The organism is Streptomyces sp. NBC_00576 (assembly GCF_036345175.1).
Lineage (GTDB): Bacteria > Actinomycetota > Actinomycetes > Streptomycetales > Streptomycetaceae > Streptomyces.
In genome coordinates this window covers 10,168,242-10,222,836 of sequence record NZ_CP107780.1, presented here as the reverse complement: position 1 = coordinate 10,222,836, position 54,595 = coordinate 10,168,242, and the positions used below count along the sequence as shown (strand labels likewise).

Annotated in this window: 56 protein-coding genes, 2 pseudogenes and 1 riboswitch (2 of these 59 only partly in view); of the genes and pseudogenes, 20 read left to right on the top strand and 38 right to left on the bottom strand. The window is 69.6% G+C overall.

Features of this window, described 5'->3' with window-relative positions; translation table 11 throughout:
• Positions 1-590, bottom strand: partial view of a TetR/AcrR family transcriptional regulator gene (locus OG734_RS44475; RefSeq protein ID WP_330293066.1) — the 5' portion only. 13 nt of this gene lie to the left of the window's left edge; 590 of the gene's 603 nt are visible here — the first part of the coding sequence; its start codon is at positions 588-590; its stop codon lies beyond the left edge, outside the window.
• A 142-nt stretch (positions 591-732) separates the two neighbouring features.
• Here OG734_RS44475 and OG734_RS44470 point away from each other — a divergent pair, with 142 nt between their 5' ends.
• Positions 733-1,527: an alpha/beta fold hydrolase gene (locus OG734_RS44470; protein WP_330293065.1), complete on the top strand. Its 795-nt coding sequence runs from the start codon at positions 733-735 to the stop codon at positions 1,525-1,527.
• 166 nt (positions 1,528-1,693) lie between these two features.
• Entirely contained in the window at positions 1,694-2,065 is a 372-nt protein-coding gene (locus tag OG734_RS44465; RefSeq protein ID WP_330293064.1) for an antibiotic biosynthesis monooxygenase family protein, read from the top strand.
• Positions 2,066-2,446: 381 nt separating this feature from the next.
• Here the strand turns inward: OG734_RS44465 and OG734_RS44460 are convergent, their stop codons facing one another.
• From OG734_RS44460 to OG734_RS44435, 6 genes are read right to left on the bottom strand one after another with little or no spacing between them, the layout of a single operon-like run.
• The gene (locus OG734_RS44460) at positions 2,447-4,105 is read right to left on the bottom strand and encodes a (2,3-dihydroxybenzoyl)adenylate synthase (RefSeq protein WP_330293063.1); all 1,659 of its coding nucleotides are present in this window, start codon (positions 4,103-4,105) and stop codon (positions 2,447-2,449) included.
• The gene (locus OG734_RS44455; protein ID WP_330293062.1) at positions 4,098-6,158 is read right to left on the bottom strand and encodes an acetate--CoA ligase family protein; all 2,061 of its coding nucleotides are present in this window, start codon (positions 6,156-6,158) and stop codon (positions 4,098-4,100) included. Before OG734_RS44455 ends, OG734_RS44460 begins: the two co-directional genes overlap by 8 nt.
• Positions 6,155-7,711 (bottom strand): FAD-dependent monooxygenase, encoded by a 1,557-nt coding sequence (locus OG734_RS44450; RefSeq protein WP_330293061.1) that lies wholly within the window; start codon positions 7,709-7,711, stop codon positions 6,155-6,157. The genes OG734_RS44455 and OG734_RS44450 overlap by 4 nt, the downstream gene beginning before the upstream one ends.
• A gap of 13 nt (positions 7,712-7,724) precedes the next feature.
• On the bottom strand, positions 7,725-8,477 hold the full coding sequence (locus OG734_RS44445; RefSeq protein WP_330293060.1) for a maleylpyruvate isomerase family mycothiol-dependent enzyme: 753 nt from the start codon (positions 8,475-8,477) through the stop codon (positions 7,725-7,727).
• Entirely contained in the window at positions 8,444-9,274 is an 831-nt protein-coding gene (locus OG734_RS44440) for a fumarylacetoacetate hydrolase family protein (protein ID WP_330293059.1), read from the bottom strand. Before OG734_RS44440 ends, OG734_RS44445 begins: the two co-directional genes overlap by 34 nt.
• Positions 9,271-10,347: a cupin domain-containing protein gene (locus OG734_RS44435; protein ID WP_330293058.1), complete on the bottom strand. Its 1,077-nt coding sequence runs from the start codon at positions 10,345-10,347 to the stop codon at positions 9,271-9,273. Before OG734_RS44435 ends, OG734_RS44440 begins: the two co-directional genes overlap by 4 nt.
• Before the next feature lie 119 nt (positions 10,348-10,466).
• Between OG734_RS44435 and OG734_RS44430 the strand changes: the two genes are divergently transcribed.
• Entirely contained in the window at positions 10,467-11,240 is a 774-nt protein-coding gene (locus tag OG734_RS44430) for an IclR family transcriptional regulator (RefSeq protein ID WP_330293057.1), read from the top strand.
• A 91-nt stretch (positions 11,241-11,331) separates the two neighbouring features.
• Here OG734_RS44430 and OG734_RS44425 read toward each other — a convergent pair whose 3' ends face one another.
• The 4 genes from OG734_RS44425 to OG734_RS44410 form a co-directional block, all read right to left on the bottom strand.
• Positions 11,332-12,417: an amidohydrolase family protein gene (locus tag OG734_RS44425; RefSeq protein ID WP_330293056.1), complete on the bottom strand. Its 1,086-nt coding sequence runs from the start codon at positions 12,415-12,417 to the stop codon at positions 11,332-11,334.
• Positions 12,418-12,778: 361 nt separating this feature from the next.
• Positions 12,779-14,314: an aldehyde dehydrogenase family protein gene (locus OG734_RS44420; RefSeq protein ID WP_330293055.1), complete on the bottom strand. Its 1,536-nt coding sequence runs from the start codon at positions 14,312-14,314 to the stop codon at positions 12,779-12,781.
• Between the two features lie 150 nt (positions 14,315-14,464).
• A complete protein-coding gene (locus tag OG734_RS44415) occupies positions 14,465-14,608 on the bottom strand; it encodes a hypothetical protein (RefSeq protein ID WP_330293054.1) in 144 nt (47 codons plus the stop codon).
• Positions 14,609-15,073: 465 nt separating this feature from the next.
• Positions 15,074-15,880: an SDR family NAD(P)-dependent oxidoreductase gene (locus OG734_RS44410; RefSeq protein ID WP_330293053.1), complete on the bottom strand. Its 807-nt coding sequence runs from the start codon at positions 15,878-15,880 to the stop codon at positions 15,074-15,076.
• Positions 15,881-15,953: 73 nt separating this feature from the next.
• On the opposite strand from OG734_RS44410, the gene OG734_RS44405 reads away from it, so the two are divergent.
• The 5 genes from OG734_RS44405 (at position 15,954) to OG734_RS44385 (ending at position 19,556) form a co-directional block, all read left to right on the top strand.
• Positions 15,954-16,409, top strand: a complete 456-nt coding sequence (locus tag OG734_RS44405; protein ID WP_330293052.1) for a MarR family winged helix-turn-helix transcriptional regulator — start codon at positions 15,954-15,956, stop codon at positions 16,407-16,409.
• Between the two features lie 153 nt (positions 16,410-16,562).
• Entirely contained in the window at positions 16,563-17,018 is a 456-nt protein-coding gene (locus OG734_RS44400) for a MarR family winged helix-turn-helix transcriptional regulator (RefSeq protein WP_330293051.1), read from the top strand.
• A gap of 167 nt (positions 17,019-17,185) precedes the next feature.
• Positions 17,186-17,572, top strand: a complete 387-nt coding sequence (locus OG734_RS44395) for a hypothetical protein (RefSeq protein WP_330293050.1) — start codon at positions 17,186-17,188, stop codon at positions 17,570-17,572.
• Positions 17,569-18,894, top strand: a complete 1,326-nt coding sequence (locus OG734_RS44390; protein WP_330293049.1) for a sensor histidine kinase — start codon at positions 17,569-17,571, stop codon at positions 18,892-18,894. Before OG734_RS44395 ends, OG734_RS44390 begins: the two co-directional genes overlap by 4 nt.
• The gene (locus OG734_RS44385; protein WP_330293048.1) at positions 18,891-19,556 is read left to right on the top strand and encodes a response regulator transcription factor; all 666 of its coding nucleotides are present in this window, start codon (positions 18,891-18,893) and stop codon (positions 19,554-19,556) included. The genes OG734_RS44390 and OG734_RS44385 overlap by 4 nt, the downstream gene beginning before the upstream one ends.
• Before the next feature lie 63 nt (positions 19,557-19,619).
• Here OG734_RS44385 and OG734_RS44380 read toward each other — a convergent pair whose 3' ends face one another.
• From OG734_RS44380 to OG734_RS44360, 5 genes are all read right to left on the bottom strand, one after another.
• Entirely contained in the window at positions 19,620-20,780 is a 1,161-nt protein-coding gene (locus OG734_RS44380) for an XdhC family protein (protein WP_330293047.1), read from the bottom strand.
• Positions 20,781-20,930: 150 nt separating this feature from the next.
• Positions 20,931-23,117 carry a xanthine dehydrogenase family protein molybdopterin-binding subunit gene (locus OG734_RS44375; RefSeq protein ID WP_330293046.1) on the bottom strand — a complete coding sequence of 729 codons (2,187 nt, stop codon included), beginning with the start codon at positions 23,115-23,117 and terminating at the stop codon, positions 20,931-20,933.
• Positions 23,114-24,094: an FAD binding domain-containing protein gene (locus tag OG734_RS44370; RefSeq protein WP_330293045.1), complete on the bottom strand. Its 981-nt coding sequence runs from the start codon at positions 24,092-24,094 to the stop codon at positions 23,114-23,116. Before OG734_RS44370 ends, OG734_RS44375 begins: the two co-directional genes overlap by 4 nt.
• A 13-nt stretch (positions 24,095-24,107) precedes the next feature.
• Entirely contained in the window at positions 24,108-24,749 is a 642-nt protein-coding gene (locus OG734_RS44365) for a (2Fe-2S)-binding protein (RefSeq protein ID WP_330293044.1), read from the bottom strand.
• Between the two features lie 229 nt (positions 24,750-24,978).
• A complete protein-coding gene (locus OG734_RS44360) occupies positions 24,979-25,473 on the bottom strand; it encodes a MarR family winged helix-turn-helix transcriptional regulator (protein ID WP_330293043.1) in 495 nt (164 codons plus the stop codon).
• Positions 25,474-25,557: 84 nt separating this feature from the next.
• Between OG734_RS44360 and OG734_RS44355 the strand changes: the two genes are divergently transcribed.
• The 3 genes from OG734_RS44355 to OG734_RS44345 all read left to right on the top strand — a co-directional run bounded on the left by OG734_RS44355 (position 25,558) and on the right by OG734_RS44345 (position 27,941).
• Positions 25,558-26,610 carry an ABC transporter permease gene (locus OG734_RS44355; RefSeq protein WP_330293042.1) on the top strand — a complete coding sequence of 351 codons (1,053 nt, stop codon included), beginning with the start codon at positions 25,558-25,560 and terminating at the stop codon, positions 26,608-26,610.
• A gap of 114 nt (positions 26,611-26,724) precedes the next feature.
• Entirely contained in the window at positions 26,725-27,198 is a 474-nt protein-coding gene (locus OG734_RS44350; protein ID WP_330293041.1) for a MarR family winged helix-turn-helix transcriptional regulator, read from the top strand.
• A 113-nt stretch (positions 27,199-27,311) separates the two neighbouring features.
• On the top strand, positions 27,312-27,941 hold the full coding sequence (locus OG734_RS44345; RefSeq protein WP_330293040.1) for a TetR/AcrR family transcriptional regulator: 630 nt from the start codon (positions 27,312-27,314) through the stop codon (positions 27,939-27,941).
• Positions 27,942-28,541: 600 nt separating this feature from the next.
• Here OG734_RS44345 and OG734_RS44340 read toward each other — a convergent pair.
• From OG734_RS44340 to OG734_RS48200, 3 genes and pseudogenes are all read right to left on the bottom strand, one after another.
• Positions 28,542-28,934, bottom strand: a complete 393-nt coding sequence (locus OG734_RS44340; protein ID WP_330293039.1) for a pyridoxamine 5'-phosphate oxidase family protein — start codon at positions 28,932-28,934, stop codon at positions 28,542-28,544.
• Between the two features lie 306 nt (positions 28,935-29,240).
• Complete coding sequence (locus OG734_RS44335; RefSeq protein WP_330293038.1) at positions 29,241-30,020, bottom strand: SDR family NAD(P)-dependent oxidoreductase; 780 nt, start codon at positions 30,018-30,020, stop codon at positions 29,241-29,243.
• 232 nt (positions 30,021-30,252) lie between these two features.
• Positions 30,253-30,576 (bottom strand): annotated as a pseudogene (locus OG734_RS48200) (IS5/IS1182 family transposase); the annotation flags it as partial.
• A 386-nt stretch (positions 30,577-30,962) separates the two neighbouring features.
• Here OG734_RS48200 and OG734_RS44330 point away from each other — a divergent pair.
• Positions 30,963-31,907, top strand: a complete 945-nt coding sequence (locus OG734_RS44330; RefSeq protein ID WP_330293037.1) for an amidohydrolase family protein — start codon at positions 30,963-30,965, stop codon at positions 31,905-31,907.
• 261 nt (positions 31,908-32,168) lie between these two features.
• Here OG734_RS44330 and OG734_RS44325 read toward each other — a convergent pair whose 3' ends face one another.
• The 4 genes from OG734_RS44325 to OG734_RS44310 form a co-directional block, all read right to left on the bottom strand.
• Positions 32,169-33,272: an alcohol dehydrogenase catalytic domain-containing protein gene (locus tag OG734_RS44325; RefSeq protein WP_330293036.1), complete on the bottom strand. Its 1,104-nt coding sequence runs from the start codon at positions 33,270-33,272 to the stop codon at positions 32,169-32,171.
• Positions 33,272-34,261 carry a hypothetical protein gene (locus tag OG734_RS44320; RefSeq protein ID WP_330293035.1) on the bottom strand — a complete coding sequence of 330 codons (990 nt, stop codon included), beginning with the start codon at positions 34,259-34,261 and terminating at the stop codon, positions 33,272-33,274. The genes OG734_RS44325 and OG734_RS44320 overlap by 1 nt, the downstream gene beginning before the upstream one ends.
• A gap of 95 nt (positions 34,262-34,356) precedes the next feature.
• A complete protein-coding gene (locus tag OG734_RS44315) occupies positions 34,357-35,100 on the bottom strand; it encodes a hypothetical protein (RefSeq protein WP_330293034.1) in 744 nt (247 codons plus the stop codon).
• An 87-nt stretch (positions 35,101-35,187) separates the two neighbouring features.
• Positions 35,188-35,607, bottom strand: coding sequence for a fumarylacetoacetate hydrolase family protein (locus OG734_RS44310; protein ID WP_330293033.1), 420 nt, complete (start codon positions 35,605-35,607; stop codon positions 35,188-35,190).
• 170 nt (positions 35,608-35,777) lie between these two features.
• Between OG734_RS44310 and OG734_RS44305 the strand changes: the two genes are divergently transcribed.
• A complete protein-coding gene (locus OG734_RS44305; protein ID WP_330293032.1) occupies positions 35,778-37,478 on the top strand; it encodes an FAD-dependent monooxygenase in 1,701 nt (566 codons plus the stop codon).
• Between the two features lie 10 nt (positions 37,479-37,488).
• Here OG734_RS44305 and OG734_RS44300 read toward each other — a convergent pair whose 3' ends face one another.
• Together OG734_RS44300 and OG734_RS44295 are read right to left on the bottom strand one after the other, a co-directional pair.
• A complete protein-coding gene (locus tag OG734_RS44300; RefSeq protein ID WP_330293031.1) occupies positions 37,489-38,073 on the bottom strand; it encodes a TetR/AcrR family transcriptional regulator in 585 nt (194 codons plus the stop codon).
• Between the two features lie 408 nt (positions 38,074-38,481).
• A complete protein-coding gene (locus OG734_RS44295) occupies positions 38,482-39,330 on the bottom strand; it encodes an aldo/keto reductase (RefSeq protein WP_330293030.1) in 849 nt (282 codons plus the stop codon).
• 72 nt (positions 39,331-39,402) lie between these two features.
• Here OG734_RS44295 and OG734_RS44290 point away from each other — a divergent pair, with 72 nt between their 5' ends.
• The 3 genes from OG734_RS44290 to OG734_RS44280 all read left to right on the top strand — a co-directional run bounded on the left by OG734_RS44290 (position 39,403) and on the right by OG734_RS44280 (position 41,842).
• Positions 39,403-40,074 carry a helix-turn-helix transcriptional regulator gene (locus OG734_RS44290; RefSeq protein WP_330293029.1) on the top strand — a complete coding sequence of 224 codons (672 nt, stop codon included), beginning with the start codon at positions 39,403-39,405 and terminating at the stop codon, positions 40,072-40,074.
• 395 nt (positions 40,075-40,469) lie between these two features.
• Positions 40,470-41,033 carry a MarR family winged helix-turn-helix transcriptional regulator gene (locus OG734_RS44285; RefSeq protein WP_330293028.1) on the top strand — a complete coding sequence of 188 codons (564 nt, stop codon included), beginning with the start codon at positions 40,470-40,472 and terminating at the stop codon, positions 41,031-41,033.
• A gap of 272 nt (positions 41,034-41,305) precedes the next feature.
• Complete coding sequence (locus tag OG734_RS44280) at positions 41,306-41,842, top strand: GlcG/HbpS family heme-binding protein (RefSeq protein WP_330293027.1); 537 nt, start codon at positions 41,306-41,308, stop codon at positions 41,840-41,842.
• On the opposite strand, the pseudogene OG734_RS44275 reads toward OG734_RS44280, so the two are convergent.
• Positions 41,836-41,984, bottom strand: a pseudogene (locus tag OG734_RS44275) (IS481 family transposase); the annotation flags it as partial. The gene OG734_RS44280 and the pseudogene OG734_RS44275 sit on opposite strands and share 7 nt — an antisense overlap.
• 116 nt (positions 41,985-42,100) lie before the next feature.
• Between OG734_RS44275 and OG734_RS44270 the strand changes: the two are divergent.
• On the top strand, positions 42,101-42,259 hold the full coding sequence (locus OG734_RS44270; RefSeq protein WP_330293026.1) for a hypothetical protein: 159 nt from the start codon (positions 42,101-42,103) through the stop codon (positions 42,257-42,259).
• A gap of 45 nt (positions 42,260-42,304) precedes the next feature.
• Here OG734_RS44270 and OG734_RS44265 read toward each other — a convergent pair whose 3' ends face one another.
• Positions 42,305-42,883: a GNAT family N-acetyltransferase gene (locus tag OG734_RS44265; RefSeq protein WP_330293025.1), complete on the bottom strand. Its 579-nt coding sequence runs from the start codon at positions 42,881-42,883 to the stop codon at positions 42,305-42,307.
• Positions 42,884-43,570: 687 nt separating this feature from the next.
• On the opposite strand from OG734_RS44265, the gene OG734_RS44260 reads away from it, so the two are divergent.
• Together OG734_RS44260 and OG734_RS44255 are read left to right on the top strand one after the other, a co-directional pair.
• Positions 43,571-45,073 (top strand): M1 family metallopeptidase, encoded by a 1,503-nt coding sequence (locus OG734_RS44260; protein ID WP_330293024.1) that lies wholly within the window; start codon positions 43,571-43,573, stop codon positions 45,071-45,073.
• Positions 45,074-45,158: 85 nt separating this feature from the next.
• Positions 45,159-45,344: an AAA family ATPase gene (locus tag OG734_RS44255; RefSeq protein ID WP_330293023.1), complete on the top strand. Its 186-nt coding sequence runs from the start codon at positions 45,159-45,161 to the stop codon at positions 45,342-45,344.
• Positions 45,345-45,375: 31 nt separating this feature from the next.
• Here the strand turns inward: OG734_RS44255 and OG734_RS44250 are convergent, their stop codons facing one another.
• From OG734_RS44250 to OG734_RS44240, 3 genes are all read right to left on the bottom strand, one after another.
• On the bottom strand, positions 45,376-46,554 hold the full coding sequence (locus tag OG734_RS44250) for an acyl-CoA dehydrogenase family protein (RefSeq protein WP_330293022.1): 1,179 nt from the start codon (positions 46,552-46,554) through the stop codon (positions 45,376-45,378).
• Positions 46,555-46,707: 153 nt separating this feature from the next.
• Positions 46,708-47,487 carry a CbtA family protein gene (locus OG734_RS44245; protein ID WP_330293021.1) on the bottom strand — a complete coding sequence of 260 codons (780 nt, stop codon included), beginning with the start codon at positions 47,485-47,487 and terminating at the stop codon, positions 46,708-46,710.
• Positions 47,488-47,512: 25 nt separating this feature from the next.
• Positions 47,513-47,734: a CbtB domain-containing protein gene (locus OG734_RS44240; protein WP_330293020.1), complete on the bottom strand. Its 222-nt coding sequence runs from the start codon at positions 47,732-47,734 to the stop codon at positions 47,513-47,515.
• Positions 47,735-47,771: 37 nt separating this feature from the next.
• Positions 47,772-47,903: riboswitch (cobalamin riboswitch) on the bottom strand.
• Between the two features lie 131 nt (positions 47,904-48,034).
• On the opposite strand from OG734_RS44240, the gene OG734_RS44235 reads away from it, so the two are divergent.
• Positions 48,035-48,619 (top strand): histidine phosphatase family protein, encoded by a 585-nt coding sequence (locus tag OG734_RS44235; protein ID WP_330293019.1) that lies wholly within the window; start codon positions 48,035-48,037, stop codon positions 48,617-48,619.
• A 10-nt stretch (positions 48,620-48,629) separates the two neighbouring features.
• Here the strand turns inward: OG734_RS44235 and OG734_RS44230 are convergent, their stop codons facing one another.
• The 8 genes from OG734_RS44230 to OG734_RS44195 form a co-directional block, all read right to left on the bottom strand.
• Positions 48,630-48,992, bottom strand: a complete 363-nt coding sequence (locus OG734_RS44230; RefSeq protein ID WP_443065036.1) for a ferredoxin — start codon at positions 48,990-48,992, stop codon at positions 48,630-48,632.
• Positions 48,993-49,095: 103 nt separating this feature from the next.
• Complete coding sequence (gene paaE / locus OG734_RS44225) at positions 49,096-50,214, bottom strand: 1,2-phenylacetyl-CoA epoxidase subunit PaaE (RefSeq protein WP_330293017.1); 1,119 nt, start codon at positions 50,212-50,214, stop codon at positions 49,096-49,098.
• Positions 50,214-50,726 carry a 1,2-phenylacetyl-CoA epoxidase subunit PaaD gene (paaD, locus tag OG734_RS44220; protein WP_330293016.1) on the bottom strand — a complete coding sequence of 171 codons (513 nt, stop codon included), beginning with the start codon at positions 50,724-50,726 and terminating at the stop codon, positions 50,214-50,216. Before paaD ends, paaE begins: the two co-directional genes overlap by 1 nt.
• Positions 50,720-51,577, bottom strand: coding sequence for a 1,2-phenylacetyl-CoA epoxidase subunit PaaC (gene paaC / locus OG734_RS44215; protein WP_330293015.1), 858 nt, complete (start codon positions 51,575-51,577; stop codon positions 50,720-50,722). The genes paaD and paaC overlap by 7 nt, the downstream gene beginning before the upstream one ends.
• Before the next feature lie 22 nt (positions 51,578-51,599).
• Positions 51,600-51,896: a 1,2-phenylacetyl-CoA epoxidase subunit PaaB gene (gene paaB / locus OG734_RS44210; protein ID WP_330293014.1), complete on the bottom strand. Its 297-nt coding sequence runs from the start codon at positions 51,894-51,896 to the stop codon at positions 51,600-51,602.
• The gene (gene paaA / locus OG734_RS44205) at positions 51,893-52,891 is read right to left on the bottom strand and encodes a 1,2-phenylacetyl-CoA epoxidase subunit PaaA (protein WP_330293013.1); all 999 of its coding nucleotides are present in this window, start codon (positions 52,889-52,891) and stop codon (positions 51,893-51,895) included. Before paaA ends, paaB begins: the two co-directional genes overlap by 4 nt.
• A 93-nt stretch (positions 52,892-52,984) precedes the next feature.
• Positions 52,985-53,695, bottom strand: coding sequence for an SDR family NAD(P)-dependent oxidoreductase (locus OG734_RS44200; protein ID WP_330293012.1), 711 nt, complete (start codon positions 53,693-53,695; stop codon positions 52,985-52,987).
• On the bottom strand, positions 53,682-54,595 hold the 3' portion of the coding sequence (locus OG734_RS44195) for an IlvD/Edd family dehydratase (protein WP_330293011.1). The gene runs 799 nt beyond the window's last position; only the last 914 of its 1,713 coding nucleotides appear in the window; the start codon falls outside the window, past its right edge — the gene reads right to left on this strand; the stop codon is at positions 53,682-53,684. Before OG734_RS44195 ends, OG734_RS44200 begins: the two co-directional genes overlap by 14 nt.

Below are 54,595 nucleotides of genomic sequence, written 5' to 3'. Positions count from 1 at the left end.
TCCTGCGGTGCGCCGGCGCGCTGGAGCATGGTGAGCCACTGGGCCACGACGGCATCGATGAAGGCGTCGGTGACCTGGCCGCGGTCGAGGAAGAGCCGGGCGAGGACGGGCCCGTACAGCAGGGTGAACTCGTCGTCGCTGATCTGGATGCCCGAAGGCTCCAGCAGCCTGTTGAAGCCGATGTAGCGGTCCTCGCCGATGCGGACGAGTGCCCTGGCGCTGTCGGGGTCGTGGTCGGCCTGGGCGGTGACGGCCAGAGCCGCGGTTCGCACGGCCGGCACGCTGACCCCGGCACGCAGGCTCTTCAGCCAGGCGGTGGCCACGGCGCCCACGTCGGTGCCCGGTTCGGGGTAGTTGCCGAGGTCGGGGCCTTCGAGGACGAGGTCGAAGAGCAGTGCGGCCCGGTTGGGCCAGTGCCGGTAGAGGGTCTGACGGGTGACCTCCGCCCGTTCGGCCAGCAGAGCATAGGTCAGCCCGGCCGGTCCGACCTGGGGCAGCAGTTCTCGCGCGACGGCCAGCACGCGGTTGCGGGTGCGCTGCACGCGCGGGTTGCTCGCAGTCGGCTGACGTCTGTGGGGAGGCTCGTTCATGCCACCACCCTATCGGCAAATCATACGGCAGGTGTGATTGACGTCACAGCTTGAATCATACGTTGCGTGTGATACAAATGAAGAGCAATCACACGCACTGGATGATTCCTTGCGTGTCGGTGTCTGTGAAAGGTAGACGGCCATGTCATCTCAGAATCTGCTCGAGCCCACGTTCGCCCGTACTCGCCTCGGCTCCGGCCCCGGTCTGCTCCTCGCCCACGGCGCCGGCAGCAGCCTGGCCGGCACCTACGGCCCCGTCCTGGAAGGACTCGCCGCCCGACACACCGTCGTCGGTATCGACTACCCCGGCAGCGGCGAGACGCCCCGCTCCACGACCCCGCTCTCCGTCGACGACCTCGCCGACCAGCTCGTCGCCGCCGCCGACGCGGAGGGCCTCGACCGCTTCGCGGTGTCGGGCTACTCCCTCGGCGGCCCGGTCGCCATCCGCGCCGCCGCCCGCCACCCCGAGCGCGTCACCGCGCTCGTCCTGACCGCCTCTTTCCCGCACCGCGACAACCGGCTCGCACTCGCCTCCTCGATACAGAGCAAGATCGCCGCGTCCGGCAACCGCGAACTGCTCGCCGAATTCCTCCTCATGATGGCCCTCGGCACCCAGGCACTGGAGTCGATGCCGGCCGAGCAACTGCAGCAGACCCTCGGCTACACCGCCGCCTCCATCGCCGACGGCAGCGCCGAACAGACCGACCTCGTCGGCGAGGTCGACGTCCGCGACGACCTCGCCGGCATCAAGGTCCCCACCCTGGTCGTGTCGACCACCGACGACCGGCTCACCTCCACCGCCCTGCACCGCCAGCTCGCCGAGAGCATCCCCGGCGCCCAGCTCGCGGAAATCGCCACCGGCCACCTGCCGATGCTGGAGCGGACCGAGGAGTGGCTGCAGCTCATGACCGACTTCCTCGGCAAGCACAACGCCTGAACGCACATCACGGGAGGGGCCACGCGGCGGTCATCGGCGTAGCCCCTCCCGCGGCCCCCATTGATCACGACTCACCAATACGCGGACGGGCCGCCTCCCGGTCCCGGATCACTTGATTCCCTGTGGATCGGCAGACCCACTTCCGCCTCGATTTCCTGGAGGAATCATGCTCAAGTTCGGCCAGCTCGACGAGTCCACCCACGTCCACGACCAGCAGAAGGAGAAGGTCGGCCCGGTCACCGTCATCAACACGTTGGTCGCCCCGGAAGGCAAGGAGGACGAGGTGGTGGCCGCCTGGACGGCCGACGCGGAGTACCTGAAGAAGTCGGGGAGCCTCCTCTCCGTGCAGCTGTACCGGGGCATCGGCGGCAGCCGGCAGTTCACCAACATCGCGGTCTGGAAATCCACCGAACACCTCCGTGCAGCGCTCGGCATGCCGGAGTTCGCCTCCTACGTGGAGGGCTACCCTGACGGCACCATTGCCTACCCCCACCTTTACCAGAAGCTCGCCGTCGAGGGCGTCTGCGAAGGGGAATGACGGCCGCGCCCCGATTCCGGGCTGCAGTTCGCCACGCACTCGACGTGTGGCGACCTGTCGTCCCTGGTCAGCCGTCGGCTCGCGCCGATGACGCCGATCTGTTCCCGCTGACCGACCGGCCGGTGCTCGAAGTGCTCGGCCTGGTCCGCGCAGAGAAGAACTCAGCGGCAGGACGTACGCGAGGACACATGAGGCTGGTCATCAGGAGGGGCACTTCCCCTGGCTGGTCCGACGGTCGGGACAGGGCGACGGTGATGGCGGTACCTGGAGCTGTTTCCCCAGGTACCGCCAGAAGGCCGGCAAAGCAGCTTTGACTCCCCCCGGCGAGGCAGGCGCATCACCGCAACGTCATCGGCCCGCCTTCCGCAGCGGCGAACCCTGTCACACCGCCTCGACGGAGTCTGCCCCGTCACGGACGACTTCCCGCAGACGCTTCTTGTCGATCTTGCCGACCTTCGTCAGCGGCAACTCGTCCACGACCAGCAGGTCTTCGGGGAGTTTGTAGCGGGCCACCTGCATGGCGGTGAGGGCCGCACGAACCGATTCGAGGCTCAGGTGGGCCCCCGGTTCGACGACCACGACCGCGCACACCCGCTCCCCCAGGTCGGGGTCGGCCTTCGCGACGGCGGCGACGCGGGCGACACCGGGCAGGCGGTAGATGAGGTTCTCCACCTCCTCCGCGGAGATCTTCTCGCCGCCCCGGTTGATCATGTCCTTGTCGCGTCCCTCGACGACGAGGTTGCCCGAGGGGTGCACCCGGACGATGTCGCCGGTGCGGTACCAGCCGTCGGGGGTGAACGCGCGGGCGTTGTGCTCGTCCGCCCGGTAGTAACCACGTGGGGAGTACGGGCCCCGGGTGAGCAGAGCGCCCATCCCGCCGGGCGGGACCGGGTTGTCGGAGGCGTCGACGACGAGGATCTCGTCGTCCGGAGACATGGGGCGCCCCTGGGTTTCGATCCTGATGTCGTCGGGGTCGTCGGGGCGCGTGTAGTTCAGCAGCCCCTCTGCCATGCCGAACACCTGCTGGAGCGTGGCGCCGAGCACGGGTTCGACGCGGCGGGCGACCTCCGGCGCGAGGCGGGCGCCACCGACCTGCAACAGCCGTAGCGCGGGCGGAGCGGGGTGGCGGCCGGAGGCCACGGCGTCGATCCAGCGCTGGACGACGGCCGGCACGGCGGCGGTGGCCGTCACGCCCTCGGCTGCCATGAGGGGCAGCACTTTGTCGGGGTCCGGGGTACGCGCCAGGACCACCCGGCCACCGTTCATGAGGGTGCCCAGGATGCCTGGGCAGGCCAGGGGGAAGTTGTGCCCGGCGGGCAGTGACACCAGGTAGACGGTGTCGGAGTCGAGGCCGCACACTTCGGCGCTGCGGCGCGCGTTGTACTCGTAGTCGTCGTGGGTGCGGGTGATGAGCTTCGGCAGTCCTGTCGTACCGCCGGAGAGCAGGAAGACGGCGATGTCGCTACTGTCCGGGGCGATCAGGTCGAGCCGGGCCCGTGCGGCGGCCGGGTCGGCGGCCGGCTCGGCCAGGGCGCGCAGATCCGTGGCATCGGTACCGACCGTGTCACCCGCGACGAGCAACAGCCGTACGCTCGGCGTGAGTTCGGCGACCTCCTGCCCCAGTGCCTGGTGGTCGAAGTCGCCCAGCCGGTCCGGTACGGCGATCGAGGTGACCTCGGCGTGTGCGGCCAGGTAACGCAGTTCATGGCCCCGGTGTGCGGGCAGCGCCATCACGGGGGCGATCCCGGCCCGCAGACAGGCCAGGGTGAGCGTGACGAACTCCCAGCCGTTGGGCAGCTGGACGAGCATCGCGTCGCCGGGGCTGAGGCCGGAGTCCAGCAGACGGCACGCCAACGCGTCCGTACGATCGACGAGTTGACGGTAGGTCAGGCGGGTGGCGCCGTCCACGACGGCCACCGTGTCGCCGTGGGTCTCGGCCCATTCGTGGAGGTACGCGCCCAGCGGCCGGCCTCGCCAGTATCCCGCCTCGCGGTAGCGGTCGGCCGCTTCTTCGGGCCAGGGGACGAATCCCTCACGCATCGTCGGATCCTCCTTGATCCCATGGGTCACGCAGGAGCAGCACGGCGTCCAGTGCGACGACGTCGCCGTCGGGCAGGATGCGCAAAGGGTTGATCTCGCACTCGGCCACGGCGTTTTCGGTGGCGAGGGAGGCAAGGGCGAGCAGCACGTGGGTGAGCCGCGTACGGTCGACCGGGGTGGCGCCGCGTGCGCCGAGGAACTTCTCGCGGGTGGCGAGCTCGTCGAGCATGGCGTCGGCCTCGTGTGCGGACAGGGGCGCGAGGCGCAGGGAGACGTCGCCGAGGATTTCGGCGGCGGTTCCCCCGGCGCCCAGAGCCAGCACGGGGCCGAACACCGGGTCGCGGCGTACTCCGACGATGAGTTCGGGTCCCGCGGGAGCCATCTGTTCCACCAGCAGTGCAGGGCTTGCCGGCATGCGGGCGAGGGCGTCGTCGAGGTCTTCGTGGCTGCGGATGCCGACCTGGACCCCGCCGACTTCCGTCTTGTGCAGGATCTCCGCGTCGAGGATCTTCACGACGACCGGTCCGCCGAGCTCGTCGAGAGCGGCGTGCGCCGCTGCGGGGTCGGCGCACACGCGCCGTACGGGCGTACGGATGCCCAGGTCCGCGAGGACACTCTTGGCGGTGTGCTCGTCGACCGGTCCCGGCAGCGGCAGGGTGGGTGCACCGGGCGCGGTGACGTCGGCGGCCTGCAGGCGGGCTCGGGAGACCGCGTCCTCGACGAGCGCGCGGATCATGACCGATCCCGAGGCCGGCGTGGCCGCACAGGGAATGCCGGCCGCGCCGAGTTCCCGGCGGGCCTGCCGCGCCTGTTCCGCGGGTCCGCCGACGACGGCGACGAGCGGGGTGGCGGTGCGGGCGGTGGCCAGTGCGCCCGAAAGATCCACGGCTGTGGGCTCCAGCAGTCCGTACACGGCCGTGACGTCGATGCCCGGGTCCTGAGAGACCCGCTCCACGATCTGGGTGAGCGCGGGCGAGGGGCGGCCGGTGTCGACGGGGTTGTTCAGGTAGGTGAGGGCGGGGAGCAGCTCGCGCAGTTCCTTCACCGTCCGTTCGACCAGGGGCGGGACCTGCAAGCCGTGGAAGCGCAGGTCGTCGGTGAGCAGCAGTCCGGGTCCGGCCTGTGCCGTGACCAGGCCGATGCCTGGGCGTGGATGGGCGGGGAGCCGTACGCGGCTGAGCGCGGTGACGGCGTCGACGAGGTCGCGTTCGTCGTCGACGAGGACGGCTCCGGCCTGGCGCAACGCTGTTCTGGTGACGCGCCAGGAGGTGGCCAGGGCGCCGGTGTGGGAGCGGGCGAAGTCGCCGATGTCGCTGCGTCCGACGACCAGGGCCACGACGGGGATCCGGCCGGTCAGGCGGCGTACGGCCTCGGTGAGACGGCGGCCTTCCGCGGCGGTCTCCACGTGCAGGGCGACGGCCCGTACGCCGTCGTCCTCGGCGAGGTGTAGCAGGACGTCGGCCTGGGTGACGTCCAGGCTGTTGCCCAGCCCGACCCCCAGACGCAGACCGACGCCGGCCTCGGCAAAGGCAAAGGCCAGTGCGTGGTTCACGCCGCCGCTTGCGGCCACCACCGCCACCGGACCCGCTTCCAGATCGGCCACGCCCGGGACGAAACTCGCCGTCAGCCGTCGGTGCGGGGCGAGGAAGCCCGAGGTGTTCGGCCCGAGGACACGGATGCCGGTGTCCCGCACCACTTCGGCCAGGGCCTGTTGGTGCAGCGCGCCATCGTCGCCGGATTCGGCGAAACCGCCGGCGCACACGAGGGCCGCGCGGGCTCCGGCGTTCGCCGCGTCGCGGACGGCCCCGGCGGTGGCGATGGCCGGAATACAGGACACCACCAGGTCGGGTGCGATGCCATGGGCCGCGGCGGCCTCGGCGACGGTCGGGAAGAAGCCCCGATCGGGATCCGGCCGACCGGCGTTGACCTTCAGCACCGGTCCGGGGAACGAGGCGAGCGAGTCGGTCATCGCCGCGCCGAGCTTTCCGGGTGTGGCGGAAGCACCGAGAACGGCGATGGCTCGGGGTGCGAACAGTGGGTCGAGAGCGGTCACTTGGTGCCTCCGACGAGGTCGGCCCGCCCGGACAGCAGGAGGGTGGTCGCGCTGTCGTCGTCGTACGCGCCGATGACCGCTGCGGGCAGGCCGTGCGCGAGTCGGGCCTCCTCGGCGACCAGTACGCGGGTCAGCGCCGTACCACCGCGTACGCCGACGAGCGGGGCGCCCGATTCCGCCGTCTCACGCACCTGATCGAGGGCGAGCGGCAGGCCCTCCTCGGTGTCAGGGGCGTCGATCCACACACCCGCCCCGGACGGCTGACCGCCGAAGGGTGCCATCGGGATGTCGGTGCCGTCCGTCCCGGTCAGGAGGTCGTCGCCGACTGCCACGCGGCGCGAGGGCAGCCGGAACGTCCCACTACGGAAAGGTGTCTCCAGGGGCGTTGTCTCGTGGTGTTCGCGCCACCATCCGTCGACGCGGCCCACGTACGCCGCGTCACGCACGACGAGTTTGCCGCGGGAGATGCTGCGGGTGAGGAAGTGGAAGGCGAACTGCGTCGGATCGTCGAACGAGCGGACGTAGCGGCCGAAGTGCTCCCACCACGACAGGCTGGGCCGCGCCGAGTCCTGGATCTTCTCGACCTTGGGGCGGCGGCGCGACTCGTAGGCATCGAGTGCCTCCGGCAGGCTGTGCGGTGACTCCTCCAGGGCCTCGGCGAGCGCGACGGCGTCCTCCATGGCCATCTTGGTTCCGGAACCGACGGAGAAGTGCGCGGTGTGCGCCGCGTCGCCCAGCAGCACCCACTTCCCACGCCGCCACGAACTGGCCCTGCGGGTGGCGAAGTTGGCCCAGCGGGAGTTGTTGCCGACCAGCGGGTGCCCGTCGATCTGCTCGCGGAAGAGGTTCTCCAGGTAGGTCTTGGTCTTCTCGTCGCTCGGGCCCGGCGGCGTCGAGGGATCGAAGGTGTCGAGTCCGGCCCTGGCCCAGGAGTCGGCGTCGGTCTCGACGATGAAAGTGCTCAGCGAGTCGCCGATCGGATAGGCGTGGGCGGCGAAGACACCGTGCGGGCCGTCCTGGTGGACGAAGGTGAGCCCGTCGAACATGTACGAGGTGCCGAACCAGACGAACTTCGCGCTCGCCACGTCCGCCGTCGGTCCGAAGTCGTCGGCGAACACCGTGCGGAAGCGGCTGTTGGCGCCGTCGCAGACGACGACCAGGTCGAAGTCGTCCAGCTCGGCGGGATCACGGATCTCGTGCTGGAAGCGCATCCGAACGCCCTCGGCGCGAGCCCGTTCCTGCAACAGGCTCAGCAGCGTCTTGCGTACGACAGCGGCCATGCCCATGCCGCCGACGCGCTCCCGCGCACCGTGCACCCGGACCTCGATGTCGTCCCAGTGCCGGCCGTGCTTCTCCAGCGCCTCGCTGAGGACGGGGTCGGCGGCGTCGATGGCGTCGAGGGTGGCGTCGGAGAAGACCACTCCGAAGCCGAACGTGTCGTCGGGGCCGCTGCGTTCGAAGACCACGACCTCGGCGCCGGGCCGGCTCCGCTTGAGCAGCGTCGCGAAGAACAGTCCTCCGGGACCTGCGCCGATGCAGGCTACTTTCATCATCTTTCCTTCGCGCTCACAGCCACGCGGGCAGCTTCGGCGGGGATTCCCCGCCGACGGGATACAGAGGGCCGGGCACAGGGCGTCCGGTCGCGTAGGCGGCCAGGCTGGGGAGGTCACCTCTCACCACGACAGGCTCCGCGCTGCCGGGCGCGCCCAGGGGCCAGGTGCGGACATCGCCCTCGAGCCGTAGCTCGACGGGAGGACAGTCCGGGCGGGCCCGGAAAGCGGCGGCGACGTCGTCGACCAGCGCCGCGCACACCTCGTGCGGGACATCGTCGAAGGTGGTGATGTTCAGGTCGACGGTGTGGACCCACACCTCGCGCACTCGCATCCAGGGCACCTGAGAGACGGGCACCTCACGGCCTCGCGCGGTGCGGACGGTCGCTTCCCAGCACTCGTCCGGCAGTGCGGCGAGTTCCCCGGCGAGACGGCCGTCGGCCGCGAGCAGGTCAGCACGCAGTTCCTCGGCCGGCCGCCGGGCACCTTCCTCGATCTCGCGCGCACGCTGGTCGCCGCTTGCGTACATGGGCGTCTCGACACCTGTCCGCGCCCAGGTCAGCAGGTTGACGAGGGCGTCGGCATTGCGGGCGACATGGGCGACGACATGGGCCCTGCTCCAGCCCGGCAGGTACGAGGGCCTGGTGAGCCCCGAGCCGGTCAGCCAGTGCACGGCGGCTTCGAAGGCCGCCGTACCCTTGGCCGCCCACTCCAGCGTCGCGGCCGGGCGTGCGCTCAGCGTGTCTCCCGGCGACAGGTGTTGCTGCACTCGCCGATCCCCTCGATCCGGGTGACGAGGGCCGAACCGTCCTGCAGATAGCGGGCGGGCTTGCGGGCGTGGCCGACTCCGCCCGGAGTACCTGTGGCGATCACGTCGCCGGGCACCAGAGTGATGATCTCGGACAGGTACGCGACCAGCGTTGCCGGGTCGAAGACGAGGTCACCGGTGTCGGCCTTCTGGACCGTGTCGCCATCGACTTCACAGGTCAGACTCAGGCCCTGGGCGGACACCGCCGGGTCGTCGGCGGTCACCAGCCACGGTCCGATGGGGGTGGTGGCCTCGAACGTCTTGCCCTGGTCCCACTGGGTGGTGCGGTACTGCCAGTCCCGGGCGGTGACGTCGTTCAGCACGGTGTACCCGGCGATCGCCGCTCGTGCCCGCTCCGGGTCGGCGTGCCGGACCTCGGCCCCGATGACGACGGCGAGTTCGGCCTCCCAGTCCATCTGCGCGGACGCGGCGGGCAGGGTCACGTCGTCGTACGCGCCGACCAGTGCCCGCGCGAACTTGGAGAACAGCGTGGGGTGCGAGGGAAGCTCGCGCCCCATCTCCAGAATGTGGGTGCGGTAGTTGAGGCCGACACACACGACCTTCTCCGGCGCGACGACGACGGGGGCGTAGTCCAGGGCGCCTTCGTACGTTTCGCCGTCGGCGTCCGCGGCACGTGCCGCCCAGTCGCCGTGGCGCAGGAAGGTCACCAGGTCGGTCTCCCCGAGGTCCACCGCCTTGCCCTCGTCGACACGGACGGCACGGGTGGTGCCGTTGACCCGGATGGTGGCGAGCTTCACTTGTGTTCTCCTCGGGAGGTACGGGCGAGTCCCAGGGCTTCGTAGACGGGCTCGTCGCTGAAACGGAACAGGTCGACCTGAGTGCGGGCGGACAGCGAGACCTCGCACCAGGACGGGACGACGAACAGGTCTCCCGTGGCGATCTCGAAGACCTTGTCGCCGACACGGGCGACCGCCTCACCCTCGAACACCTGCCAGACCGCGGAGCCGACCGAACGCACGGAGGCGGTCTGTGTACCGGCCCGCAGTCGGCGCATCTCGGTGCGCATCGTGACCAGAGCGTCCCTGCCGGTGGTCGGGTTGGAGAAGCGGACTCCGGCGTGCCCGGGCTCGAGCACGCCGGGTACGCCTTCGTCCTCCAGCTCCAGCTGGGCGGTCAGCGCGGCGTCGGTGTGCTCCCAGCGGTAGGCGCCCAGCGGGGAGTTGGGCTGGTCGGGCTGACTGATCGGGCGCAGCCCGGGCCGGCCCCACAGTCGCTCGCCGCGCGAGCGTTCGGGGGTTTCGCGGGTGGAGAGTTCGTCGGGGCCGAACTCGAAGAAGCCCGCGTCCAGTTTGGAGACCAGGGGGATGTCGAGTCCGTCGAGCCAGGCCATCGGCTTGTCGGTGACGTTCTGGTGCTCGTGGAAGGCCCAACTCGGCGTGAGCAGCAGGTCACCCCGCCGCATCGCGACCGCATCACCGTCGACGTTGGTCCACACGCCCTCGCCTTCGAGAACGAACCGGAAGGCCCCCTGGCTGTGCCGGTGCGAGGGGGCGACCTCGCGCGGCCCCAGGTACTGGATCGCGGTCCACAGGGTCGGGGTGGCGAAGGGAAGGCCCGGGAGACCGGGGTTGGACAGTGCCATGGCGCGGCGCTCGCCGCCACGCCCCACCGGTACGAGCTCTCCGGAGCGCTGCGCGATGGGCAGCAGCTCCGTCCACCGCCACAGGTGCGGTACCGCGGCGGGCTGCGGCGACATCGGCATGAGGCCGTCCACCTGCGTCCACAGCGGGATCAGACCCGCGTCCTCGAAGTCCGCGTACAGCTCGTCGAGCAGCTTGCGCTCGGTCTGTTCGCTGGTGGTATCGGTCACGGAGACCTCCAGGTCGTGTGTTCGGCGACCGCCAGAAGAAGCGCGCATCGTTCCGCGCTGGTCCTGACGCTACGCCGCCGTTTCCCCCCAGCGGAATCCATGAAGGGTAGAATTCCTCTATGGAGAATTCAGCTCGTCCTTCGCCCAGCCCTTCGTATCCGGTGAGCGCCGCGGGCAACGCCCTGCGCGTGGTCCGGCTGCTGCACGAGCTCGACGAACTGCGGGTGATGGACGTCGCGGACCGGCTGGGCGTCGCGCGCTCGACCGCGCACCGGATCCTGGCGATGCTCGTCTTCGAGGGGTTCGCGGTGCAGGACCGCCACAAGGTGTATCGGCCGGGGCCCGCTCTGCAGGCGATCAGGGGAAGCCAGGCCGCCCCTCCCCCGGACCTGATCACCGTCGCCCACCCTCACCTTCAACGGCTGGCGGACGCCGTCCGTGAGACGACCCACCTGATGGTGCTCGACGGCAACGGAGCCCGCTTCCTGGACGGCGTGGAGGGCCCCCAGGCGCTGCGGGTCAGCTACCGCACCGGCACACTCCTGCCCGCCCACGTGACCTCGGGCGGCAAGGCCATGCTCGCGGCCCTGCCGGCGGACCGGCTCCGGGCCCTCTACCCCAACGGGCTCCCCGGAGAGCGGGCCGACGCCTCCGCCGACGTGGAGCGCCTGTTCAACGAGCTGGTGGCGGTACGACGGGACGGCTACGCGATCAACCTGCAGGAGAGCGAGCGCGGAGTGCACGCCGTCGGTGCGTGTGTGCGCGATCGCACGGGCACCGCCGTGGCCGCCGTGGCGGTCGCGGCTCCGTCGGTCCGGTGCACCCGCGCGAGCCTGGCGGCGTTGTCCCGTCCCTTGCTGGCAGCCGTGCGGGACATCGGTCAGGGACTCTGAACGGCTGCCGCGTGCGGCACCGTCATCTCGCCCCTCCCCTCTCGTCGCACTGCGGACGGAAGGACCGCGGGGACACGTCGTCGCTGCTGGTTCACAGTCCCAGGATTCGCTCGGCATTGCCGTGTGCGATGCGCGCGATGTCGGCCGGTGCGTACGGTGCGGAACGCAGGAACGCCACCGCCTCGGCGCTGGACTCGAACGGATAGTCGATGGAGAACAGCACCCGGTCGACACCGACGGCATGGACGGCTCCCAGCAACGCGGCATGGGACATGACTCCGCTGGTGGTGGCGTACACGTTGTTGCGCAGGTAGTACGAGGGCAGGTGCTGCACCCTCCGCTCAACCGGCACTTGGGCGGGGTAGCGGCTGTCGAGCCGGGCCATCTGGAACGGCAGCAGCTCGCCCATGTGTCCCAACGTCACTGACGCGCCCGGGAACTCGTCGAACACGCCGCCGTAGATCAGCCGGAGCGCATGGGCGCCCACCGTCGCGGTCCAGCCCCAGGACGGCCCGACCAGCACGGGATACCCGTCGAAGACACGCCAGTTGTCGGCCGGAATGACAGCCGGATGCAGATACAGCGTCACGCCGAGGCGCTCCAGCTCGGCCCATACGGGCCTGAACTGCGGCTCGTCCAGGTAATGCCCCCGCACATGGTCGTTGTACAGCACACCCTTGAGCCCGAGCTCCTTCACCGCCCGGCGCAGCTCCACGACCGCGGCCTTCGGGTCCTGCAGCGGAAGGACCGCGAAGCCCGCGAACCGCTTCGGATGGTCGGCGACCGCCTTGGCCAGATGGTCGTTGACCCGCCGCGCGACGGCCACCGCCTCCGCGGGATCCTCGATCACTTCCAGACCCGGCGTGGAATACGAGAGGACCTGCATGTCGACGCCGTTGGCGTCCATGTCCGCCAGCCGCAGCTCGGTCATGTCGTCCAGGCGCCGGAACCACTCCTGCTTGGTCGCGTCCGTTGCCTCCAAGCGCTGACGGATCGCTGCCTCCTGCCGGATGGCTCCCGGAACGGAGAATGCTTCTTCCACGGCCACGATGCGCATCTTTTTCTCCTTTTTGGCGCTGCGATGGTCTTTCGAGACGCCGACCGTCGTGGAGGCACCGCTGCCGGGCGCCGACTCGGCGGCGAGCGCGGGTTGTCCCGCGACCAGGCCGCCGGCCACAGCGGCTCCTGAGGCAGCGGCGGTAGCAGCGAGGAATCTTCGACGGGTGGCTGCGGTCGGGGGCTCGGCCGGTGGAGTCACAGCTTGGAAAGGACGTTCGTCGGACATGTCCGCTCTCCCTTGATGGTGGTGCGGTGGTTGTCGGGACGTACCAATCGATGTCGCGCTCCGCGAAGGTGCGCGTCGTTCCCCAGTGGGGCACCGGCTGTTGTGGTCGGCTCGCACTGTCGACGGCTGTGTCCGGCGACCGGGTCCGAGGTGGGCGCCGCACTCTCGGACCCAGTGCCGTCAGTCGGCGACCTGTCTGGTGACGGGGACGAATGCCGGACCGGACCGGCGCTTCTGGCCGCCGGCCGGTTGGTCAGGCGCTGTTCTTGTCGCCCTCGGCCAGGATCCTGTCGCGCACGCCGGCGAGGGCTCCCGCCATCGCGCCCGCAGGCCTGCCGAAGGTACTGGCCGAGAACTGAGCGGGGCCCGTCTTGGCGGTGAAGGAGTGCGGGTAGGCGAACTCCCGGAGTCCTTCCTCGCCCTGCTTGCGCCCGTAACCGCTGTCGCCACGACCGCCGAAGGGCACTGCGGGGTTGATGGAGAACACCAGGGCGTCGTTGACGCTCGTCATTCCGACGCGGAGTTGACGGGCGATGGCTTCGCCGCTGTCGCGGCTGAAGACGGCACTGCCCAGTCCGTACCGGGAGGCGTTGATGTGAGCGATGGCCTCCCCGGTGTCGGCCACCTTGACGACGGCCAGTGTCGGACCGAACGTCTCCTCCGTCACCGCGAGGGCGTCGGGGGTCACGCCGACGAGGACGGTGGGGGTGACATAGCGGTCGCCCACCGCATCGAGGCCGCCGACGGTGGCTGTCGCGCCGCGCTCGAGAGCGTCCCGGATGTGCTCCCGGATGATCGGGATCTGGGTGGGCAGGGGAACCGGCCCGATCTCCGCGTCTTCGCCGCTGCCGACGCGGACCTGCTTGGCAAGCTCGCTGACCTTCTCGACGAACTCGTCGTGAACCGACTCGACAACGTAGGCCACTTCGAGACTGATGCAGCCGTGTCCGGTGTTCTGCATGGCGCCCCAGACGACATGGCGGGCGGCTTCGTCCAGGTCGGCGTCCTCGGCCACGACGACGCCGTCCTTTCCTCCCAGTTCCAGCAGAACGGGGGTCAGGGTCTGCGCGCACTGGGCGGCCACGGTCTTGCCCGTGGTGACACTGCCGGTGAAGGCGAGCTTGTTCAGGCCCGCCTCGATGAGCGCCCCGCCCGTCGCCCCGAACCCGTTCAGGTTCTGCAGGACGGAGGGAAGGTCCGCAACAGCCCGCTGCCAGGACCGGACGAGCCACTCCCCGATGCCGGGCGTGATCTGGCTGGGCTTGAGGATGGCGGCGTTTCCGGCCGCGATCGCCTCGATGAGGATGGCCCCGGGCGTGAGCAGGGGGAAGTTCCATGGGCCGATGACACCGACGACGCCGTAGGGCTGGTATTCGACCCACGCACGCTGGTTGGGCACGGTGCGGCTGCTGGGGACCTCACGGCGTCCCAGCACGCGCTCGGCGTTCTCGATGGCGTACTGCACGTGCTCCAGAATCCCGAGCACCTCCACGCGGGCCTCGTCGAGAGGCTTGCCGTTCTCGGCGTGGATGAGTGCGGCGCCCTCCTCACCGCTCACGGCCATCTCCCGCCGCCACGCGCGCAGCCGCTCCGCGCGGCCCTCGAATCCGAGGTCCCACCAGGCCGAGGCGACAGAGCGGGCGGCAGCGACAGCCGCGGCCGCCTCCTCCTTACCTGCCACGGGGTATCGCGCGAACTCGGCTCCAGTGGCTTGATCTACGGTGATTACCTCACTGCCGTCCTGTCCGATGACTCCATCACGCGTGATCGTCGGAGTGTTGTTACTCATGGGCTTCTCCTACTTTCTTGCGACCGGCAGCACCCGGACAGCCCCCGAGGGTGCCGGCGGGTGGCGGACGCGGTGTTCGGCGGTTGCAGGTACTGACTCATCAAGCGTTGGGCCAGCATTAAGCGTTTGATTGCTGGTGATACCTGCGGCTCAGCCGGCCAGGTCGAGGGCGGCCCGTACGCGGTTCGCGTGCTGGACGATCGCCGAGGACAACCTGAGCACCCGGTCTTCCACCTCGCACAGAACGCCGAAGTGGTCCTGGGTGCCGGGCGGTGCGGTTGCGGGGCTACTCATGACTGACCAACTCCTGCAGTCGGCGGCAGATGCGGAGACTCGGGTTTCCACCCGAGTCGGCTCCCGCCCCGCCGGGAGGCAACGAGGTCGGCTCCGGCTCGTCGAACCCGACCTCGGTGGGATAGCCCCTGTAGTCGCCCGGCCGCTCGGATCGCCGAGGGCTGCGGAGTCGTCGACGGCAGACGCTCACCCGTCGATCCAACGTCGCGTACATGCCTGTGCGACCACTCAGGTTCAGCAGACAGGTGAGCCGCCAGGCCGACAACCCTTGAGCGGCGTAGCGTCGTGGGCCTCGCCCACCCCTTCTCTCTTGAACGAGAGCCAAGTTAGTTATGGAATGCCAACTAGTCAACAGCGAGGAAAAAAACGATTAGTGGTCTGCACCTCATATTGACTCAAAGCCAAGAGGGTGGGTGGACGACAGGAAACCTGTCGTCCGCCCACCCTCTTGGCTGACCGAGTTCGCTAGTCCATGTAGCGAGTCGCGAGAGCGGGCCGGAAGCCACCCCCCATCACACCGGCCTCCGCGGCGAGCAGTGCGTCCAGAGCGGAGTCCTGCTCTTCCAGACCGGGGACGCAGACGGTCTCACCGAGACGCAGACCGGCCAGGCTGGCCGAGGCCACGGCCTCAGGCAGCATGGCCCGGGGGTTGCCACGCGAGGCGCCACCGTTCCACTCCGTTGCCACAATGCTGGGGCACACCACCTGGACACGGATCGGGGTGTCGGCGAGTTCGCCCGCGAGTGTGCGCGTGAAGCCCACGGTGGCGGACTTCGCAGCGACATAGAGGGTACGCCGGGGGGCTTGCGGGGGCGTGCCGTCCCCACGGACGGCGAGGGTGCTGCCCGCGCTGAAGGCGAGAAGCGAGGCGACAGTGACGACGCTGCCCTCCCCTGCCGCGAGCATTCCGGGAAGCGCGGCGCGGACCAGCAGGATGGGAGCGACGGCATTGAGAGTGAGCAGGCTCTCGATGTCGGCCGGGTCGACGTCGACGAGCGGGGCGTAGCCGCCGGCACCGGCGTTGCTGATCAACATGCGTACGTCACCGATGGCCAGACGGGCGGTGACAGCGGCGATGCCGTCGTGGGAGGCGAGGTCGGCGGGCAGCACCTCGACTGCCGCTCCACGGGCGCGGAGCTCCTCAGCGAGGTCGGCGAGCCTGTCGGCACGTCGCGCGACCAGGATGAGGTCGTGGTCGTCCGCCAGGAGACGGGCGTAGGCGGCGCCGATGCCGGAGGAGGCGCCAGTAATCAGTGCATTGGTACGAGTCATGGGGATCAGTGTTATTCAAATGCTGGGCTACTGTCAAACGCTTGATACTTATGAAGTGCCGTATCCTTCTCCCGTGATACGAAACGAAGAGGAGCCCATCGGGCTTGGCGCGCTTGACCGGGTGACCTGGGCGTTGCGCCGCGCTGAGTTGGCAGTACAGACACTCAAGGAGCAGCGGCTGCGCCCGCTGGGGTTGGCGGCCGCGCACTACACGCTCCTGATCTCGGTGCACGACGAGCCAGGACTGACCGGCGCCGAGCTGGCCCGCCGTCTCAACGTGACCCCCCAGGCCGTCGCCTCACTGGTGGCGCGCCTGGAGAGCCGCGGACAGTTGGAGAGACGCGAGCATCCGCGCCACCGGCACGTGCAGGAGCTGCATCTCACCACCGCCGGGCGGGAGTCGCTGAGCGCGGCCGACAAAGTGATCGCCGACATCGAGCTGCAGATCACCGATGATCTCGGCCCGAAGGAGACCACGCAGCTGCGGACACTGCTCAACCGGGTGACCGAGACGATGCGCGAGGACTGACCCCCAGGTGCCATTGGCAGACGATTGGCCGTCGGGGTGCGCACTGGCGCCCCTCCGGGAGAACCGGAGGAGCCAGGTCGTCTGCCAGGCACCTTCAGCTGGTTAACAGATATCAGCTGTTTTATGCCAACCCAGATGCCGTATTCTCGCGGCGTGACACACGATGACGAGCGACCGATCGCCGCCAACGCACAGGACCGGGTGACCTGGGCTCTGCGGCGGGCGGAATGGGCAGTTCAGGCCCGGAAGGATCAACAGCTACGACCGCTGGGTATCGCGGCCGCGCAGTACACGCTGCTGATCTCCGTCCACAGCGATCCCGGCCTGACCGGTGCGGAACTGGCCCGCCGCCTGAACGTCACCCCGCAAGCAGTGGCCTCCCAGGTGGCCCGCCTGGAGGAGCGGGGCCAACTGGAACGCCGACCGCATCCGCGCCACCGGCATGTGCAGGAGCTGCACCTCACAGACGCGGGCCGTGACTCCCTGCGCGATGCCGATGCCGTGATCGTGGGCATCGAACAACAGATCGCCGAGAAGCTGGGTCCCCGAAAGGCCGCACATCTGAGGACACTGCTCGACGAGGTGGCCGACGTGGTCCGGGAGGCATGAATCGTTCGATCACGACGAGCGATGACCAGCGTCACCCCAGGGTCGCTGCCGCCGACAAGGGCGTACTGCGGTCGTGGTACAGGCAGTAGCCGCCGTAGGGCGACGCCATAACCGGCTGCCTTGCAAGAACCTTGAGGCCTCAGACCCGGAGGTGGATTGTGATCGAGGTGAACAACCTCAGTAAGAGGTACGGGGACAAACTCGCGGTCGACGCGTTGAGCTTCGCCGTGCGTCCTGGAGTGGTGACGGGATTTCTCCTGACCGGCGCCGGGCTGATCGGCCTGGCGGTCGGCGTCCTGCTGCGCAACATCGCCGGAGCGATCACCTTCGTGGTGGGCGCGCTGTTCGTGGTGCCCGGCCTGATCCAGTTGCTGCCGAGCAGTTGGAACGACGCCATCGGCCCGTACCTGCCGTCGAACGCGGCGAACGCGGTCATGACGGTGCGGACCACTGGCGACTCGCTGTCACCCGAATCTGGGCTCGCGGTGTTCGCCTGCTACATCTTCGTGCTCCTGGCCGGTGCGGCCGTCCTGCTCAAGCGACGCGACGCGTGACCCCGGTTGCTGCGGGCACACCGCCAACCCGCTCGTACGCCTTCGAGTGTGGCGAGGGCGGCATCCATCAGGCGCGGGTGACCGGCGCTCACCCGCGCCTGGTGGATGCCGCCCTCGCCACACTCGTGGGTGGTATCGGCCTGGTGCCTCTGCTGTTGGGACGGTGGCCCGACGGCGTACGGCCGTCGGGCGCCGACGCTGTCGCCGCGGCGGCCGCGTTCCTGCTTCTGCTGGCCCGCCGCCGGGCGCCGCTGCCCGTCCTGGCGCTGGCAGTTCTTGGGGAGGTGGCCTTCACCGTCCTCGCCTCGTATCCGTCGCGGTCGCTGAAGATCGCCGCGTTGATCGCGGTCTACACCGTGGCCCGAACGGTCCGTCGGCGGACCGCGTTGTTCGCCGTCTCGGGCACGGCCCTCACCCTGTACGCCGTCATCACCTGGGCGATGGACTCGACCTCCAGCCCGGAGGGTGGCGCCGTGTTCGCCTGGACCGGGATGTTCGCCGCCGTCGGGGGCGCCGTACGCACCTGGCACGACTACGTCGCCGCCATGGAGGAGCGAGCGCTGCGGGCGGAGGAGAGCAAGGAAGAAGAGGCACGCCGCCGAGTCGCCGAGGAACGGCTGCGCATCGCACGGGAACTCCACGACGTGATCGCCCACCACATCGCCCTGATCACCATTCAGGCAGGGGTCGCCGGCCGCTTCCTTCGAGGCCGACCGGATCAGGCCGAGGTGGCGCTCGGTCACATCCGTGACGCCGGCCGCACGGTGCTGGACGAACTGGGCCCGCTGCTGTACGTACTCCGGCAGTCCGGAGACGAGACGGACGCGACGCAGCCGACCGAACCGGTGCCCGGCCTGTCCCGCCTCGGAGGGCTCCTCGAATCGCTGGCTGCCGCCGGGCTGGGCATCCGCCACCGGCAGTCCGGCCACCCGCGCCCCCTGCCGACCGCCGTCGGCCTGGCTGCCTACCGCGTCATCCAGGAGGGGCTGACCAATGTGCACAAGCATGGCGCGACCGCGGAGGCGGACCTGGTCGTCGACTACGGACCCGACGAACTGTGCATCCGGATCACCAACCCCCTGCACCCCGGCCCGTACCCGGCGTCGGCCGCGACGGGTACCGGACACGGGCTGACCGGCATGCGTGAGCGCGCCCATGCGGTCGGCGGCAGCCTCCATGCCGGAGCAGAAGCCGACGGTCGTTTTCGCCTCACTGTGCGTCTACCGCTGCCGGCGACCGGACCACCGGCCGACACCCGCACGTCAGATTGGCCGTCCGGCACGGTCCCGCGCGCGACCGTCGGTAAGGGGAGGCAGCGATGACCATCCGCGTTCTGCTCGCCGACGACCAGGCCCTCGTCCGTACCAGCTTCCGCATGCTCATCGAGTCGGAGCCGGACATGTCGGTCGTCGGAGAGGCGGCGACGGGCGAAGAGGCGGTCGAACTGGCCCGCAGCACCCTTGCCGATGTCGTGCTGATGGACATCCGGATGCCCGACATGGACGGCCTCGCCGCCACGCGCGCCATCTCGGCGGACGAGGACCTCGCAGGCGTACGGGTGCTGATCCTGACGACCTTCGAGGCCGACGAGCACGTCTTCCAGGCGCTGCGTGCCGGGGCCAGCGGATTCCTCGGAAAAGGCGTCGAGCTCTCCTATCTCCTCGACGCCATCCGGCTGATCGCCCACGGAGAGGCGCTGCTGTCACCCATGGCGACCAAGGCACTCATCGCCCACTACCTGGCCACACCAGACAGGACGAGCGCTCCGGCCCCGGAACTGACGAGCCTTACCGAACGCGAGCGCCAAGTACTCGTCCTCGTGGCCGCCGGCCTCTCCAACAACGCCATCGCCGAACAGCTCCACGTCTCGCCCTGGACCGCCAAGACCCACGTGAACCGCATCATGACCAAGCTCGGCGTCCGCGACCGCGCCCAACTCGTCGTGATCGCCTACCAGACCGGCCACGCCCACCCCGGCGCATGACCGACCGCACACCACTCGGTGCACCGGGCGCCCTTCGACTGCCGGACGGCATCTGTGCGGGGGTCAGGGCGCCGTCGCCAGGCCGGGCAGAGGCTGCGTGGGACGGTGGATGGGGCCGGGGCGGTGCGACAGGGGCCGGCCCGTGCCGCGGTGGGCGTGGGCGATGATCTCCGACGTGATGGAGACAGCGGTCTCCTCGGGAGTGCGGGCGCCGAGGTCCAAGCCGATCGGGGAGTTCAGGCGGGCCAGTTGGTCCTCGGGGACGCCGGCCTCCCGCAGCAGGTCGATGCGGCGTTCGTGGGTGCGTCGGGAGCCCAGGGCGCCGACGTAGGCGACGGGGAGGGTCAGTGACAGGCGCAGCAGCGGGATGTCGAACTTGGGGTCGTGGGTGAGGACGCAGATGGCGGTGCGGGGGTCGACTTCGGTGGCCGCGAGGTAGTGGTGGGGCCAGTCGGTGACGACCTCGTCGGCGTGCGGGAAGCGGGCGGTGGTCGCGAAGACCGGGCGGGCGTCACAGACGGTGACCCGGTAGCCGAGGAAACTCCCGGCCTGGCTGAGGGCGGCGGCGAAGTCGACGGCCCCGAAGATCAGCATGCGCGGGCGGGGCGCGTGGACGTGGACGAGGACGGTGAGCTTGCGCGGGCAGGTGCCGTCCTCCGAGCTCTCTGCTCCTCCCCCGCCGCCGACGTCGGTCAAGGCGGTTCGGCCCGCCCGCAGGAACGCACGCGCCTGCGCCACGACCGCCCGGTCCTCGCTCTCGTCACCGAGAGTGCCGTCGTGGGCGCCCTCGTCGGGGACGTGGAGCATACGGCCGACGAGTTCACCAGGGCCCTCGACGACATGGGCGACGGCCGACGGGCGCCCTGCGGTCACGGCATCGAGGGCGGCGGCGAGGGCGGGCATGGCAGCGGGCTCCACGCGCTGTACCAGGACGTCGATCTCTCCGCCGCAGGTCAGGCCGATGGCGAAGGCATCCGAGTCGGAGTAACCGAAAGCAACGCGTGCGGGTGCAGCGCGGTCTGCCAGTATCTGGCGGCCCAGTTCGTACACCGCTGCCTCGACGCATCCGCCGGAGACTCCGCCGACCGCGTTGCCGTCGGCGTCCACGGCCAGTGAGGTGCCGGGTGGCAGGGGTGCGCTGCCTCTCACGTCGATGACGGTGGCGAGGGCGAAGGGGCGGGCCTCGCCGCACCACTCGTACAGCGTGTCCGCGATGTTCAGCATGGAGGGCTTTCCGTGAGGTGGGGGGACTCGGCGGGCCGTCGCCGCGCCCTAGGGGAGGAAACCGCGGCGACGGCCCTGGTGCCCGGCGGCGTGGCGTCCTGCCGCCGGACGGTCCAGGTGACCGGGTGGGCACACCGGCCACCCGGGGGCTCAGAGCAGTGCTTCGGCGGTGATGGGCAGTTGGCGGATGCGGCGGCCGGTGGCGTTGAACACCGCGTTGGCGATGGCGGGCGCCACTCCGACGATGACGACCTCCCCGAGCCCCTTGACGCCGATGGGGTCGGCTTCGTAATCCTCCCCGTCGATGAAGATCGCCTTCAGGTCGGGCATGTCGGCGTGGGTCGGCACCAGGTAGTCGGCGAGGTTGGCGTTGACGATCCTGCCGTCGCGGTGGTCGGTGACCGTGTGCTCAAGGAGGGCCTGACCGATCCCGCCGGTCATGGCTCCGATGGCCTGACTGTCGGCGAGTCGCGGGTTGACGATCCGGGCAGCGTCGTAGACGCCGAGCATGCGCCGGACCCGTACCAGGCCGAGACGGGCGTCGACGGCCACCTCGGCGAAGATCGCGGCGTAGGCATAGAGGGAGAACCTCTCTGGTTCCGGCGCCCCGGCGTACGAACCGAGCACTTCGAGATGGGTGCGGCCGTTGCGCGCCAGGAGCCGCTGGTACGTCTCCCCGCGTGCGGGGTCGCCCTTCACGTACAGCCGACCGCCTCGTACGACGATATCGGCGGCGTCGGCGCCGTGCAGCGGTGACCCCTCGTCGTCGACCGCGAGCGTGATCGCCTGCCCCCGCAGCTTGTCGCAGCCGTCCTGGACGGCGGAGCCGACACTGGCCATGGTCTGCGAGCCGGCGTGGACGGGGGCCGGGGGCAGGAGGGAGTCGCCGAGCCGGAAGGTCACCTGACGCATGGTCAGGCCGAGGGCGTCGGCGGCGACCTGGGACATGGACGTGGCCGTGCCGGGGCCCATGTCGCTGGTCGAGGACTGCACCAGGGCGGTGCCGTCGGCATCCAGCCGGACCGAGGCCTGGGCCCGGCTGCGCATGGTGTCGTAGACGCCGGCGGCCATGCCCATGCCGATGAGCCAGTCACCGTCACGCGTCGAGCGCGGCTTGGGGTTGCGCCGGTGCCAGCCGAACTCACGGGCGCCCGTGCGGTAGCACTCGCGCAGGCGGCGGGTGGAGAACGGCAGGCCGCTGGACTCGTCGTCGGCCGGTTCGTTGCGCAGGCGCAGCTCGATCGGGTCCACACCCAGTTCATGGGCGAGTTCGTCCATGGCCGACTCGACGGGGTAGGCGCCGCTGGCGTAGCCGGGGCCGCGCATGAACCACGGCGTGCTCACGTCCAGCGGGACGTGGTCATACGCCTGGCGGACGTTGGGCGTGCTGTAGAGCATCTGGCCGGGGACGAGAACGCTTTCGCTGTACGTCTCGTAGCGGGAGGACTCGGCGCGGACGTCGTGCGTCGACGCGGTCAGGCGGCCCCGTCGGTCGGCGCCCAGGCGCAGTCCGTACTCGTATGCGGGCCGGTATCCCACGGTGAAGTACATCTGCCTGCGGGTGAGGACGAGTTTCACGGGGCGTTTCACTTCGCGTGCGGCCATGGCCGCGATGACGGAGTGCACCCAGGCACGGGCGGCGTTGCCGAAGGCTCCGCCGACGAACGGCGAGATGACGCGGATGTTGTCCGGAGGGATACCGAACTCGCCGGACAAGGTGAACACGGTGCCTTGCACGTACTGGGTCTTCTCCCAGACGGTCAGCCGGTCGCCGTCCCAGTGAGCGACGATGCCGGCCGGTTCCATCGGGTTGTGGTGGTTGCGGGCCGTCCGGTACGTCGTCTCCAGCCGGACGGGGGCGGAGTCCAGGGCCCGGTCGGCGTCGCCGCGTGCATAGGTCTGGGTTTCTCCGGCGGCGTCGGCGACGCTCAGGTCGGTCGAGGAGGTCTCGGCGGCGTAGGAGACCTTCACCAGACTCGCGGCGTGCTGTGCGATCTCCAGCGTGGCCGCCACCGCGACCGCGACGGGCTGTCCGAAGAACTGGACCCGGTCGTCCTGAAAGGCGCGCAGCGGCTTGCCCGGCGGGAACCGCCCTTCCACGGGCGGCAGCTTGGGCGCGTTGAGGTGGCTGATCACCTTGAGGACGCCTGGCTCGGCTTCGGCGGCGCGGGTGTCGATGCCGGTGATCCGGCCCCGCCCGATGCTGCTTTCCACGATGACCGCGTGCACAACCCCGTCGGGACTGTTGTCGGCGGCGTACTTCGCTTGCCCGGTCACCCTCAGCCGTGCGTCGACCCTGGGCACCGCCGCACCGACTGCTGCCTGTGGCTGGCTCATTTGGCGCCTCCCACGGTGCGCAACTGGCGTTCGACGGTGCGTTTGAGCAGATCGGGCTTGAAGCCGTTGTGGGCGAGGGGGCGCGCCCCGTCGGCCGCGTGCTCGGCGGCCTCGGCCCACAGTCGGTCGGAGGGGCGTTCGCCGATGAGGTGGCGCTCGACGGCGGGCAGCTTCCACGGCACGGTGCCCACCCCGCCGGCGGCGACCTTCGCCTCACGGATGACGCCGCCGCGGATGTGCAGCGCGACCGCCGCCGAGGTGAGCGCGAACTCGTAGGACTGCCGGTCGCGCACTTTCAGGTAACCGGACTTCAGCGGGCGCGGGTGGGCCGGGATCTCCACAGTGGTGATCAACTCGCCTCGTTTGAGGGCCTGTTCGCGATTCGGGGTGCTGCCCGGCTGGAGGAGGAAGTCGGCGAAGGGCACCGTGCGTTCGCCGTCCGGGCCCAGCAGGTGCACGGTCGCCTCCAGTGCCGCGAAGGCCACGGCGACGTCGGAGGGGTGCGTGGCCACGCAGTGGTCGGAAGTGCCAAGGACCGCGTGGGTGCGGTTGAATCCGTCCCGCGCCGCGCAACCGGAGCCCGGGTCGCGCTTGTTGCAGGCGGCGCTCACGTCACGGAAGTACGTGCACCGGGTGCGCTGCATGATGTTGCCGCCGATGGTCGCCATGTTCCGCAGCTGTGCCGACGCGCTCAGCTCCAGCGCCTGCGAGACAACCGGGTAGGCGGCACGCACCGCGGTGTGGGCAGCGGCCTCGGCCATGCTGACCAGGGCGCCGATGCGCAGGCCCCCGCTGTTGGTGACGGTGACCTCGCGCAGCGGCAGGGCTCTGATGTCGACCAGCGAGCCGGGGCGTTCGACGGTCTCCCGCATCAGGTCGACGAGCGTGGTACCGCCGGCGATGTAACGCCCGCCGCGCAGACCCGCGTCGAGAGCCTCACGCGTGTTCGTGACCTTGGTGTAGGTGAAGGGATGCATCGGGGTTCCGCCCTCACTTCCGGCCGACGGCCTGCTCGACCGCCCGCTCGATCTTCACGTAGCAGCCGCAGCGGCAGAGGTTGCCGCTCATCCACTCCCGGATCTCCTCCGTGGAGCCGGCGTGACCCTCCTGGATGCACCCGACGCCGGACACGATCTGCCCCGAGGTGCAGAAGCCGCACTGGAAGGCATCCTGGTCGATGAACGCCTGTTGCAGGGGGTGAAGCCGGTCGCCCTTGGCCAGGCCCTCGATCGTGGTGACCTCGGCGCCCTCCAGGCGCACCGCCAGTGTCAGACAGGAATTGACCCGGCGTCCGTCGACCAGGACCGTACAGGCACCGCAGGCACCGGCGTTGCAGCCCTTCTTCGAACCGGTCAGGTCGAGATGCTCGCGCAGTAGATCCAGCAGCGAGGTGCGGTTGTCGATCGTGACGGTGCGCCGGACGCCATTGACCGTCAACGAGACACGGCTGCCGGGCGGTGCCTCGGTGGCCACCGATTCGTCGGCGGCGAGCGCGGGCGGCCCCGCGACCAGGCCGCCGGCCATCGCGGCTCCTCCGGCAGCGGTGGTCGTGGCGATGAAGGTACGCCGGCTGGGCGGCGTCGGGGACTCGCCAGGGGTTGTCACAGCTTGGAAGGGACGTTCGGTGGACATGTCCGCTCTCCCTCATTGGTGGCGCGGGTGGTTGCCAGTGGCGTACCGATGGCCCTGCCGCTCACGGGCGTCGCGCCCGTTGCCCCAGGCAGGCAACTGCTCACCACTGGCCCCTCAGGCCCGGGAGGAACGTCGACTGCCCCGGTGCAACCCGGCAAGACCGGCGGAGCGGCGCGAGCTGCCGTGCCAAGCATTCACCTTGGATAACCATCAAGCAACTGTTGTTGCATCAAGCATCTTTACACTCGCGCCACTCTCCGACACCAGTACGCACGAACGGCAAGGCATCGTGATTGAGCTCGGCGAGCACACGGAGCAGCAGGGAATGAATGACTACCTGCTCGGCGGAGTCGAGGACCGCGAGCGCTTCCATGTCGAGCCGCTCCACCACCTCCCGCGCCCGATCGGCGAGCTTCGCGCCGCTGTCCGTGGCGGTCAACTGGACGGTCCTACGGTTCGAAGGGTGGTCATGACGGGCCATCAGGCCACGGTCCACCAGTGCGTTGACAGCGGCCCCCATGGACTGGGGAGTGAAGCCGGTCCGCCGCGCGACCTTCGCCGTGGAGATACCGGGCGTCCAGACGACGTGCTGCAGCGCGTTGTGCTGCGCGGTTGTGAGGTCGAGCGAACGCAGCGCCCTCTCCAGACGCGTTCCCATCACATGCACCATCTGCCATGCCAGGTAGCCCGTGCGCATGGACGGATCTGCGTGAGTGCGGCTCATGAGCGACTCCAATAGTAAGGTGCCTGATATTTCTATGATAGAACTATCAGGCACCTTACTATCAGAGATGGAGAGTCCTCTCTCATGTCCACATCACCCGCTGCTTCCGTCGAGCCGCGTCACACACCCCATCACCACGCGATGGACAGCGCCCCAGCGCCGCAGGGCGCCACTGGGGTCAGGGGGGTTCTGCTCCCGGTCGCGATCGTGCTGGCCATCGGCTCGATCTTTGTCAGCGTGTTCCTGGCCGCCTTTCACGCCCCGCGGCCTCACGACCTTGCGGTCGCCGTCGTCGGGACGACCCAGCAACTCGAGCAGATCACCGGTGGGCTGGAACTCGGGCAGCCCGGCGGATTCGAGGTGAAGCGCTACGCCGACGAGAATGCGGCTCGCCACGCGCTGCAGGACCGAAAGGTGTACGCCGCCTACGTCACCGGCCCCGCAAAGTCCGCCGAACTGCTCTACGCCGGAGCCAACGGCCCCTCGGTGACCTCGACGGTCACCGGCGCCTTCTCCGGTGTCGCCAAGGCGAGCGGTGACCGGCTGGACGTGCGGGACGTCGTCCCGGCTTCGGCGGGCGACACCCGCGGTATGTCGGTGTTCTACGCCGGGTTCGGCGTCGTCCTGGCCGGGTTCCTGTTCGGCATGATGACGTACCAGATGGCCCCCCAGCTGGAGTACCGGTGGAGGCTGGCCAGCCTGGCCTCCTTCAGCGTCCTCGCCGGCGTCCTGGTGGCCGTGATAGCCGGAAGCCTGGGCTTCGCGGCACTGCCAGGACCCTTCCTGGGCATCGCGGGGGTCATCGCGCTGATGGCCGCAGCCGTCGGCAGCGCGACCATGGCGTTCATGCGCGTCTTCGGCAGGGCCGGGATGTCGCTGGCCGCCGTGGTCCTCTTCACCTTCGGCAACAGCACGAGCGGCGGCACGCTGCCCACCGCCTACCTGCCGGACTGGCTGCATCCGTTCTCGGAGATCCTCCCGGTGGGAGTCGGCGTACGAGCCGTCCAGGGCTTGTCCCACTTCAACAACGACGGTCTCACCGCCGGCGTCGTCGTCCTGGCGGCGTGGATCCTGGTTGCCGCTGCGGTTCTCTACTGGCGTGATGCCCTCGGGTCACGCCGCGCGGCCGTCAACTGACCTGGCGCCGTGCCGAGCGCCATTCCCGCGGGCGACCCGCAGGACAGCAAGGGGCAACCGAACCTTGGGCAACACCCTCGCAACCAGCACACCGCACTCTCGTAGACTGCGGCCGTGACCGACGCGGCGTTCCCCACCACCGGATATCTCGCCTGGCAGTTCTCCCAGATCATCGCCGGACGACTGGAGCGGGCGCTGCGCACGGAGAACCTCACGTTGGCTCAGCACAACGCTCTGCAGCAGGTCCTCTGGACGCCCGGGGTGTCCGCCGCGGAGATCGCGCGTCGTTCCGGCATCACGGCCCAGTCCATGGGAGCCGCGGTGAGCCAGCTCATCGAGCGAGGACTCCTGCGACGTGAGCCACATCCGACCAGCCGCCGCAGCATGCGCCTGTACGCGACCGCCGAGGGAGACTCGACAGCCGCTCGTGCCGCGAACATCGCCCGGCGGATCGAAGGAGAGACCACCTCGCCGCTCGCTCCCGACGACAAGGAAACCATTCACCGGTTGCTCTACCGTCTGGTCGAGGAACTGAATCCCGACGCCCTTGCCCTCGACAGCCGAACCTTGAACCAGCCCTTGACATGAGAAGGCGCGGGACGCACGTCATCAGACACACGTGAGTGTTGCTCCGGGGGCGGAATCCCCACGCGAGCCGAGCGACATACGTCGGCGCACCGCGAGCGAGAGGATGGAACCCCATGAGTCGTGCCGACAGCCGTCTGCCGTCGCACGGGCCCAACCGCGGTCGTCCCCGCAGCGAGACGGTGGAACAGGCCATCCTGGAGGGGGTGATGAAGCTTCTCGAGGACGGCGTCCCGTTGGCCGATCTCTCCGTCGAGCGCATCGCCCGCACCGCCGGCGTCGGCAAGGCAGCCATCTACCGCCGCTGGAGCGACAAGGAGGAGCTCTTCCTCCACCTCATGCGCGCCGCTGAGCCTGCCGAGCACGAACTCCCGGGGACGTCGTTGCGGGACGACCTGGTCGTTCTGCTGGAATCACTGCGTCAACGCAGTCTGATCAGCCGCTCGTCGGCGATCCTGCACAACGCGCACGCCCAGATGAGAAGCAGCCCGAAGATCTGGGCCGCCTACCATGCCGACGTGATCGCTCCGCGGCGCGACCTCGGGCTGGAGATCCTCCGGCGAGGTCAGAGGAACGGGGAACTTCGTACGGACGTCGACGCGGAACTGGCCATCGACCTGTTCGTCGGCCCCCTGCTCATCCGCTCGTTCGCACGCCCCGACCCCGACCTCCCTGACGGACTGGCCGAACAGATCGTCGACACCGTCCTCCACGGCCTACGGCCCGTAAGTTCCCCAAGCAGTTGACCAGACAGGCCGCTTACGAGAGGCACCACGTCGCCGCGCTCGACCGCACAGCGGCCAACCGCCTGAGGCGGGGCCGACGTACGGGGCCGACGTACGCGACGGAAAGCCGGGGGCGACAACGCGAGGTGGCCGGGTCAGGCAACCCGGTCGGCCTCCGAGTCCCGGTAAAGGTGGGTGTTTTGGAGAGGACGTCGGCTGAATGCCTGCGGAAGCTCGGGCTCGCTTGGAAAGTTACCGACCGCCGACCACCGACCTCAACCTCGACCTCCAGCGCCGGATGACCGATCTCCAGCCGGTCAACTGACCTACGTCCGCCGGACAACCGTTCGCCTGCGAGGGCGTGAACACGTCGAGTGGATGACTTTCGCGGTACCGCCGAGGGCCGTGGGGACGGGGAGTTCACTGACCGCCGTACGCCACGTCGGCCCGCCCCGGCACCGCGTGCCTGTGAGGCGGGCCGCTTCCCGTCGTCTCTCCGGTTTTCAGTTCGGCGGACATCGGTGCATCTCGCTCGCCCCGTGGGGCAGACAGCGGAGCACGGCAACGCCTCCTTCGGGGACGGTGCCGACCGGCGACCCGTCGGTCACGTCAAAGGCCAACTCAGTTAGGGGTATCGATGCTCCAGGACGTGACCCAGTCGGGCACCACCTCGAGCCAGTTCGGACCGAAACCCGGCCCCAGCACCTCACCACCCTCCGTGTGCAGGACGGCTGCTCCCTTGATAAGGATCCCTCGCGGCTGCCAGGTCTCCCCCTCTGCCACGTCGTCGACGACCAAGGCCGCCTGCGGGTTGACCTTGAGGTGCCGGATGTAGAGCCGCTCCTGTCCGCGCCCCTCCAGCACGCGCCCCCCAATCTTGATCACTTCGCGCTCGGGATCGAAGTGGTAACTGATGGGCACCACATGCGGCTTGCCGGACGTACCCGTCGTGGCGAGCCGACCGAGGACGTGTTCCTTCAGGTAGGCGACTTCCTGCTCGTTGAACCTGCTCATCGATCTCCCTTTCACTAGTTGGTGCTGTCCCTCACAGAACCGATTCCGACAATCTCCCGGTCGCTCGGGACAACCCGTTCTCGCCGGCCGTCCGAACCGATCGGCGGTGACGCCTGTCGACGTGTTCCGAGCGCAAACGTTGGGCGCGTACGCCCGCTTCGCCCCGTCCAGGTCCCTGCGGAGCCCGCAGGTCTGCCACCGGGGAGCCACGAAGGTCCAGCGCGGCGATGGGGCCGAACACCGGGGCCACTCAGCTGCATCGAGCTGCCGACCTGACGGCTCGGCGTCCGCTCACCGCGGCAGCGCCTACCGGTAGCGGGAGGCGAGTTCTGAACGGCGTCCGCCGGACAGCACGGCGCTCTCGGCGCCGAGTAGCGCGTCGAGTAGCGCGGACTGGTCCTCCAGACCCGGGACGCAGATCGTCTCGCCCAGGCGGAGCCCGGTGAGACTGGCTCGCGCCACGTCCTCGGCGGTCATGGCGACGGGGACGGTCTGCCCGGCCCCCTGGTCGAATTCGGTGGCCACCGGGCCGGGGAGGACCACCTGGGTGCGGATCCCGGTGTCGGCGAGTTCGTGGCCCAGGGTGCGGGTGAAGGCCACGGTGGCGGCCTTGGCCGCGGCGTACATGGTGCGGCGAGGTATGCGCGGGTCGCTCTGTCCGGCGCTGAGAGCGAGCAGCGAGGCGACGGTGACGATCGTGCCCTCACCGGCGGCGAGCATGCCGGGGAGCACGGCACGGATCAACTGGACATGCGCTGCGGCGTTGAGGGTGAGCAGGTCGTCGATCCTGGCCGCGTCGATGTCGATGAGCGGGGCGTAGCCGCCGACGCCGGCGTTGCTGATCAGGAGGCGGACGTCTCCAGCGCTCTGCCGCTCCGCCACCAGGGTGATGCCCTCACGGGTGGCGAGATCGGCAGGCAGGACCTCCACAGCGGCACCAGCCTTACGCAGCTCCTCTGCCAGATCCTGCAGCCGGTCGGCTCTGCGGGCCACCAGGACGAAGTCCGAGTCTGCCGCGAGGAGACGGGCGTAGGCAGCACCGATTCCGGAGGAGGCACCTGTTATGAGAGCAAGGGTCCTGGTCATAGCGGAAAAATAGTTCAGCACCTTGCTGTCAGTCAAGCACTTGATACTGATTAAGGTGCCGTAGCCTTTCCGGCACCTGAAACAGCGAACCGGGGAGGTCGAGAGCAGCCCGGTCCGCGACACCGGCAACCGCCCCGGGTCCGAAGTCCTCCAGCTCCACACCCCGGATGCCGACACGCAACTCCCCTGCCCCATAGCCCAGTTGCCTGAACTCGCCGAGGTCCACCTCACCCCCGGCACGCCTGCGGTGCGGGACGATGAGGGGCCAGTGCCCAGACAGGCCCCGTCGGCTGTCACGGCCGAGCCTGCAGCCTTCGCGAGCAGATCGGACTGGCGCCGGACGTAGGCGTCAGCCTTGTTCCCGGTCACCGGCCAGGCTGACGCAACGACCATGCGGCTGTCGGCGTCGATGATGAGCTGCACGTCGGCCGAGAACCGGTAGTTGCGCGACGAGGCGCCAACCTGCCGGTCGCGGACCGGAATCAACGTCCCGTCCACGATCCACAACCGCTTCACCCCGCGGCAGGCCGCGCCGCGGCTCCAGCACGAGCAACGGACCCACCCACTGACCGGCCGGTTCGGCCCGGCCGGACTGATCGTCCGGTAGGTTGGGCACCGCGTTTCACCCCTCCCAGCTGCTATACAGGGAGGTGCACGGGGCCGGGGCCGTTCAGCCTCCGCTCTCGTGCAGGGACTCCGCAGGTGCCGACCGGTGCGCGAGTTCCCCCTGGAAGCCTTCGTAGCGTTCAGTGAATTGCAAATCCGCGGGGCCAGTCCGATGCTCAAGGTCGACGCCGGGACTGGTCGGAGGCGTGGAGACGCTGACCGCGGCAGGTGCAGGAGGCATTCCTTGTCCCCTGCACCAACGAATCCAGGATCCGCCCCCCTTCTCCCTCCCCCTTCCTCCTTCCCCCCTGCCCTCGACGATTGAGGAACCCCTCCATGCGCATCGACACGCACGCGCACGTCTACCCCAGCGACTACCTGGACTTCCTGGCCGACTCGGGCGTCACCACCACCCGCGGCCAGCGCGGGCTCGGGGCCGACGACACCGACAAGGAACTCGAGGCCCGCTTCACCCTGATGGACCGAGCCGGTGTGGACCGGCAGGTGATCTCCGCCTCGCCGCTGACAGGCGCACTGCCGGATCCGGATCGGGCCGCCGCAGCCGCGCGCATGATCAACGACCGGTACATCACCCTGGTGGACCGCAACCCCGACCGATTCCTGGCCTTCGTCGTGCTTCCACTGCCGCACGTCGACGCCGCTCTGGCCGAACTCGACCGCGTCCTCGACGCGCCGGGAGTGGTGGGCGTGGCGCTGACCACCTCGGCCGCGGGCCGAGCGCTGACCGACCCGGCCTTCGCACCGGTGTGGCAGGAACTCGACCGCCGCGGCACCGTGATGTACCTCCACCCCGCCGGCGACGGCATCGCCTCCCCGCAGATCAACGACCACCACCTCACCTGGATGGTCGGCGCGCCCGTGGAGGACACCGTCGTAGCGGCCCAGCTCATCACCCGTGGGTTCGTCACGCGCTACCCCCATGTGCGCATCCTCAACTCCCACTTCGGCGGCGCGTTGCCCATGCTGCTGGAGCGGTGGGACAACCTTGCCCACTTCGAGGCACCTGAGGCGCCCCTCCCGCCGAGCCAGGCGGCACGCCTGATGTGGTACGACACCGTCGCCCACAGTTCCCAGGCGGCACTACGGGCCGCCGTTCAGGCGGTCGGCGCGGACCGACTCGTCCTCGGCAGCGACTTCCCGTACCAGGGCGGCGAGCACTACCTCGACACCGTCGCCTACATCGAACGGGCAGGTCTCGGCGCAGAGGAGACCCAGGGCATCCTGGCCGGCAACGCCGAAGCACTTCTCGGACTGGCCTGACCACTGGGGGGGGCACTGACGAGACCACCCGGGGCCGACAGGACAGCGGTGGTCGGATGTCAGGTGGGGATGGTGGGCTCGGCGGACGTCGCCGGGCCCACCACCATCCTGTGGAGCAGGAATCAGGCGCAGGCAGCGGCAGATCCCGGTGGCTGGTTCACATCTGCAGACAACCGGCGCCCTTGTTCGGCCGGTCCTTGCGCGGCGCCGCCGCGAACAGGCGCACGGGATTGTTCAGCCGTGGCGCGCTCGCGCGTCGGGTCAGGGGTTGATCACGGTCATCCACATCGGGTCGTCGGCACGTTGCTCCATGGCGTCCATGGCCTTGAGCGCTTCGGTGAGCGGGAACCGATGGGTGATGAGCTCGTCGACGGTGAGGGTGCCCGTCTCCAGCAGCCGCAGGACATCCGTCGTGTCCTGGCGGGTGCACGCGCGAGTGGTGACGAAGCGCCAGCAATGCATCATCAGGGCGACGGCGGGCAGCGACAGCGGGGTGGAGTTGCCCCCCATGTGCACGAGTGTCCCGCCGGTGGCCATGCCGGCCATGGTCTGGCTGAGGGCGGGACCCTCCGGGATGAAGTCGATGACGGCATGGGCTCCCTCGGGTGCCAGCTCGCGCAGCCGGCGGGTGAGAGTGCCGTCGGTCGACCAGTTCTCGGGGAGTTCGTCGAGTGCGACGACACTGGCCGGTACGCCGCCGGCGAGCCCGGCGACGCGGTGGAGGCGCTCGGCGTCGCGGCCGACGAGGATCAGACGGGCGACTCCGAAGTGCTCCGCGAGTTTGACTGTCGAGGTTCCCATGGTGCCGGTAGCGGCGGTGACCACGAGCGTGGCCCGTTCCGGAAGGTCGGCGCACTTGAGTGCGCGCACGGCGTTGGCCAGATCCTGGACCTTGGCCGCGACGTCGAAGCTGACGGAGTCCGGCAGGGAATCGATCAGCCAGTGCGGGACACGGACGTACTGCGCGAGTCCGCCGTCGTGGTACTGCTCGTACAGCGGCATCCGAGTATCGCCGAAGGCGGCGTGGCCGAGCATGGCCTGCTGGGCGCACATCATGTCCCGGTCGGTACGGCAGTAGTCGCACTCACGGCAGTTCAGCAGGGGATGGACCCGCACCCGGTCGCCGACCGCGTGGCCCGTGACGTCGCGGCCGACGGCGGAGATGACGCCTGCGGCCTCGTGGCCGAGGGTGGTGGGCAGATGCTTGAGCGCCCCCATCTGGAACAGGCGCATGATGCCCGGCGCCAGGCCGGCGGAGGCGACCTTCACGACCACGTCGCGCGGACCTGGCTCGGGGACGGGTATCTCGTCCAGGGCGAGTGTTACGGCGCCCGAGTGCGCTCGCAGGGCAAGCATCGTGGCCATCAGCGGACCTCCACGGTGAGGCTTGGGAGTCGTTCGGGGGTGTAGGCGTCCGCCGTACGCGTGGTCTCGGCGACCTGGAGCAGTTCCTGGTGCGAGAGGAGACTGACGTAGTCACCGGGCTCGGTCACGACGCTGGCGTGGGAGATCCCGAGCGGGATGCGCACGAAGTCTCCCGGCTCGAGGTCGACGACGCCCCGCTGGGTGATCAGCGTGCGGTGACCGTGGGCCTGGTACTGGATCTCGTCGGCGTCGAGGGTGCGCCGGTAGCGGCGCTGTCCGCCAGGGGTGGTGGTGACCATGCCGAGGCGGGTGCGATCGGTCGTGTACAGCCAGGTGACCTCCTGACCGGGATCGGCCTCCAGCACCGCCATCCGCCGGTCCTCGTGGTGCACCTGCTCGAGCAGGCGCTGTTCGTCGACCCTGAAGACGGTGATGTCGTGGCCGGCTGCGGCCATGCACTGAGTGATCGCCTCGTTGGCATCGCCGGGCTGCCAGCCGGGAAACGGCGGGAACACCGCCCCGGACTCCCGCTTGGCCGGCGCCAGTTCGGTGACCGGCGCGGGAATGTAGAACAGCAGGTGGCTGTCCTCACGGCCGTAGTTGTCGTGGGCAACTCCGCGCGGGATACGGGAGAACTCACCTTGCCCGAACTCGATCACACCGAGCTCGGACATCAGGGTCCGCTCGCCGCCGATCTGGTAGGAGATCTCGTCGACGTCGCAGTTGCGGTGATAGAACGGCTGCCGGCCGTCGAGTTTCTGCCACTCGACACGGATCTCGTCGTTCTCGTAGACACCGCGCGGCGGTGCGAATGCCTCCGACTCGTACTGCTGCGGGTAGTGCACCACGGTCAGCGGCGGGTGCTCCCCCCACAGCTTGACCGGCACCTTCGGGGGATGCGGCGGCGAGAGCAGCAAGTGCTCGTCGCGGACGACACTGCGCAACGGATGGTCGGAGCCCAAGACCATGACGTCTTCGACGACGCTCACGGGACCTCCTTGTCCTTGGGTGAATGAGAGGATCGACTCGGGTGAGGGGGAGGGAATGTGTGCCGCAGCCTGTTGCCTGAAGCCCACGGCAGTGCTCACCTCTTTCGGCCCCAGTACATCTCGATGCCCTTCCATTCCATCAGCTGAGGGCTGTCGACCTTGTCCCCGAACGCCTCGCGGATCTGCTCTCCGGAGTAGTAGGGGATGTCGTCCGCGGGGACGTGCCCGAAGAGTTTGTCGAACCACTGCCGAAGGTGGACGTCGGAGTCGATACGGGAGTAGAACGTCGCTCCCTTCAAGACCGCTTCGGCCAGCACGATGCGTCGGCCGGGCTTCATCACCCGCAGCAGGTCCGCGGCCGTCTCGTGCCAGTCGTCACAGTGCTGTGTCGCCTGCAGCACGGCGACACAGTCGTACGCCTCGTCGTCCACCGAGTCCGTGTACGACCAGCGCCAGCAGCCGACCTGGCCGTTCCGGCCGGGAATCTTGCCCAGGACGGCGTTTCGTCCGTCCTTGATGATCTCCACGGTGTCGATGACGCCCTCGGGTCCCACCAGGGCCCGCATGTCCTCGACCCACCCGGCGGGAGCGATGCCCTCACCGATGAGCAGAACCCGGTCTCCGGCACGGAGTTCGAGGAGACCGTAGACGATTTCGGAGATCGGCCGGGCCAGCTCCTGCCAGATGTACGGCAGGCCACCGGCGATGGCCATGGCCATTTCCCATTTCACCCGCTGCTCGACGTCGTGGACCTCCGGACCGAAACGCTCCTCGTCCCACGACTGGATGTACCCCCACGGGTCTCCGCCGCCGAAGCTGTTCTTGGCGTCTGTACTCATGTCGTCATGTCCTCCGTAGGCTGCCGGAATCGTGTGGTGAGGGCGCCGTTCCTCCGGCTGGAACGCCGCCCCGACGCGCCCGGTCGATCAGGCGCAGGTGTTGACAAGGGCGCCGATGTCTTCGATCTCGATGCGCACCTCGGTGCCGGACCGCAGGAAGAGTCCCTGCTTGTGGCCGACGTCGGCCGGGGTTCCGGTGGTGATCACGTCGCCGGGTTCAAGGGCCGTCTGGCGAGACAGATAGGAGACCAGTGCTGGAACAGGGTGGATGAGCTGCGAGGTGCGTGCGTCCTGGCGCAGCTCGTCGTCGACCCAGGTGCGCAGGCGCAGGTCGTCGGGGTCGGTGAATTCGTCGAGGGTGACCAGGGCGGGCCCCATGGGCGTGAAGGTGTCGAAACTCTTGGCGGCGGTGACATCGGCTGCCCGGCCGGGGATGCGGCCCTTCTGCACGTCACCCAGAGCCAGGCAGTGGCTCCCGGCATCGTCTTGATCAGCAGGAGTCACCATGACGTTCCTGTCTCTTGAACCCGAGATGAGCGTAGCACCGCACACGATCGGCCAAAAGTCCTGTGTTTTTCCAGGTCTTCCATACAGCGGCATGCGCGTGCGATTCTGACCCCGGTTCAAGAGGTGGGGCCATGAGCGGTCCGACCCTTGCTCAGGAAGGCAGATCATCTATGTCTGACCAGCACGAGAGTGCCGGATCTCGGCGCGTCCTGGTCGTGGGAGCGGGGCCTGTGGGCCTCGCCCTCGCGACCGAGTTGGGGTGGCGTGGTGTACCGGTCACCGTGATCGATCAGGGCGACGGCCGCGTGCCCTTTCCAGCAGGCGAGGCGATCTTTTCGCGCACCATGGAACACCTGCGCCGCTGGGGTTGCGCGGAAGAGGCACGCACCGAGTCGGCACCGCCCCCGGACTACCCGCACCGCACGGTGTTCGCGACCTCCGCCACGGGACGCGTCCTCACCGACTTCGACTACGGGGTCACCAACCGGTCTTCGGGCGTGTACTCTCCGCTGACGCCGGAGGGTCCCGCGTTCCTGTCCAAGTTCTCCTTCGTGCCGTTGCTCGCACGTACGGCCGGTGAACTGCCAGGGGTCGAGATCAGATACGGCACCCGCCTGGAGACGATGGAACAGGACTCCAAGGGTGTCGTGGCCGTGGTGCGCGACGTGGCGAGCGGTGCCACCGAGACGCTGGCCGGCACGTACCTGGTGGCCTGCGACGGAGGCCGCAGCGGCGTACGTCGGGCGCTCGGTATCGCGTTCGAGGGCATGTTCGCCCAGGGTCACAACTTCGCTGTGCACTTCCGTGCGCCGCAGCTTCTGGACCTGCTGCGGGAGCGGCTGAGCGGCCCCGCGGTGCAGATCCACACACTGTCGTCAGCGCGCAGGCCGTACATCACGGTCGTCAACGGCGTGGACGAGTGGCGGCTCTCGGTCTACCTGGACGAGGAGCCCGACCCCGACGACGCGCTCACCTGGATACGCGAGGCCGTCGGTGCGCCGATCGACGTGGAGATCCTCGCAGCGCAGCCCTGGAGCGGCCACTGCGTCGTGGCCCGCACCTACCGTGAGGGGCGGGTGTTCCTTGCGGGCGACGCGGCGCATCTGCTGTGGCCAAAGGGGGGCTTCGGCGCCAACACCGGGATCGGTGACGCCGTGGACCTCGGCTGGAAGCTCGCCGCGACCCTCCAAGGATGGGGAGGCCCGGCGCTCCTGGACAGCTACGAGCAGGAGCGGCGGCCGATCGCCGTCCGCAACGTCACGGAAGCCTCCAGCAATTGGAGGGCCGACGCGCAGCTCGTCCCCCACCCAGTGCTCGACCACACGGACGCGGAAGGCGAACGGGTCCGGCGTGAGATGGGCGAGGAGATCCGCCGGTCTCGGGCCAAGGAGTTCCGCTGCACGGGCGTCCAGCTCGGATACCGCTACAGCGGCTCCCCGATCTGCGTGCCGGACGGCAGTCCGGAACCGCCCGACGAGCCGGACGAGTACGTACCATCGACGTGGCCCGGCTGCCGCGCACCGCACGTCTGGCTGCCCGACGGCAGCTCGGTGCTCGACCACTTCGGGCGCGGGTTCACGCTTGTGGTGTCGGGTTCCGCGGACCCGACGCCTCTGGTGAAGGCCGCGCGCCGGTGTGGTGTCCCGTTGACGGTGCTGCGTCTCGCCGACCCGGCCGCCGCGGAGCTGTACGAGCGGCCGCTGGTGCTCGTCCGCCCGGACGGTCACGTCGGCTGGCGAGGCCGGCAGGCTTCCGAGGATCCCGTCGCCGTGCTCGACATACTGCGCGGGGCGACGGTCCCGCTTCCGGAAGCGAAAGCGGCCGGTGCGGCGCGGGTGGTATCAGCGGGAGCCGGTACTCACCTCGCCTGAGGTACCGCTCTCAGCGCTCCCGCCCCTTGGCCCCCGAACTCCTGGCCAGGGCGGACTCCATCAGGAACCGGATCATCTCGTGGGCCGGCCTGTTCCGGTCGTTGGGCACGTTCGCCCCTTCGAACACGGCCACCGCGACATCGCGGACGAGCGCGACATCGACGCCGGGGGCGTGATCGAGGCCGTGCTCGGCCATGAGCTCGTCGACCAGTCCCACGATCCAGTTCAGGAAGGTGTTGTGGGCCTCGCGGACTGCCTCCGAATGAGGAAGCCGGTCGTGCATGGCCTGGTGCAGCGGCCGGGAATAGCGCATGTCGGACAGTCCGCGCACCAGGCGGCTCAGTGGGTCGGCACCGGCCTGTTCCTCGTTGAGGATGCGGATCTCGCGACTGAGCATGCGGTTCATGACGGCGGCGAAGATGTGGTCCTTGGAGTCGAAGTACCAGTAGACGTTGCCCCTGGCCACGCCTGCGGCGGAACTGATGTCCGCCATCGTGGTCTTGGCGTAACCCTTCGAGAGAAAGAGCTCGGTGGCCGCGGCTAGCAGATCACCCGTGCGCTCCTCCCGGGGGATCTGCTGGCGGTTTCGCGGCATCCCGACTCCTCCCATGAGTTCACCACATCTCAAGTGAGTGTAGACACCCGGCAGGCCGCCCTGCTCGGGAGGAAGGAGTGCTGTGACCACCGGCCCCCGGCCAGGGGTCCCTGGAGATCCTTTACCTAGGAAGAGGAGGCGCGTTCAGCGCGAGGCTCGTGCCCCGGAGGTGCTCGCCGCCGCGACGGAACTGTCGGGCAGGAGAAGCCGTGCCAACAGTCAGTGGACGGGTTGGTTGACGACGGAGGTCGCCCAGTGGTCACCGGCACCGCGCCGGTCGGTGTTCGGGAACCTCGGGTCGGCCGGCAAGCCAGCGGTCCGCGTGCATACCGTTTCCTGCTGTCGCGCACGTCATCACGGCGATGCTCGTGACGGTTCTCCTTGAGGCGTTTCGAGAGCCCTCGAATGTCAGGAGAGGTCGGCGAGGTCTTCTTCGCTGAGGGTGATCCCGGCGGCGGCCATGTTGTCCTCCAGGTGCGAGAGGGAGCCTGTGCCAGGGATGGCCAGGGTCACCGGGGAGGAGGCCAGCAGCCAGGCCAGGCCGATCTGCGACACGGTGGCGCCGTGCCGGGCCGCGACCTTGGCCAGTCGCTCGTCGTCGAGTTCCCTGCCACCGCCGAGCGGGAAGAAGGGCACGAACGCGATGTCGGCCTCCTCGCAGGCGGCCAGCAGCTGCACGTCGTCGCGCTTGGCGGCGTGGAACTCGTTCTGCACCGCCACGACCGGGGCGATCACGCGGGCCTCCGCGAGATGGTCGGCGTCGACGTTGCTGAGGCCGAGATGACGGATCAGGCCCTCCTCCCGCAACGCGGCGAGCGCCTCGAAGCGCTCGGCGAGTGACTCGCCTTGAGGGGGTGTCATGCGCCCGATGCGCAGGTAGACGAGATCGAGACAGTCCACGCCCAGGCCTTCGAGGTTGGCTTCCACGAGGCCGCGCATGTCGGCCGGGGCGGCTGGGCGGAAGCCATCGGGGCGGGCGATGGGGCCCACCTTGGTGGCGATGACCAGGTCGGACGCGTAGGGATAGAGGGCCTCGCGGATCAGGGTGTTCGCGCGTACCGCACCACCGGCGCTGACGTAGAAGTCGGCGGTGTCGAGGAGGTTGACGCCCAGCTCGACGGCGCGGCGCAGTACGGCACGGCCGGTCTCGGGGTCGCGGGCGGGACCGCCCATGCCCTCCTTGGACGGCAGGCGCATGGTGCCGAAGCCGAGGCGGTTGACGGCCAGGTCGCCGCCGAGGCGGAATTCATTGCTCATGGGCCCAGCCTGCACGGCCCGCAACCCGCTGACGAGGCTGTGGCAACTTGCTGCCAGAGGCACAATGAGCGCATGCCACAGCACATGGCCCTCAAAGGCGATCTTGAGCTCCGCGCGCGGATCAAGCCCTTGGTGGAGTTGTTCGACGCGGAATGGGTCAGCGTCGCACGCGACCTCGACACCTGGCCAGGCGCCCGCGAGTCCGCCCGTCTGCGGATACGGCGTGACGGAGCACGTCAGGCCCGCAAGCTGTACAGTCCCGCCGTGCTCGCCGACGAGCGCGACCGGGAGGTACTGCGCGAGATGGCCGCCCACGGCATGCAGGTGCGGATCACCGCCACCCCGCTGCCCCAGGGAACGGTCTTCATCGACCGGCGAACCATGTTCCTCACCGACCCCGATCCCGCGCCCTCGTCCGCTCACGTTCCCCGGCACCGTACGTACACGATGAGCGCCGAACCCGCCCTGGTCAGCGGGGTGTACGCGCTGTTCGAAGCCGCGTGGGAATCGGCCACCGACCTGGCGGCCTTCTTCGACGCCGACCGGCCCCGGATCGATGCGCAAGCCCGCGAAGTCCTGTACGCACTGGGCTCGGGAATGACCGACGTGACCGCCGCACGCCAACTGGGCATGTCGCTGCGCACCTACCGCCGCAGAGTCGCCGAACTCCTCATCACCCTCGGCGCGGACTCACGCTTCCAAGCCGGAATGCGCGCAGGCGAGTTGGGCCTGACCCGCCGGTGAGCAGACCCTCGCCCAAGCCGAAGCGAGTCAGGCGTCGAGGTTCGGGTCGTAGCGGTGGAGGTCCCGTCTGACCGGAGTCGGCGCTGCCTTGGGCCCGGCATCCTCCGGTGTCCGGTCCGGCGACCAATCACCATCGCCAGGCCGACCGCATGCCCGGCGCCTTCCACATCCGTGTGGTGATGGCGATTGGTCGCCGGGGTGGTGCCATCAGCCGACCCGGTTGCACATCCCGGCCCCGGTGGGCGCGGTCGCCGGGGCGTCGTCCGGGCGGAACCGCGAGCCCATTCCTGATCATCCCCGGCGCCAGGTACTTCTCCGTGGCCGTTGCCTTGACCGCATCGTCGGCCGCTTCGCGAGGAAGGTCATCCTTCCTCCCTCGCGCATAGAATCTGCTCATGGTAGAGAAGCGCCCTGTGAAGCGGACCCGCAGCGCACCCGCCGGTGAACACAGCCCCGGCGCGCAAGCCGAGCCGGCAGGGGGCGGCGAGGCCGCGGAACCGATCCGGTGGCTGACCGAGGAGGAGCTCCACGCCTGGATGGCTTTGGCCGGCATGGTCACCAAGCTGCCCGCGGCGATGGATCGGCAGCTCCAGCGCGACGCCGGGCTCACGCACTTCGAGTACCAGGTCCTCGTAGGGCTGTCCCGGGCCCCCGAGCGCACCCTTCGCATGAGCGAGCTGGCCGACTTCACCGGGGGTCAACTGCCGCGTCTGTCCCAGGTCGCGACCCGCATGGAGCGACGCGGCTGGCTCACCCGCCGCCCCGACCCCACCGACGGCCGTTACACCCTGGCCTGCCTGACCGACGCAGGGACGGCGAAGCTCGAGGTCAGCGCCCCGGGCCACGTCACCGCGGTTCGCCACCTCATCTTCGACAGCCTCTCCCCCACGCAGGTGCGTCAGATGACCCAGATCGCGAGGCGCATCGCGCAGGCGGCGGGCAGCGCCGAGTTCCGCTGAACCCGAGGCCGTGACGTCCCGGTTCGGGCATGAGGCATCGCTTCATACGTGAAGTGAATTACTTTCCAGGATCAGTTGCGCCGTGAAGTGACACCCCGATATAACTTCATGCATGAAGTGATCGGGAGGGCGTGGCGCCCACGCCATCGCCCGCCGTTCGGGCCAGGCATCCATGGCCCCGGGCACCAACCCGCCCGTCGACGCGAGCAGGACGCCCAAGAACGAGCCCGAGATGCGTATGAGCCTTCCGCACAGACACGTAGGAGCAAGCCATGACAGAGGAATCCGGCAACACCGCGGCCACGAGACGCGGAATGCTCGGGATAGCGGGGGCGGTAGCGGGCGGACTGGCGATCAGCCAGATGGCTGCCGGCAACGCCTCGGCAGCCACCGGCAGCGGTGGATCGATTGCGACGCGGACGATCAGCCTGGCCCAGGCTCAGCGGCTCGCCGAGGCCGCCGTCCGCTACGTGCGGGACAAGAAGCTTCCCCCCATGTATGTGGTGGTCGTCGACTCCGCCGGCGAAGCCAAGGTGTCCCTTCGTATGGACAACAACAGCTCGGCAGCGGCCGAGTTGGTACCGCCCAAGGCACACACCGCGCGCACCTACCGGACCGCCACCGCCGACCTGGCCGTCAACATCAAGGACCCAGGCCCGATCGCCTCCTTCGTCGCCAGTGGCGCCAGCCTGCTGCCCGGCGGTCGGCCGATCTTCGAGAACGGCCAGTTCATCGGCGCCCTCGCCGTCGGCGGAGGCACCCCGGCCCAGGACGACGAGGTAGCCCGCGCCGCGCTGACCGCACTCTGACTCCGGTCCGCCCATCGCCGGGCGGTGGTCGGGAGATCTGGAAGCGCTCCGCAGCCGGCCCCAGGGGCCAGACGTCCTCGACGGCACAGCGCGTCAAGCGGAGGCGACCGGTCTCGGGCAAGGGTGCATGACTGAAAACCACGAGGGCCTTCCGCTTCGGTGTGGACGTCGCAATCCACACCGAACCGGAAGGCCCTCACCTGTTCAAGATCCCTCAGCCGGTGTTGCGGTTGTGCCAGATCGAGAGGAAGTGTACTGATGTCCGCACCGCTTACGCCCGCAGGAACGGGCGCTGACAGGGTGCCCCGGCTGATCCTGGTGATGCGCTCGCGATTCATCCCGAGGGAGGAGTCGCGCCAGACCATGCATCTGTTCGCCGAAGAGATCATGCCGCACCTGCGACACCTCGCGGCCTAGACGAGTATTTCGGGCTAGCCGATACCGGGTGCCGAGCGAGGGAACTCAGTGGGCGGGGACCGGCTCGGACGACGGCTGCCACTCCCGCCTGATCAGCCCGTAGACCCACGAGTCAGAGACCTCGCCGTTGACGACGCAGTCTTCCCGCAACGTCCCTTCACGCACGAAGCCGAGCTTCTCCAGCACGCGGGCAGACGCCACGTTGCGCGTATCGGCCTCAGCTTGGACGCGATTCAGGTCCAGCGTGTCGAATGCCCACCGCAGCAGAGCGCGCGCGGCCTCGGTCGCGTAGCCGTGGCCCCACGCTGCATCGTCGAAGCAGTAGCCAAGCGACGCGCTGCGGTAGTCCGGATTCCACCTGTTCAGGCTGCACCAGCCGATGAACGCCCCGTCGGAGACACGATCTACGGCCAGCCGCGCCCCGGTGCCCTCATGTGCCATCTGCCGGCAAGCCGTGATGAACTTCTCGGCGCGCGCGCGTTCGCTCCACGGTGGCGCGTCCCAGTAGCGCAGCACGTAGGCGCTGCTGTGCAGTGCGAAGAGGTCGTTCGCATCCGCGTCTTCGAAGGCACGCAGTCGAAGGCGAGCGGTGTGCAACGAGGGGGCGGGCAGCGACGTCGTCATGTTCCCTCTTCTGATCGGTGGCCGATCAATCAGACATGCGATGCGGGTCACTCGCAACGGGTTTCTCGGCGGGCTGGCAGAACGACGTGTCCGCTCATCGGCGCGACCGAGCGCCCCCAGGGGGCGGTAGTCAAGTCGGCCGTGGCATGGTGAACAGCCCCTGCCCGGTCTCGGCCAGGATCCCCCGCCCGGCGAGCCCCTTGAGCTTCGTACGGACGTTGTTCAGCTTCTTCGACATTCGGTCGCTTGTCGCCCAGTACTGACCCGCACCCGTTTCCAACGGCTGGTCACCGACTGGACGCACTCACCCGTCAGCCGTCCCTGGCCCCCAAGGCGGCCCGGTGCGGTGGGCGTGGACGTCAGGCCCGGCAAGGTCGGGTCGGCGCTGGAGCGGGTCGGCCCGATCCCGCGTCCTGCCTTTCGCCACCCCGCCCCGCTTGCGGCCCTGGCCGCCACTACGGGCCTGCCCTTGTCGCGCCCCACCGCTGAGCATCCTCGCCGATACGGGCGTCCACGTGGCCCTGGCCGCCCATTACCGGTCTTCGCCCGCTGCGGCTCCAACCTGGCTTCCTCATGTACAGGCAACCTCCGAAGCGGCCGTTTCTCGGCCTCCCGGCCGATGGCCGAGGCGGATGATCGGTCGCGAGGCCGATCCGGGGCAGACCCACGGCGGGCGAGGCTCCAGACATGTCACAGAACACCTCGACACCCAGGATCGCGGTGGCCCTCGCGGCCACCCTGCTCGGCCTCACGGCGTGCACCACCGCCGAGGCCGTCCCCGCGCCGCGCGCCGCGGACACAGCCCGTCCCGGAGCGGCCGGACTCGGTGACCGTCTGCACCCCGGACTCGGCAACGGCGGTTACGATGTCCGCCACTACGGCCTGGACCTGCGCTTCGCCAAGGACCTGAAGCACTACGCCGCCACTTCCACCGTCCAGGCACGCGCCACGCAGGCACTGTCCCGGTTCGACCTCGACCTGATCGGCACCACCGTCCGCGAGGTCACTGTGGACGGCCGCAAGGCCCACTTTTCACGGGCCGGCGAGGAGCTGCGTGTGACGCCGGCTGCGGCGCTGCGGCGAGGGCAGCGGTTCACCGTACGGGTCCGTGTGCAGGCGCCGGTCCTGGACCCACAGCAGGTGGCGAAGCTCGGCACCGGCGCCGCGGTCGGGCTGTTCCGCTACGGCTCGTGGATCCAGACGCTCAACCAGCCGTCCGGGGCCCACCGCATCGCAGCCCTCGCCGACCACCCCGCCCAGAAGGCACCCGCCACGATCAGCATCACCGCGCCCGCACGGCTGAACTCCGTCGCCAACGGAGACCTCACCGCCACCCGGCGCGACGGCGAGTACACGACCCGCCGCTTCGAGAGCCGTCAGAAGCTCGCCACCGAGCTGCTCCAGATCGGCGTCGGCCCCTTCACCGTCGTCCACAGGAACGGCCCGCACGGCATCAAGCTGCGCTACGCGCTCCCCACGGACCAGGCACGGGCCATCGAACCGCAGTTGGACAAGACCGTCCCCAAGGCGATCCGGTTCCTGGAGGAGCGCCTGGGCGCGGGGAGCTTCCCGCTGCGTACCTATGGCGTCTACGCCACCCCGTCCGGGGGCTCGCTCGAGACCCAGTCCCTGACCACCCTGAGCATCGACGAGCTGACCCCCGAGGGATTCGCGAACAACGGCACGGACGTCGTCGTGGAGCACGAGATCTCCCACGAGTACTTCGGCAACAGCGTCTCCCCGCGCCGCTGGAGCGACACGTGGCTCAACGAGGGCCACGCCGTCTACTACCAGACCCTGTGGGCGGCCCAGGAAGACGGTGCCACCAGCCTGGAGGACTCCATGCGCCAGAACTACCGGGCCGCCAACGCCCAACTCCGCAAGGAGGGCCCGGTCGCGGCACCACGCCGCAGCGCCTTCAAACCCCAGGCGACCGCCCCCTACGGCTGGACCGCCTACGAGGGCGGCGCGCTGGCCCTGTACGCCCTGCGGCAGAAGGTCGGCGAGACCGACTTCCAGCGCATCGAGCGCGCCTGGATCCGTGAACACCGTGACGGCGTCGCCGGCACCGCCGACTTCATCCGGCTGGCGGGCAGCGTCACCGGCCGCGACCTCGGCCCGTTCCTCCGCTCCTGGCTCTACGCCGACAAGGTCCCCGCCATGCCCGGTCACCCCGACTGGCGCTCCTGACCCGGCCTGCGACACTGAGAGCCGACGTACCTTCAACGCGGTGCGCCGGTCGGAACGGTGGAATCGCATGGCGAAGGCGACGGGAATGGTAGGTCGCCTGCCGGCCTCCTTCGCCAGCTTCGTGGGGCGGCGGCAGGAGACGGCCGAGCTGCGCCGCCTTCTGGGCGCGGCGAGGCTGGTGACGTTGACCGGTCCGGGCGGGGTGGGAAAAACGCGACTGGCGCTGGAGACGGCCGGTGCGTTGGGGAAGGCATTTCCGGGTGGGGTGTGACTCGTGGACTTGGCCCCGGTACAACAACAACTCAGCGCCGCACCCTAGGCATCCCCAGCCCGATCCACGAGATGATCTCCCGCTGGATCTCGTTGTTGCCGCCCCCGAAGGTGAAGATCACCGCTGAGCGGTAGCCGCGTTCCAGTTCGCCGTGGAGTATCTCGCCGGCCGAGCCCTCCTTCAGTGCGCCCGGGGCGGCGACGATCTCCAGGAGCCAGGCGTAGGCCTCGCGGCGGGCCTCGGAGCCGTACACCTTGACCGCGGAGGCGTCCTGGGGGGTGAGGGTGCCTTCCTGGACGGCGTTCACCATCTGCCAGTTGAGGAGTTTCATCGCGTCGAGCTTGGTGTGGATCTGGGCCAGGCGGCGGCGGACCCACGGCAGGTCGATGACGCGGCGGCCGTCGGCGAGTTTGGTCTCCATCGCCCAGCGCTGTACTTCGTGCAGGGAGCGGATGGCCATCGTGCCGTGTGCGGCGAGGGTGACGCGCTCGTGGTTGAGCTGGTTGGTGATCAGCCGCCAGCCCTGGTTCTCCTCGCCGACGCGGTGGGCGACGGGGACGCGGACGTTCTCGTAGTAGCTGGCGGTGGTGTCGTGCGAGGCGAGGGTGCGGATGAGGGTGCAGGAGTAGCCGGGGTCGGTGGTCGGCATGAGCAGCATGGTGATGCCCTTGTGCGGCGGGGCGTCCGGGTCCGTGCGCACGGCCAGCCACACCCAGTCCGCCGTGTCACCGTTCGTCGTCCAGATCTTCTGGCCGTTGACCACGTAGGAGTCGCCGTCGCGTACCGCCCGCGTCTTCAGGGCGGCCAGGTCGGTGCCCGCCTCCGGCTCGCTGTAGCCGATCGCGAAGTCGATCTCGCCGGCGAGGATCTTCGGCAGGAAGTACGCCTTCTGTTCCTCGCTGCCGTACCGCATGATCGTCGGGCCGACGGTGTTGAGCGCCATGAGCGGCAGCGGTACGCCCGCCTGGGCGGCCTCGTCGAAGAAGATGAACTGTTCCATCGGGGACAGCCCGCGCCCCCCGTACTCCTGCGGCCAGCCGACGCCGAGCCAGCCGTCGGCGCCGAGGCGGCGGATGGTCTCGCGGTAGAAGCGCTTCTGGGCGGCCGGGTCGCTGAACCGCGAGTAGACGCGGTCGGGCACCAACTCGGCGAAGTAGGCGCGCAGTTCGGTACGCAGTCGCTGCTGCTCGGGCGTGTATTCGAGATGCACGGCGCCTCCTGCTGGCTCCCCAAGGCCGGACCTGTCGGCGGACACGGTAGAACGTGTTCCAGAAATTGGGAATGGCGGTGCGCGAACGGGTGCGCACATGCCCGAGGGGGTCCCGGGCGTCCGGGACCCCCTCGGGTCAGTGCGGCGAACTGTTCAGTGCGCCACGGGAGTTGCCTGCGGCTCGGCACCGCTCGCGCCGACGGCCGCCGTCGCCCTAGGAGTGAGCAGCCGTTCCGCCATCAGCCCGAAGACCAGGCCGAACGCCGTCCACATCGTCGCCTGGATACCGAGCGTCGCCACCCGGTACCGCCACAGCAGGCTCGCGGAGAAGCCCTCCGGAACCTCGTTGGTGAACGACGGCAGGAACGCGTACGCGAGTCCGACGACCAGGACGAAGAAGGCGCTCGCGGCGAGGGTCGCGTTCCAGTTGCCCAGGCGCGGCGCAAGGCGCTTGCCGAGGATCATCGCACCGACGGCCAGCAGCACACTCAGCGCGACCATCAGGAAGAACAGCGCGGTGCGTTGGTTGAGAGTGCTGGGATCGCCGACGGCGGGCGGGTTGGCCGGGTACTTGAGGAACGGCACGACGTACACGGCGAGCAGTCCGGCACCCGCGAGGAGCAGCGCGGTAGCGCGCGGCCCGAAGCGGCCGATCCGGCCGAGCGCGAAGCAGTACGCGAGGGCGGCGATGCCGCCGAACGCGATCCCGTACACGAGGACACCGGTCCCCAGACCCACGGTGGACTGCAACGCGCGGGAGACGAGGGCCTGTTCGGCGTGCCCGTGGTGGGCCTCGTGCATCTCCTCGAAGGCGATCGCGTCGTCGACGAGCGGCTCGGCGAAGAGGTACGCGACGCCCCAGACGAGGACACCCGCGACCAGGCCCGCGAGCATGCCGCGGGCCAGGAGGTTTCTGACAGTTGTGGAGTTCATGACCTCGTACGTTTCCCTGTCGTCGTCAGTGGCAGGGGAAGCCGAGCAGGTGGCGGGCGTCGTGCACCCATTCGTGCACGCCCTCGCCGGAGACCAGGGAGGTGGCGCCCTGTTCGGCGCCGACGAAGTAGAGCAGCACCAGCATCAGCACGCCGAAGAAGACCGCCCAGGGGGCGATCGCGCCGATCGGCAGCTTTTCGGGTACGGCGGTGGGAGCAGTGGTCGGCTGAATCGCGGACTGTGCCATGACAGGACCTCCTGGGGGAACTCGCGTCCCGTATCGGTGGTGCAGAGGACGACAGCCACGGGTCTGACTTGCCCCCGGGCCGCACCAGGCGGGTGCGTACGGGGCTTACAGTGGCGCGACCGTGCCGGATTCCCACCGGCTTCCGTCGAACCGTCGTCAATATCGACGAGAACGTACCGCGAAGCGGGGGTTCGGCCAAGGGCGCATGGGACGGCGTACGGCGCGCCGGTGCGGCGTACGCTGCCTCAAGTTCCGTACATGACAACGACATTGGGGCAGAATGAGTGCGGGAGCGACCGGATGACGAGCCGAGTGATGTTGATCTCACCGGCGATCAGCGCGGCCCTTCGGGAGGCCCGTTTCGACGACGACTGCCCCCTGGACGAGTCGGGCCTGCGGCTCGCCCGGGCGGCGGCGGGGACGCTGCCGCCGGTGTCCATGGTCTGGGTCTCCCCCACCGCACGCTGCCGTGAGACGGCTCTGGCGCTGGGCCTCGACGCCGGCTCGGAGCCGGGCCCGGCCGGCCTGGACGTGGGCCGTTGGCGCGGCGCGACCCTGACCGAGGTGACGGAGAAGGAACCGGAGGCGCTGGCCCAGTGGCTGACGGACCCGCAATCGGCCCCGCACGACGGTGAGTCGGTCTACGCGGTGTGCGACCGCGTCTCCCGCTGGCTGGACGACACGGCGGCGCAGGTCACGGGCCGGTCGGTCGCGGTCGTCGAGCCGGAGGTCGTGCGAGCTGCGACGGTACGGGCGCTGGGGGCACCCGAGTCGGCGTTCTGGCGGATCGACGTTCCGCCACTGACGGCAACGGAGCTCAGCGGCCGGGCGGGGCGCTGGAACGTGCGGGTGGGGTGGCGGCTGGGAGCGCCGCACGAGGAGTAGGGACTCACGCTCACCCGCCGTCGCGCCCGGAGTCCGGCGTCTGAAGCGTCCATGCGAAGTCCGCGCACGCCTGTGCGCACTCCCGGCATGCCTTAGCCGTGTCCTCGGCACCGGGGTGGTCGTCGAAGACCTGCGCGGTTTCCAGGCAGACCGTGCCGCACCACTCCAGTTGGACGCGGAGCGCGGCCTCGTCCAGGTGCGCCTGTTCGGAGAGCAGCCGACAGGTCGCGTCGCACACCTCCGCGCAGAGGATGCCCTTGCGGCGTGCGAGGGCCTCGTCGGGGGGCCCGTCGGGGTGGGCGAGACTCGCGCGCATCGCACATGCCCGCGCGCACTCGGTGCACGCCTGGGCGCAGACGAATCGGTCCTCCAAGAACCGGAACAGTTCCTGTTGTGTCGTTGTATGCGTAGTTGTAGGAGTCACGTCGATCGAGTTGCCGGGGCGGAGCCCGCCAAACCCTTCGATATCCTTCGGTTCAGCTGTCGTAGTCGACCGTCAGTGTCTCCGAGACCGGGAACGACTGGCAGGTCAGGACGTAGCCTGCGGCGACCTCGTCGGGTTCGAGGGCATAGTTGCGGCGCATGTCCGCCTCTCCCGAGGTGACCAGCGCCCGGCAGGTGCCGCAGACGCCGCCCTTGCAGGCGAACGGCAGGTCCGGGCGGGTGCGCGCGGCCCCGTCCAGGACGGTCGTCTCCCGGGACAGCGCAGTCGTGGTGGAGCGGCCGTCGAGGGTGATCGTGACCCGGCTCACCGGGCCTTCCGCCACCGCGTCCGTGTGCTGGACCTGGCGGAGCGGCTGATCGTCGGCGTAGAAGAGTTCCTGGTGGACGCGGTCCGCGGGCACGCCCAGCTCCGCCAGCAGCTGCTGGGCGTCGCGGACCATGCCGTGCGGTCCGCACAGCCACCATTGGTCGGTGCCCGGGACGTCGACGAGGCCGGCGAGCAGCGCGGCGAGCCGTTCTGCGTCCAGGCGCCCCGAGAGCAGTTCGGCCTCGCGCGGCTCGCGCGACAGTACGTGCCCCAGCTGGAAGCGCGTACGGTACAGGTCCTTCAGGTCCGCCAGTTCGTCGGCGAACATCACGGTGTCCGTACGCCGGTTGCCGTACAGGAGGGTGACCTGTGAGTGGTCGTCGGCGGCCAGGACCGACTCGGCGATCGACATCATCGGGGTGATGCCGGAGCCCGCGGCGATCAGGACGTGACTGCCGGGCGCCGCCAGGTCGGGGGTGAAGGCGCCGGTCGGAGTCATCACATCGAGCACGTCACCCGGGCGCACCCCGTCGACCAGCCAGGACGAGAACAGGCCCCCGGGCACCACGCGTACGCCGATGCGGGGCTGTTCGCCGGCCGGGGCACAGATCGAGTACGACCGCCGTTCCTCGCGCCCCTCGAACTCCCGGCGCAGGGTGAGCGACTGCCCCGGCCTGAAGGCGTACTCGACTGCCAGGTCCGCCGGCACCTCGAAGGCGACGGCGACGGCGTCCGAGCACAGCCGTCGTACGTCGGCGACCTTCAGGGCGTGGAAGACCGGGCGGCGACGCACAGGGGTCGGCGTGGCTGCCGGGGCGGTGGTCGGGGAGATGGGCGCGGCCATCAGATCTCCTTGACGTATTCGAACGGCTCGCGGCAGGCGCGGCAGCGCCACAGGGCCTTGCAGGACGTGGCGGCGAAGCGGGAGGTCTCCTCGGTGTCCGCCGAGCCGCAGCGCGGGCAGGGCACTGTGCGCCGGGTGGGCAGGAGGGAGAGGGCGACCGGGCCGTGCGGTGCGGCGGCGGGTGGGGCGATGCCGTGCTCGGTGAGCTTGCGGCGGCCTGATTCGGTGATCCAGTCGCTGGTCCAGGGCGGGTCGAGGACCGTACGGATGCGCACGCGCGCGTACCCCGCCACCCGCAGCCGGGCGGCGACGGCGGCGCGCATCTCGGCCATCGCCGGGCAGCCCGAGTAGGTCGGCGTCAGGCTCGCCACCACCGTCCCGTCCCCGGTCACCTCCACGCCTCGCAGGACGCCGAGGTCGGCCAGGGTCAGCATGGGCAGCTCAGGGTCGGGCACCCGCTCGGCGATGCTCCGGGCGCGCCGGACGTCCTCGATCCCGGTCACGGTCACCATGTCGCCTCCGGGTGGGCGCGGGCCACGCTCTGCAACTCGGCGAGCAGCGGCGCGAGATGCTCGGTGTGCTGCCCGTCGCGTCCGGCGCCGGACGCCGGGCGAACCTGCGGCATGGGCAGCCCGGCGACTGCGGTCACCTGCCGCAACACCTCGACGACTTCGCCCTGGACGTCGCATGCGGCGAACAACTCGCCGAGATACGGAGCGACTTGGTCCAGAGCTGTGCGCATCCGCCGGCGTGACTCATCGGTACCGTCGCCGAGCCGGACGGCCCACTCGGCAGCGTACTGACGGTGGTACGTCAGTTCCTTGGCGCCCTTCGCGGCGATCGCGGCGAGCACCGGATCGCGGTGGTTGGCGAGCCGTTCGAAGTGCGCGAGCCGCCAGCTGGACAGCATCAGCAGCCGCACGACCGAGAACGCGAAGTCCCCGATGGGCAGTTCGGCCAGGCGTACGTTGCGGAAGTCGCCGGCGTCCCTGAAGTAGGCGTACGCGTCCTCGTCGCGCCCGGTGCCGTCGACCTGGCCAGCGCGCGCGTACAGCAGCCGGGCCTGGCCGAGCAGGTCGAGGCCGATGTTGGCGAGGGCGACCTCCTCCTCCAGCTCGGGGGCGCGGGTGCACCACTCGGCCAGCCGCTGGGCCGACACCAGTGCGTCGTCGGCGAGTTCGACGCAGGTCGTGGCCAGCTCACCGGCGTCGACGCCCTCGGGCACGATGGTGTCGACGCCGTACAGGGGGTCCTCGAACCCGGTGCCGAAGGCCCAGCGGGCGTCGCTGCCGTCGTCGTGGCCCTCGGCGAGGGTGAGATAGACGTGGTCGTCGTCGTGGTGGTCGCTGTCGCTGTCGCTCATGTCCGCTGCTCCTCTCCTCGGGCTAGATGTGGGGGACGTCGTCGGGGATGTCGTAGAAGGTCGGGTGGCGGTAGACCTTGTCGGCGCTGGGGGCGAAGAACGGGTCCTTCTCGTCGCGCGAGGAGGCGGCGATGTGTTCGGAGCGCACCACCCAGATGCTCACTCCTTCGTTGCGCCGTGTGTACAGGTCGCGTGCGTGGGTGAGCGCCATCCGGTCGTCGGCCGCGTGCAGTGAGCCCACGTGGACGTGGTTCAGACCGCGCTTGCCGCGCACGAACACCTCGTACAGCGGCCACTCGTTGGACAGGTCGTCGCTCATGCCACTGCCTCCTTCGCGGCCCGCGCGCGCTGCTTGGCGGCGTGCGCGGTGGCCGCCTCGCGCACCCAGGCGCCGTCCTCGTGTGCGGTCCGACGCCGTGCGATCCGTTCGGTGTTGCAGGGGCCACCGCCCTTGATGACGCGCATCAGTTCGTCCCAGTCGGGGGTGCCGAAGTCGTGGTGTCCGCGCGCCTCGTTCCAGCGCAGTTCCGGGTCGGGCAGGGTCACGCCCAGCTTGTCGGCCTGCGGGACGGTCATGTCGACGAAGCGTTGGCGCAGTTCGTCGTTGGTGTGCCGCTTGATCTTCCAGGCCATGGACTGCGCGGAGTTGGGCGAGGCGTCGTCGGGCGGGCCGAACATCATCAGGGAGGGCCACCACCAGCGGTCGACGGCGTCCTGGACCATGGCGCGCTGTTCCTCCGTACCGCGCATCATCGTCATCAGCAGCTCGTACCCCTGCCGCTGGTGGAAGGACTCCTCCTTGCAGATGCGCACCATCGCGCGCGCGTACGGCCCGTACGAACTCCGGCACAGGGGCACCTGGTTGCAGATCGCCGCGCCGTCCACGAACCAGCCGATCACGCCGACGTCGGCGAAGCTCGGCGTCGGGTAGTTGAAGATCGACGAGTACTTCTGGCGGCCCTCGATGAGCCGCTCGGTGAGGTCGGCGCGGTCGGCGCCGAGCGTCTCGGCGGCGGAGTACAGATACAGCCCGTGTCCGGCCTCGTCCTGGACCTTCGCGAAGAGGATGGCCTTGCGGCGCAGCGAGGGCGCTCGCGTGATCCATTCGCCCTCCGGCTGCATGCCGATGATCTCCGAGTGCGCGTGTTGGGCGATCTGCCGGATCAGCGTCTTCCGGTAGCCCTCGGGCATCCAGTCGCGCGGCTCGATCCGGCTCTCCCGCGCGATCGTCGCCTCGAAGTGCTCCTGAAGCAGCCCCTCGCCGGTCTGCCCTGCGCCGCCCGTGTCCGAGGCGGCGGAGTGTGTCGTCGTCATCGATACCCGCTCCCCAACCGACCATTCGTTCGGTACCAGTGTGACGACTTTTCCACGCCCGCACAAGCCTTGTCGAGACCGTCGGCCGGAGCGTCAGTAGGTGGCGCGTCCGCCGCTGATGTCGTACACGGCACCGGTGGAGAAGCTGACCCGGTCGGAGGCCAGGTAGGCGACCAGTTCGGCGACCTCCTCCGGGCGGCCGATCCGGCGCATCGGGATGAGGCCGGTGAGGCGGTCCAGAACCTCGGGCGCCGTGTTCTCGTTCATGGGCGTGGCGATGACGGCGGGTGCGACGACATTGACCAGGACGCCGCTGGTGGCCAACTCCTTGCCGGCCGACTTGGTCAGGGCTATCACCGCGGCCTTGGACGCGGAGTAGACCGACAGGTGGGGGTTGCCATCCTTGCCGGCGATGCTGGCGAGGTTGACCACACGGCCCCAGCCGCGCTCCCGCATGCCGGGGACGAAGATCCGCATGGTGTTCACGGTGCCCAGGACGTTGACCTCGAAGACGTGGCGCCACTCCTCAGGGGTCGTCTCGGTGAGCGGTCTGTTCGGTCCGACGATGCCTGCCGAGTTGATCAGCACGTCCACCGGGCCGATCTCGGCGGCGACCCGGCGCAGCGCGCCCTCGTCCGTGACGTCCGCGCGGACGTCGGCGCCGTCGGGGGTGAGGTCGAGCGTCGTCACCTGCACACCGTCGGCCCGGAGCCGTTCGGCGGTGGCCGCGCCGAGTCCGCCCGCTCCCCCGGTGACCAGGGCCGACCTGACGGTCGTACCGGCCCTCCCGTCAGTGCGATTCACGGCTCACCTTCGAGCCGCTGGAGCCGATGAGGAAGTCCAGGTCGGCGCCCGTGTCGGCCTGCTGGACGTGGTCGACGTAGAGGCGTTCCCAGCCGCGCCGGGGGTTGGCGAAGCCGCTGACGGTGGCCTCGTTGGCGGTGCGGCGGGCGAGTTCGTCGGCGGGTACGTCGACGTCGAGGCGCCGGGCCGCCACGTCCAGGTCGATGACGTCGCCGCTGCGGACGAGGGCGAGCGGGCCGCCGGCCGCCGCCTCCGGGGCCACGTGCAGGACGACGGTGCCGTACGCGGTGCCGCTCATCCGGCCGTCGCAGACGCGGACCATGTCACGGACGCCCTGTTCCAGAAGCTTCTTCGGCAGCGGCATGTTGGACACCTCGGGCATGCCCGGGTAGCCCTTGGGGCCGCAGCCGCGCAGGACGAGCACGGAGTCGGCGTCCACGTCGAGATCCGGGTCGTCGATACGGGCGTGGAAGTCCTCGATCGAGTCGAAGACCACCGCCCGGCCCCGGTGACGCAGGAGGTGCGGGGAGGCCGCCGCCGGCTTGATGAGCGCTCCGTCGGGGGCGAGGTTGCCGCGCAGGACCGCGATGCCGCCCTCCGCGACCAGCGGTTTCGCGCGGGTGCGGATGACCTCCGGGTCCCAGATCGGCGCGTCGTCGAGATGGTTCACCAGCGGTTCTCCGGTGACTGTGAGCGCGTCGGGATCGAGCAGGTCCCGTACCTCGCGCAGGACGGCGGACAGGCCTCCGGCGCGGTGGAAGTCATCCATGAGGAAGCGGCCGGCCGGCTGGAGGTCCACCAGGACCGGGACGCGGGAGCCGATCCGGTCGAAGTCGTCGAGCGACAGGGGGATGTCCAGGCGTCCGGCGATGGCCAGCAGGTGTACGACCGCGTTGGTCG

Excerpts from the sequence above, each read along its gene's own strand:
- OG734_RS44360 (WP_330293043.1), bottom strand. The coding sequence starts at position 25,473 with ATGAGCCGCACTCACGCAGATCCGTCCATGCGCACGGGCTACCTGGCA.
- OG734_RS44370 (WP_330293045.1), bottom strand. The coding sequence starts at position 24,094 with ATGCATCCCTTCACCTACACCAAGGTCACGAACACGCGTGAGGCTCTC.
- paaE (WP_330293017.1), bottom strand. The coding sequence starts at position 50,214 with ATGGCCGCGCCCATCTCCCCGACCACCGCCCCGGCAGCCACGCCGACC.
- OG734_RS44345 (WP_330293040.1), top strand. The coding sequence starts at position 27,312 with ATGAGTCGTGCCGACAGCCGTCTGCCGTCGCACGGGCCCAACCGCGGT.
- OG734_RS44375 (WP_330293046.1), bottom strand. The coding sequence starts at position 23,117 with ATGAGCCAGCCACAGGCAGCAGTCGGTGCGGCGGTGCCCAGGGTCGAC.
- OG734_RS44460 (WP_330293063.1), bottom strand. The coding sequence starts at position 4,105 with ATGCGTGAGGGATTCGTCCCCTGGCCCGAAGAAGCGGCCGACCGCTAC.
- paaA (WP_330293013.1), bottom strand. The coding sequence starts at position 52,891 with ATGACGACGACACACTCCGCCGCCTCGGACACGGGCGGCGCAGGGCAG.
- OG734_RS44245 (WP_330293021.1), bottom strand. The coding sequence starts at position 47,487 with ATGAACTCCACAACTGTCAGAAACCTCCTGGCCCGCGGCATGCTCGCG.
- OG734_RS44310 (WP_330293033.1), bottom strand. The coding sequence starts at position 35,607 with ATGGTGACTCCTGCTGATCAAGACGATGCCGGGAGCCACTGCCTGGCT.
- OG734_RS44305 (WP_330293032.1), top strand. The coding sequence starts at position 35,778 with ATGTCTGACCAGCACGAGAGTGCCGGATCTCGGCGCGTCCTGGTCGTG.
- OG734_RS44325 (WP_330293036.1), bottom strand. The coding sequence starts at position 33,272 with ATGGCCACGATGCTTGCCCTGCGAGCGCACTCGGGCGCCGTAACACTC.
- OG734_RS44430 (WP_330293057.1), top strand. The coding sequence starts at position 10,467 with ATGGAGAATTCAGCTCGTCCTTCGCCCAGCCCTTCGTATCCGGTGAGC.
- OG734_RS44465 (WP_330293064.1), top strand. The coding sequence starts at position 1,694 with ATGCTCAAGTTCGGCCAGCTCGACGAGTCCACCCACGTCCACGACCAG.
- OG734_RS44450 (WP_330293061.1), bottom strand. The coding sequence starts at position 7,711 with ATGATGAAAGTAGCCTGCATCGGCGCAGGTCCCGGAGGACTGTTCTTC.
- OG734_RS44340 (WP_330293039.1), bottom strand. The coding sequence starts at position 28,934 with ATGAGCAGGTTCAACGAGCAGGAAGTCGCCTACCTGAAGGAACACGTC.
- OG734_RS44240 (WP_330293020.1), bottom strand. The coding sequence starts at position 47,734 with ATGGCACAGTCCGCGATTCAGCCGACCACTGCTCCCACCGCCGTACCC.
- OG734_RS44420 (WP_330293055.1), bottom strand. The coding sequence starts at position 14,314 with ATGAGTAACAACACTCCGACGATCACGCGTGATGGAGTCATCGGACAG.
- OG734_RS44470 (WP_330293065.1), top strand. The coding sequence starts at position 733 with ATGTCATCTCAGAATCTGCTCGAGCCCACGTTCGCCCGTACTCGCCTC.
- OG734_RS44410 (WP_330293053.1), bottom strand. The coding sequence starts at position 15,880 with ATGACTCGTACCAATGCACTGATTACTGGCGCCTCCTCCGGCATCGGC.
- OG734_RS44380 (WP_330293047.1), bottom strand. The coding sequence starts at position 20,780 with ATGCTGAACATCGCGGACACGCTGTACGAGTGGTGCGGCGAGGCCCGC.
- OG734_RS44415 (WP_330293054.1), bottom strand. The coding sequence starts at position 14,608 with ATGAGTAGCCCCGCAACCGCACCGCCCGGCACCCAGGACCACTTCGGC.
- paaD (WP_330293016.1), bottom strand. The coding sequence starts at position 50,726 with ATGGTGACCGTGACCGGGATCGAGGACGTCCGGCGCGCCCGGAGCATC.
- OG734_RS44365 (WP_330293044.1), bottom strand. The coding sequence starts at position 24,749 with ATGTCCACCGAACGTCCCTTCCAAGCTGTGACAACCCCTGGCGAGTCC.
- OG734_RS44315 (WP_330293034.1), bottom strand. The coding sequence starts at position 35,100 with ATGAGTACAGACGCCAAGAACAGCTTCGGCGGCGGAGACCCGTGGGGG.
- paaC (WP_330293015.1), bottom strand. The coding sequence starts at position 51,577 with ATGAGCGACAGCGACAGCGACCACCACGACGACGACCACGTCTATCTC.
- OG734_RS44280 (WP_330293027.1), top strand. The coding sequence starts at position 41,306 with ATGACAGAGGAATCCGGCAACACCGCGGCCACGAGACGCGGAATGCTC.
- OG734_RS44235 (WP_330293019.1), top strand. The coding sequence starts at position 48,035 with ATGACGAGCCGAGTGATGTTGATCTCACCGGCGATCAGCGCGGCCCTT.
- OG734_RS44285 (WP_330293028.1), top strand. The coding sequence starts at position 40,470 with ATGGTAGAGAAGCGCCCTGTGAAGCGGACCCGCAGCGCACCCGCCGGT.
- OG734_RS44255 (WP_330293023.1), top strand. The coding sequence starts at position 45,159 with ATGGTAGGTCGCCTGCCGGCCTCCTTCGCCAGCTTCGTGGGGCGGCGG.
- OG734_RS44355 (WP_330293042.1), top strand. The coding sequence starts at position 25,558 with ATGTCCACATCACCCGCTGCTTCCGTCGAGCCGCGTCACACACCCCAT.
- OG734_RS44335 (WP_330293038.1), bottom strand. The coding sequence starts at position 30,020 with ATGACCAGGACCCTTGCTCTCATAACAGGTGCCTCCTCCGGAATCGGT.
- OG734_RS44265 (WP_330293025.1), bottom strand. The coding sequence starts at position 42,883 with ATGACGACGTCGCTGCCCGCCCCCTCGTTGCACACCGCTCGCCTTCGA.
- OG734_RS44270 (WP_330293026.1), top strand. The coding sequence starts at position 42,101 with ATGTCCGCACCGCTTACGCCCGCAGGAACGGGCGCTGACAGGGTGCCC.
- OG734_RS44290 (WP_330293029.1), top strand. The coding sequence starts at position 39,403 with ATGCCACAGCACATGGCCCTCAAAGGCGATCTTGAGCTCCGCGCGCGG.
- OG734_RS44260 (WP_330293024.1), top strand. The coding sequence starts at position 43,571 with ATGTCACAGAACACCTCGACACCCAGGATCGCGGTGGCCCTCGCGGCC.
- paaB (WP_330293014.1), bottom strand. The coding sequence starts at position 51,896 with ATGAGCGACGACCTGTCCAACGAGTGGCCGCTGTACGAGGTGTTCGTG.
- OG734_RS44385 (WP_330293048.1), top strand. The coding sequence starts at position 18,891 with ATGACCATCCGCGTTCTGCTCGCCGACGACCAGGCCCTCGTCCGTACC.
- OG734_RS44300 (WP_330293031.1), bottom strand. The coding sequence starts at position 38,073 with ATGCCGCGAAACCGCCAGCAGATCCCCCGGGAGGAGCGCACGGGTGAT.
- OG734_RS44295 (WP_330293030.1), bottom strand. The coding sequence starts at position 39,330 with ATGAGCAATGAATTCCGCCTCGGCGGCGACCTGGCCGTCAACCGCCTC.
- OG734_RS44330 (WP_330293037.1), top strand. The coding sequence starts at position 30,963 with ATGCGCATCGACACGCACGCGCACGTCTACCCCAGCGACTACCTGGAC.